This window comes from Streptomyces sp. NPDC047000, assembly GCF_040644295.1.
Taxonomy (GTDB): Bacteria; Actinomycetota; Actinomycetes; order Streptomycetales; family Streptomycetaceae; genus Streptomyces.
Genome location: NZ_JBEYWE010000027.1, coordinates 56,287 through 109,052 on the forward strand (window position 1 = coordinate 56,287; position 52,766 = coordinate 109,052).

Here is a 52,766-nt window from a genome sequence, read left to right on the forward strand (position 1 = left end):
CCATCGACCGCGCGACCGGCAAGCGCCGCGGTGACAGCGCGCCTCGCCCCGGGCTGGGCCGGCGCCTCAGGCACGGCTACCAGAAGCACTGGTACGCCTATGTGATGATCGCCCCGGTGGTGGTCGTCCTCGGCGTCCTCGTGATCTACCCCCTGATCTACGGCCTCTGGCTCACGCTCACCGACGCCAACAGCCTCAACACGGCCCGCACCATCGGCGTCAACCACATCGACGCGACGTACAAGTTCATCGGGCTCGACAACTACAAGGACATCCTCTTCGGGCCGACGTCCTACGACCGCTTCTGGTCGCACTTCCTGTGGACGATCGTCTGGACCGCCCTCTGCGTCACCCTGCACTACACCCTCGGCCTGGGCCTCGCGCTCATGCTCAACCAGCAGAACCTGCGCGGCCGCACCCTCTACCGGCTGATCCTGATCCTGCCGTGGGCCGTGCCCACCTTCGTCACGGTGTTCGGCTGGCGCTTCATGCTCGCCGACGGCGGCATCATCAACTCCGCCCTCGACTTCCTGCACCTGCCGGCACCCCTGTGGCTCGAGGACACCTTCTGGCAGCGGTTCGCCGCCATCATGGTCAACACCTGGTGCGGCGTGCCGTTCATGATGGTCTCCCTGCTGGGCGGCCTGCAGTCCATCGACTCCACCCTCTACGAGGCCGCCGAGATGGACGGAGCCAGTGCCTGGCAGCAGTTCCGCCACGTCACCCTGCCCGGTCTCAGGTCCGTCAGCTCCACCGTCGTCCTGCTCGGCATCATCTGGACCTTCAACCAGTTCGCCGTCATCTTCCTGCTCTTCGGCAACACCGCGCCCGACGCGCAGATCCTGGTCACCTGGGCGTACTACCTCGGCTTCGGACAGCAGCCGCGTGACTTCGCACAGTCCGCCGCCTACGGCATCCTGCTGCTGGCCATCCTGATCGTCTTCACCTCCTTCTACCGCCGCTGGCTGAACCGCAACGAGCAGCAGCTCGCGATCTGAGGCAGGACTCCCATGACCACCACCACCGTAGAGACCCCCGCACCCGCGGCCGGGCCGGCCCCCGCCGGCGCCCCCCGCAAGCAGCGCGGACGCGGCCGGCGCGGCCCCCTCGCCTCCCTCGCCTCCCACGGCGTGCTCACCGTGGCGGCGCTGACCGCGCTCTTCCCGATCGCCTGGCTGGTCTTCCTGTCCCTCGGACCGGACAAGGACGACTACCTCCACCCGGGCGGCATCTGGAAGAAGATGACGTTCGACAACTACAGCTTCGTCCTCGGGCACACGAACTTCTTCTACTGGATGAAGAGCTCGCTGATCGTCTCCCTGGGCACCACCCTCATCGGGGTGATGGTCGCCGCCACCACCGGCTACGCCGTCTCCCGGATGCGCTTCCCCGGCTACCGGAAGCTCATGTGGGTCCTGCTGGTCACCCAGATGTTCCCGATCGCCGTGCTCATCGTGCCGATGTACCAGATCCTGTCGGACCTGCGGCTCATCGACAGCTACCTCGGCCTGATCCTCGTCTACTGCTCCACCGCCGTGCCCTACAGCGCCTGGCTGCTCAAGGGCTACTTCGACACGATCCCCTTCGAGATCGACGAGGCGGGACGCGTCGACGGCCTCAGCCCCTTCGGCACCTTCGTGCGGCTCATCCTGCCGCTCGCCAAACCCGGTCTCGCCGTCGCCGCCTTCTACAACTTCATCACCGCCTTCGGCGAGGTCGCCTTCGCCTCCACCTTCATGCTGGACGACACGAAGTACACCTTCGCCGTCGGCCTGCAGAGCTTCGTCAGCGAGCACGACGCCCAGCGCAACCTCATGGCCGCCACCGCCGTCCTCGTCGCGATACCCGTCTCCGTGTTCTTCTACCTCGTGCAGAAGAACCTGGTGACCGGCCTGACGGCAGGCGGCACGAAGGGGTGAACCCCCTGCCTCCGAGGGCTCCCGCGCGCCTCCGCGCGCGGGTGGCGGCCGCGGTGTCCCCCCGGTTCTACTGACCGGGGGACCACAACACCCCGCCGGCACCGCGGCCGCCTCGCACACCCCGCGCGGCGACGCCACCCCGGACCGACCCCGGCCCGCACCCGCAGCCGTACACCCGCAGCCGTATGCAAGCCCCCATGACCCGAACCGAGTTACGCATCAAGGAAGCCATGAGCCAGCAGCAGTCCGCCGCCCCGGCACCGCAGTCCGCCGTCGCCACCGTCGCCCAACGCCGCGACTGGTGGCGGGACGCGGTGATCTACCAGGTCTATCCGCGCAGCTTCGCCGACAGCAACGGCGACGGCATGGGCGACCTGGAAGGTGTGCGCTCCAGACTCCCCTACCTGCGCGACCTCGGCGTGGACGCCGTGTGGCTGAGCCCGTTCTACGCCTCGCCGCAGGCCGACGCCGGCTACGACGTCGCGGACTACCGCGCCGTCGACCCCATGTTCGGCACCCTCCTCGACGCCGACGCGCTGATCCGCGACGCCCACACGCTGGGCCTGCGCATCATCGTCGACCTCGTCCCCAACCACTCCTCCGACCAGCACGAATGGTTCAAGCGGGCGCTCGCCGAAGGAACCGGCTCCGCGTCGCGCGACCGCTACCACTTCCGGCCCGGCAAGGGGAAGAACGGCGAACTGCCGCCCAACGACTGGGAGTCCATCTTCGGCGGCCCCGCCTGGACCCGGGTCACCGAACCCGACGGCACCCCGGGCGAGTGGTACCTGCACCTCTTCGCCCCGGAGCAGCCCGACTTCAACTGGGAACACCCCGCCGTCGGCGACGAGTTCCGCTCCATCCTGCGCTTCTGGCTCGACATGGGCGTCGACGGCTTCCGGATCGACGTCGCCCACGGCCTGGTCAAGGCGGCGGGACTGCCCGACCTCGGCAGCCGGGACCAGGTGAAGCTGCTGGGCAACGATGTCATGCCGTTCTTCGACCAGGACGGCGTCCATACGATCTACCGGCAGTGGCGGCACATCCTCGACGAGTACAGCGGAAAGGGGAAAGGGCCCGAAGGGCCTTCGTCAGAAGGGCGGGGGCGGGAGACGGGTGGGCGGATCTTCGTCGCCGAGGCGTGGACCCCGACCGTGGAGCGCACCGCGCACTACGTCCGCGCCGACGAGCTCCACCAGGCCTTCAACTTCCAGTACCTGAGCACCGCCTGGGACGCGGAGGAGCTGCGCGTCGTCATCGACCGCACCCTGGACGCCATGCGCCCGGTCGGCGCCCCGGCCACCTGGGTGCTCTCCAACCACGACGTCACCCGCCACGCCACCCGCTTCGCCAACCCGCCCGGCCTCGGCACCCAGATCCGCACCGCCGGTGACCGTGACCTCGGACTGCGCCGCGCCCGCGCCGCCACCCTCCTCATGCTGGCGCTGCCCGGCTCCGCCTACGTCTACCAGGGTGAGGAACTCGGACTGCCCGACGTCACCGACCTGCCCGACGAGGTCCGCCAGGACCCCGCCTACTTCCGCGGCGCGGGCCAGGACGGCTTCCGCGACGGCTGCCGGGTCCCCATCCCCTGGACGCGCGAGGGCAGTTCGTACGGCTTCGGCGCCGGCGGCAGCTGGCTCCCGCAGCCGGACAGCTGGGCCGGACTGAGCATCGAGGCCCAGACCGGCGTCCCCGGCTCCACCCTCGAGCTGTACCGCACCGCTCTCGCCGCCCGCCGCGCCCACCCGGACCTCGGCGCCGGCGACGGCGTGGAGTGGCTCAAGGCCCCCGAGGGCGTCCTCGCCTTCCGGCGCGGGGAGTTCGTGTGCGTGGCCAACACCGGCGGCGAGTCGGTGATCGTCCCCTCCTACGGCCGGGTGCTGCTCGCCAGCGACGAGACCGCCGAGACCACGGGCGGCGAGACGAAACTGCCCGCGGACACCACGGTCTGGTGGACGACCGCCTGACAAACCGGCCAACCGGGCAGTGAAGGCCCGGCGTCGCACGTTCTTTCAACAATCCCGCACCGGCCCGCTGTCTTTCCGGACAGCGGGCCTCTAACATCTGGCCACTGCAAAGGTTTCAGAAACATTGCAGAAAGAGTCTGCGGGTGTGCGGAAGGTGATCAACGGCCTTCGGCGCGCCCGGCCTTCGATAGAGAAGGAAACCCCCACATGTCCAGAAGAAGCAGAATCGCCGCGGGCGGCCTCGCGCTCGCCGCCGCGGCGGCGGTGGCGATCCCCTTCACCGCCCAGGGCTCCCCGCCCGGCACCAAGGACGTCACCGCCGTCCTCTTCGAGTGGAACTTCGCCTCGGTCGCCAAGGAGTGCACCAACACCCTCGGTCCCGCCGGTTACGGCTACGTCCAGGTCTCGCCGCCCGCCGAGCACATCCAGGGCTCGCAGTGGTGGACGTCGTACCAGCCGGTCAGCTACAAGATCGCCGGCCGGCTCGGCGACCGTGCCGCCTTCCAGAGCATGGTGAACACCTGCCACGCGGCGGGCGTGAAGGTCGTCGCCGACTCCGTGATCAACCACATGTCGGCCGGCAGCGGCACCGGCACCGGCGGCTCCTCGTACACCAAGTACGACTACCCCGGCCTGTACTCGTCGTACGACTTCGACGACTGCACCTCGAAGATCAGCAACTACGCCGACCGCTGGAACGTCCAGCACTGCGAACTGGAAGGGCTCGCCGACCTCGACACCGGCGAGGAGTACGTCCGCAAGACCATCGCCGGCTACCTCAACGACCTCCTGAGCCTCGGTGTCGACGGCTTCCGGATCGACGCCGCCAAGCACATCCCCGCCGAGGACCTCGCCGACATCAAGTCCCGGCTGACGAAACCTTCCGCCTACTGGAAGCAGGAGGTCATCTACGGCTCGGGCGAGGCCGTCCAGCCCACCGAGTACACCGGCACCGGCGACGTCCAGGAGTTCCGCTACGCCTACGACCTCAAGCGGGTCTTCAACAGCGAGAACCTCGCCTATCTGAAGAACTACGGCGAGGCCTGGGGGTATCTGGGCAGCTCGTCCGCCGCCGTCTTCGTCGACAACCACGACACCGAGCGCAACGGCTCCACCCTCGACTACAAGGACGGCGCCACCTACACCCTGGCCAACGTCTTCATGCTGGCCTGGCCCTACGGCGCCCCCGACATCAACTCCGGCTACGAGTGGTCGGACAAGGACGCCGGACCGCCCAACGGCGGCCAGGTGAACGCCTGCTGGCAGGACGGATGGAAGTGCCAGCACGCCTGGCCCGAGATCAGGTCGATGGTCGCCTTCCGCAACGCCACCCGCGGCGAGGCCGTCACGAACTGGTGGGACGACGGCAACGACGCGATCGCCTTCGGGCGGGGCGCCAAGGGCTACGTCGCCGTCAACCACGAGACGAGCAGCCTGACCCGCACCTACCAGACGTCGCTGCCGGCCGGCTCGTACTGCAACGTGCAGAACAGCACCACGGTGACGGTGAACTCCGGCGGTCAGTTCACCGCCACCCTGGGCGCGGACACGGCGCTCGCGATCTACACCGGCAAGTCGAGCTGCTGAGGCCCTACTTCCAGGTGTCGCTCGTCGTGTAGCCGCTCGCCGAACCGGTCGTGTACGACCGGTTCGTGCCGGACTCCCAGGTCACGTTCCCGGAGCCGTCCTTCTTGATGTACTTGTACGTGAAGGCCGTGCTCCTGGGGACGATGACCAGCTTGCTCCAGGTCGGGTACGAGGCCGAGGAGAGCGGGATCGCGTCGCCCGTGTTCCAGGACCCGAGCGACGCGATCGACCCGACGACGTAGACGTTGGTGCCCCAGTCGGTCGTCGCGTACTCGTTGAAGGTCACGTCGGTCGCGTCGGCGTCCGCCACGTTCCAGGAGTTGTTCAGCGAGATCGCCGAAGCGGTCGTCGTGGCCGACCGGTTGGCGTTGGACTCCCAGGTCACGTTCCCGGAGCTGTCCTTCTTGATGTACTTGTACGTGAACGAGGTGTTGATCGGCACGCTCGCCTCGCCCGACCAGACCGGGTAGCCGGCGGACGACAGCGCGACGGCCTTCGAGGTGTCCCAGGCGCCCAGCGCCGCGACGGAGCCGACGACGTAGACGTTGGTGCCGGAGGTGGTCGGGGCGTACTCGTCGAAGGTGGCGCTCACCGTCGAGGTGGAGCCGCCGCCCCCGCCGCCCGTACCGCCGCAGCCCACCGTGCAGGTGTAGGAGGCGTTGAAGAAGGCGACCGCGCTCTTCGCCGGCACGGTGATCGACGCGCTGCCGCCCGACACCGTCACGGTGGACGCGCCGCCGTCGATCACGTTCTTGTACGTGCCGTCGGCCATCCCCGTGGTGTAGGTGTAGGTGGCCGCCGAGGAGCCGTTGTTGAGGGCGATGAAGCCCGCTCCGCTGCGGCCGAAGCCGATGACGCTCGAGGACTTGGTCTGCCAGTCGGACACGGCGGCGGAGCCCGCGGCGTTGTGCCAGGCCACCATGCCGACCACCGCGGTGTCCCGGTCCAGGCAGTACCAGCTGCCGGAGCAGTCGGTGTTCGTGACGAACCCGGCGGAGTTCGGCGGTGCCTGGTCGCTCTGGGTCCACTCCCAGCTGGCGTACACCGTCGGCGTCGACCACTTGTAGGCGAGCTGGAAGAGGTTGGCCAGCCGGTAGGTGTCGCCGTCCTTGTAGGACATGTGCAGGCCGTTGCGCTCGGTGTCGTGGTTGGTCACGAAGGACACCGAGTTGGCGGCCGGCAGGATGCCGCTGCTCCCGATCGAGGAGAGGTCGGAGACGTTGCCCTGGAAGGCCGACTTGAGCTTGCTCGCGTAGGTGAAGTCGAGGACGTCACCGGAGGCGTAGTAGTCCGAGGGCTGCGGGGTGGAGCCCGGGTAGATCTCCTGGAAGACGAACGGCGCCGTGCCGGACGTGGTGTTCGTCAGCTTCGACTCGACGGCCGCGAGGTCCGCCTCCGGGATGTGCTTGGCGGCGTCCACCCGGAAGCCGTCCACGCCGAGGGCGAGTTGCGAGTTGAGGAAGTTCGCGATGCCCGTCCGGACGTTGTCCGAGCCGGTCTTCAGGTCGGGCAGGCCCAGCAGTTCGCAGTTCTGGACCTGGGTGAGGTTCGAGTAGTCCTGGATGGTGAGGTCGGAGGTCGGGCAGGACGACGAGTCGTGGTAGTCGGCCCGGTCCCACTCGGGGGTGTCGTACTTGCTGGTGAGGGTGGTGCCGTTGTAGCCGGTGCCGGTCTGCGCGGCGGTGTGGTTGATCACCGCGTCCGTGTAGACCTTCACACCCGCCGCGTGGCAGGTGCTGACCATGGACGCGAACTTCGCCGCCGAGCCGAAGCGGGAGTTCAGGTCGTACGAGTACGGCTGGTAGACGTCCCACCAGTAGTAGTTCGTCTGCTTGAGCGACTCGGCGGGCGGGGCGACCTGGACGGCGCCGTAACCGGCCGGGCCCAGGATGTTCGTGCACTCCGAGGCGACGGAGTCCCAGTTCCACTCCCACAGGTTGGCGATCACGTCGTTCTTCACCGTGGTGTCCGCCCGGGCGGGTGCCGCGGGCAGGGCCACCGCCCCGGCCAGGGCGAGGGCACCGGCGGCGAGGGCGGTCGCGGTGCGGCGGAGTGCTCCGGGCGGTTTCGGCAGCGGTCGTGCTCTGGTCATGTGCGGCTCCGGAAGGGCGGGTTGTCGAGGTGACGGCTGTCAACAACCCGTGAGGGTGCGCCCCTTGAGAAGGACACGTCAAGGCCGAAGGTGCAAATTCTTGCTGTGAGTTGCAGATCTCTTGCTGCAACCCTTGCGAGGGCGATACGGTCACGCCGGCGCCCGGCATCGAGGCCGTGCCGCGGTGTTCGGGTGGCGGTGCTGTCCGCTGCCCGGGAGAGCCGTAATCGCAAGGAGTTCACACCTGTGATACCGAGATGGCCGGCGCCGCCGAAGCGCCGTGGTCCGCACCGCGGAAGGGGCGCGGCCGTAGTCGCCGTCGCCCTCGCCGCGGCGCTCGTCCAGCCCCTCGCGGCCCATGCCGCCGCCCCGCCCGCCCCGCCGTCCGACGCGACGCTGGCCGCTCAGCCCGCCCGGCACGACGACACCCGCGAGCAGTTCTACTTCGTCATGCCGGACCGCTTCGCCAACGGCGACACCGCCAACGACAAGGGCGGCCTGACCGGTTCACGGCTCGCCACCGGCTACGACCCCACCGACAAGGGCTTCTACCAGGGCGGAGACCTCAAGGGCCTCACCCGGCGGCTCGACTACATCAAGGGCCTCGGCACCACCGCGATCTGGCTGGCGCCGATCTTCAAGAACCGGCCCGTGCAGGGCACCGGCTCCGACGCCTCGGCCGGCTACCACGGTTACTGGATCACCGACTTCACCCGGGTCGACCCGCACTTCGGCACCAACGACGACCTCAAGGCCCTCATCGCCACGGCACACGCCAAGGGCATGAAGGTCTTCTTCGACGTCATCACCAACCACACCGCCGACGTCGTCGACTACCGGGAGAAGTCCTACGGCTACCTCTCCAAGGGCGCCTTCCCCTATCTGACGAAGGACGGGCAGCCCTTCGACGACGCCGACTACGCGGCCGGCGGCAAGAAGTTCCCGGCCGTCGGCACCGGCTCCTTCCCGCGTACCCCGGTCGTCTCCGCCGCGGACCAGGACGTCAAGGTCCCGTCCTGGCTCAACGACCCGGCGATGTACCACAACCGGGGCGACTCGACCTATGCGGGCGAGTCGGCCACGTACGGCGACTTCTCCGGGCTCGACGACCTGTGGACCGAGCGTCCCGAGGTCGTCCGGGGCATGGAGAAGATCTACGAGCGCTGGGTGAAGGACTTCGGTGTCGACGGGTTCCGCATCGACACCGTCAAGCACGTCGACATGGAGTTCTGGACCCAGTGGGCGACCGCGCTCGACGCGTACGCCGCCGCACACGGGCGCAGGAACTTCTTCATGTTCGGCGAGGTCTACTCCGCCGACACCTCCGTCACCGCCCCGTACGTCACCCAGGGCCGTCTCGACGCCACCCTCGACTTCCCCTTCCAGGACGCGGCCCGCGCCTACGCCTCCCAGGGCGGCAGCGCCCGGAAGCTGGCGTCCGTCTTCGGCGACGACTACACGTACACGACCGGCAAGGCCAACGCCTACGAGCAGGTCACCTTCCTCGGCAACCACGACATGGGCCGCATCGGCTCCTTCCTGGAGCAGGACGACCCGAAGGCCACCGACGCCGAACTGCTCGCCAAGGACAGGCTCGCCAACGAGCTGATGTTCCTCAGCCGCGGCAACCCGGTCGTCTACTACGGCGACGAGCAGGGCTTCACCGGAGCCGGCGGCGACAAGGACGCCCGCCAGACCATGTTCGCGTCCAAGGTCGCCGACTACCTCGACGACGACGAGATCGGCACCGACCGCACCCACGCGAGCGACTCCTACGACACGAGTGCGCCGCTCTACCGGCAGATCGCGGCTCTCGCCAAGCTCCGCAAGGCCAACCCGGCCCTGACCGACGGCGTCCAGACCGAGCGCTACGCCGCCGACGGCGCCGGTGTCTACGCCTTCTCCCGCACGGGAAGCGACCGCACCGAGTACGTCGTCGCCTTCAACAACGCCGCCGAGGCGAAGACGGCGACCTTCGCCACGGGCTCCGCGAACACCCGCTTCCACGGCATCTACGGCACCGGCGCCACCACGGCCACCGACGCCGACAGGAAGATCACCGTGACCGTCCCGGCCGGCAGCGCCGTCGTCCTCAAGGCCGCCGCCCCGCTCGGCAGGCCGGCCACCGCGCCGGCCCTCACCCTCAAGGCCCCCGACGCCGGAGCCACCGGCACCGTCGAGCTCACCGCGAGCCCCGAGGGCGGGCAGCTGAACCGCGTCGTCTTCGCCGCCCAGGTCGGCGACGCCAAGTGGCAGGTCCTCGGCTCCGCCGACCACGCCCCGTACAAGGTCACCCAGACCCTCGGCAAGGACGTCCCCGCCGGCACCGCCCTGCGCTACAAGGCGGTCGTCGTCGACCCGGCCGGCCGCACCGCGAGCGCCACCGCGAGCAGCACCACCGGCACCCCGCCCGCCACCGAGGTCCCCACCGCCTCCTCCCGCGACCACGTCGTCGTCCACTACAAGCGCGCCGACGGCGACTACCCGGACTGGGGCCTGTACGCCTGGGGCGACATCGCCGACGGCGAGGCCACGAACTGGCCCGACAGCCACCCCTTCACCGGCCGGGACGCCTACGGCGCCTTCGCCTGGGTCAAGCTGAAGTCCGGCGCCTCGAACGTAGGGTTCCTCGTCATCGACAAGAACGGGAACAAGGACGTCTCCGCCGACCGCTCCGTCGACGTCACCAAGACCGGTGAGGTGTGGCTTGAACAGGGCAAGACGGACGTCGTCACCGAGCGGCCCACCGCCGACTACCCGGCGCAGGACACCACCAAGGCCGTCCTCCACTACCACCGCGCCGACGGGAACTACGACGGCTGGGGCCTGCACGTCTGGTCCGGCGCCGCGAACCCCACCGACTGGTCCAGCCCCCTGAAGCCGGTGCGCACCGACGCGTACGGCGCCGTCTTCGAGGTGCCGCTCACCGACGGCGCCACCAGCCTCAGCTACATCATCCACAAGGGCGACGACAAGGACCTGCCCACCGACCAGGCCCTCGACCTCAAAGCGAACGGCCACGAGGTGTGGCTGCTCGGCGGCCAGGAGCAGTACCTCCTCCCGCAGCCCGCGGGCAGCGCCGCCGCACTCGACCTCACCACCTCCAAGGCGATCTGGATCGACCGGGACACCGTCGCCTTCAACGGCGTCGACGGCGCCGCCTCCACCCAGCTGCGTTACTCCCACGACGGCTCGATCACCGTCAAGGACGGCGCGCTGACCAGCGACGACGAGCGCTGGCTGCGGCTGACGAAGACGACGCTCACCGACGCGCAGAAAGCGAAGTTCCCGCATCTGAAGGACTACACGGCCTGGTCGGTCGACCCGCGCGACCGGGGCCGGGTGCGCGAGGCCCTCGGCGGTCAGCTCGCCGTCTCCCAGCTCGCCCCGAACGGCGCCGTCCTGGCCGCCACCGGCGTGCAGACCGCCGGAGTCCTCGACGACGTCTACGACGCCACGAAGGCGGACCTCGGCCCGGTCCTCCACCACGGGAAGCCGACCCTGTCCGTCTGGGCGCCGACCGCGCGGTCCGTCGCCCTCGACCTGGACGGCACCACCGTGCCGATGCGGCGCGACACCGCCACCGGCGTCTGGTCCGTCACCGGCACCCCGTCCTGGAAGGACAAGCCCTACCGCTACGTCGTCACGGTGTGGGCGCCGAGCGTCCGCAAGGTGGTCGTCAACAAGGTCACCGACCCGTACTCCACCGCCCTCACCACCGACTCCGAGCGCAGCCTCGTCACCGACCTGAACGACAAGTCCCTCGCCCCCAGCGGCTGGACGGGTCTGAAGAAGCCCCGGGCCGTGCCGCTGAAGGACGCGCAGATCCAGGAGCTGCACATCCGGGACTTCTCCGCCGAGGACACCACCGTCCCGGCCAAGGACCGGGGCACCTACCTCGCGTTCACCGACACCGGCAGCGACGGCACGAAGCACCTGCGCGAACTGGCCGCGGCCGGCACGTCGTACGTGCACCTGCTGCCCGCGTTCGACATCGCCACCGTCCCCGAGAAGAAGTCCGACCAGGCCGTCCCGGACTGCGACCTGGCCTCCTACGCCGCCGACTCCGACGAGCAGCAGGCGTGCGTGGCGAAGAGCGCCGCGAAGGACGCCTACAACTGGGGCTACGACCCCTACCACTACACGGTCCCCGAGGGCTCGTACGCCACCGACCCGGACGGCACCGCCCGCACCGTGCAGTTCCGCCGGATGGTCAAGGCGCTGAACCAGGACGGCCTGCGCGTCGTCATGGACGTCGTCTACAACCACACCTCGGCCAGCGGCCAGGCCGACACCAGCGTCCTCGACAAGATCGTGCCCGGCTACTACCAGCGGCTGCTCGCCGACGGCTCGGTCGCCAACAGCAGCTGCTGCTCCAACACGGCCCCCGAGAACGCCATGATGGGCAAACTGGTCGTCGACTCGATCGTCACCTGGGCCAAGGAGTACAAGGTCGACGGCTTCCGCTTCGACCTCATGGGCCACCACCCGAAGGCCAACATCCTCGCCGTCCGCAAGGCGCTCGACGCGCTGACCGTCGCCAGGGACGGCGTCGACGGCAAGAAGATCATCCTCTACGGCGAGGGCTGGAACTTCGGCGAGGTCGCGAACGACGCCCGCTTCGTGCAGGCCACCCAGCAGAACATGGCCGGCACCGGCATCGCCACCTTCTCCGACCGGGCCCGGGACGCGGTGCGCGGCGGCGGCCCCTTCGACTCCGACCCCGGCGTCCAGGGCTTCGCCTCCGGCCTCTACACCGACCCCAACTCCTCCACCGCCAACGGCACCACGGCCGAGCAGAAGGCCCGGCTGCTGCACGACCAGGACCTCATCAAGGTCGGACTGACCGGCGACCTCGCCGCGTACCGCTTCACCGACACCGACGGCAAGGAGGTCACCGGCGCCGGGGTCGACTACAACGGCGCCCCCGCGGGCTACGCGGACGCACCCGGCGACGCCCTCGCCTACGTCGACGCCCACGACAACGAGGCCCTGTTCGACGCGCTCGCCTACAAGCTGCCGAAGGACACCACGGCGTCCGACCGGGCCCGGATGCAGGTCCTCGCCATGGCCACCGCCACCCTCTCGCAGGGCCCGTCGCTCTCCCAGGCGGGCAGCGACCTGCTGCGCTCCAAGTCCCTGGACCGCAACTCCTTCGACAGCGGCGACTGGTTCAACGCCATCCACTGGAACTGCGCCGACGGCAACGGCTTCGGCCGGGGCCTGCCCATGAAGGCGGACAACGAGTCCAAGTGGCCCTACGCCAAGCCCCTGCTGACGTCCGTGGGTGTGGGCTGCGCGCAGATCGACGGCGCCTCGGCCGCGTACCGGGACCTGCTGAGGATCCGCAGCACCGAGCAGGCGTTCTCCCTCGGCACGGCCGCCCAGGTCCAGTCGAGGCTGTCGTTCCCGCTGTCCGGCAAGGACGAGACACCCGGCGTGATCACCATGGAACTCGGTGACCTCGTCGTGGTGTTCAACGCGACGCCGGAGCAGCGGGAGCAGCACGTGGACGCGCTGGCCGGCACCGGCTACCGGCTGCACCCGGTGCAGGCGTCCGGTGCCGACCCGGTCGTGAGGTCCTCGTCCTACGAGCGCGCCTCGGGCACCTTCACCGTCCCGGCGCGGACGGTGGCCGTGTTCACCCGGGCGGGCTGACCGCCGCCGGCAGCACCTCGGTGGGGCGGTCCCGGGCACCCGGGACCGCCCCACCCGCCTGTCGGGGGCGGGTCCTACCGGTCGGCCCGGCGCTGACGCCCCGGCTCCCACGGCGTCCCGCGCGCTCTACACGTCCCGGGTGCTCCGCACGTCCTGTGCGGACAGGGCGACCAGCCGGGTCAGCAGGGCGGTGAACGGACCGTTCCGCGGCTCCTGTTCGAAGGCGCGCCGCAGTACGGCGGTCAGCTCCTCGTCGTAGGCGGCGCTGACGGCGGCCAGCGCGGCGAAGTCGTGCACCAGCTGGGACTCCAGCTCGGCGCGCGGGATGCGCCGCCCCTCCAGCCACAGCAGCGCCGTGGACTCGGCCAGCGAGATCCAGGACCGGACGACCAGTTCCAGCCGCGGGGACGGGTCGGTGATCTCCAGATGCGACAGGATCTGCTCGTAGGCGGCCTGCCGTACGGAGTCCACCAGCGCGTTGGTCGTCGAGGAGCCGACGGCGGGGCCGCCGCGCATCAGAGCCGCGAACCCGGGACCGTGCTCGTCCACGAAGTCGAAGAAGCGGCCCATCACCCGCAGCAGCCGCGCCCCCAGCGGGCCTTGCCGCGGCTCCGTGAAACGGCCCGCCAGATCGTCCGACGCGCGCTGCAACGCGGCCTCGTAGAGGCTGAGTTTGCCGGGGAAGTAGTGGTAGACCAGCGGGCGTGAGATGCCCGCCGCCGTCGCTATCTCGTCGATGGAGACCTCGTCGGGCGAGCGGCGGCTGAACAGTTCGAGGGCGACGCCGATCAACTGCTGCCGCCGTTCCTCGACTCCCATTCTGCGGCGAACCCCGGTTGTCATGCGAACACCTTACCGATCGGATCCGGACGGCAAGGGACCAGAGTCGGCCAGGAGCACTCACAACTTCCGTGCGATCCGGTCCCGTTGTCCGTCGTGGCCGGCACGGGGCCGCACGTGTGCGGGGCCTCGGGACGTCTGGCCGGGAGCCCCGGGGCGTCTGGTCCGGCCCCGTGCGGTCAGTGCAGCCCGTCGAAACGGCGTCCGTCGGACAGCGTCCCCCGCAGCGTCACCCGCGCGCCCTGCCCGGCCGGTACGGCCAGCCGGCTGCCCTGCGCCGAGGCGCGGACCCCGCCGGTGGTGGTGACGGACGTGGTGTCCCGGCTGCCCGCGGCCAGCAGGTACCAGGATTTCGCCGCCGACTTCCACAACACCCCCGCCAGCACCCGCGGTTCGCGGGGCCCGCAGCCGGGGCCGTCCTGCGACTGCGCGACCACCGCGCCGTAGGCCCCGCCGGAGGTGTGGAACTGGGCCAGCGCGCGGGTGCCCCCGCCGCGCCAGGTCTCCGCGCGCGTGCACACCCAGTCCGCCGAGCCGCTTCCGTCGGGCAGCTGCTGCGTGGCGTACGGCCACAGGTTCACCGTGCGGACGCCCTGGCTGCGGGCGGTGGCCAGGGAACAGGCGTACGGCGCCCAGGCCGTACGGGCGCGGGCCCCGGCCACGTCGCGGACCGCGCCGGGGCGGCCCTCGGTGAGCCGGGCCGGGACCAGCTCGCCGAGGTCGCTCAGGAGCTGGGTGCCGGTGGAGCCGGTCAGCTCCAGTACGTTCCAGGAGGTGCAGCCGCCGGTCTGCGCGCCGGGACCGGCCAGGGGAGTGGTGACGCCGTGCGCGGGATGCAGATCCATCGCGCCGGAGCCCGGCCGCAGAAGGTCCCGTTCGGCGGCCCCGGTCACCCAGGGAGCCGTCAGATAGCGGGTGTTGCCGTCGGAGCGGCCGAGCACCAGCGCGCCGGACTCGGCACCGTTCGCCCCGTCGGTCCGGGCGAGGTCGAGCGCGGCACCCCGGGTGCCGGAGGCCGGTTCGGCGTAGCGGGCGATCCGCAGACCGTCGTGGAGGATCACCACGCGGGCGTTGTCGACCGTGCCCGCGTACAGGAGCTGAGGCGGTCCGGCGGGCGCCCCGGAGGGGGTGCCCGGGGTCACCGAGACCCTGACCCTCTCGCCCGGCCGGGCCCATACCGCGAGGGCCCGCCTCAGCAGGGCCTTGTCGTCGCGGAGTTCGCCGCGTGCGGGCCAGACGGAGAAGTCGGTGCGGGCGGACAGCTCCCAGGCGGTGGGGGAGACCCGGACCAGACGCGCCGGATCGAGGGCGGCCTCGGCGGCCGGATTGAGGGCGTAGGCGGGCGCGGCGGCCCCGTCGGGGCCCCAGCCGTCACCCGGGACGGCGACGAGTGCCCCGCACACCGCCAGCGCGGCCGCCGCGGCGAGCGCGGCCTTGGTGTGCTGCCTGCGCCGCAGCAGATCGGTGGGCCGGGCCTGGAGCGAACAGGCGTCGAAGGAAGGAGAGTTCAGCAGCGCGTAGCGCTCGGGCACGCCGTCCGCCTCGCGCAGGGCGCCCGCCGCGTCGGTGACACCCGCAGCGGTGAGCACCTCGCGCACCTCGGTGTCGGCGAGGTCTTCCAGACCGCGCAGCACATAGGCGGCGCGGGCCGCGGCGGACAGCGCCGACAGCCGCTTCTCCAGGGCGAGTTCGTCCGCTCCGCCGGAGCGCGGGAAGAGCCTGAGACCGCGCACCAGCGGCAGCAGCGGCGGCAGCTGGGCCCGGCGGGGCCAGGCGCGACGGCGCAGCGGCAGGGCCGCCTCCAGGGCCGTACGCACCACCTGGAGGCGTACGAGCGCGTACCCGGTCTCGCCGTCCCGGGCGCCGGCCGCCCGTCCGGCTCTCCGGTGCTGGGCGGGGATGGCGGGAGCGGCGGTCCGGCCCCGGGGCAGGGCACGCTGCACGAGGGCGTGCGCGGTCAGGACACGCCGATCACGGGCGGGGCCGGCCGGCAGGACCAGATGGGCGATCCGGACCAGCCGCGGGTAGTGCTCGACGAGCGCGGCCTCGGCCTGCGCCGGGCCCGCGGACGGAGGGGCGGCCGGGTCGGTGGCCGGGACTGGGGGGCGTGGGGCGGCATCCTGTGACTGCACGTCCAGCGCAACGAGCGAACCGGGGCTTGGTCACCGGTCGCGGCCGCGGTACGAGTGCCGCGCGGGATTGAGTGCCGCGCGGGCCGGGGCCGTATCGAAGGGCGGGGCCCCGCGCCGGGGCTCTCCGCGCCATGCTGACGCCCACCCGGGACCGGAGGAACAGATGAGGTTGAGGAGCGCGACGCTCGCCGTGACGGCCGTCGCCGCCATGGCGGCGCTTGCGGGCTGCGGGTCCGGGACCGGTGAGGCAAAGTCCGTGCCCGTGACGGCGACCGGCAGCCTGGAGAGCCTGGCCGCCGAGGTGAAGTGCGACCCGGACATCCAGACGGACGCCGACGAGATCCGCCAGGCCGTCTGCAAGGCGAGTGCGGGCAAGTTCGTGCTGGCGACCTTCGCCACCGACCGCGGCCAGCGCGAGTGGCTGAACGACGCCAAGGACTACGGCGGTTACTACCTGGTGGGACGCAAATGGGTGGCTGTGGGGAGCAACGGGACGGTCAGGACGCTGCGCGGCACGCTCGGCGGTGACGTGGAGATCGGCGCCGACCACAGCGGGCACAGCGCCGGCTGAACACCGGCCGAACGCCCTCGTGGGGGCCGCCGGGACGGAACACGGCCGCGGACGCGAGCACGGGACGCGGCGACGGACACGGCGAAGGCCGATGACGGACACGGCGAAGGCCGGTGGCGGGAGGGACCCGCCACCGGCCTTCTTCACCTCACCGGCTGCTCACCGGTGGTTCAGCGGCCGCTCACTGGCACCGCTGACCGGTGTTGACGCAGTTGGCGATCTTCGCCGCCAGGTTGCCCGTCGTGACGCTGATGAAGTCGTCGTGGTCGGTGGCCGCCTTGTGCAGCTGGTCGGGGAAGCCGTCCACCGCGAAGGCGTTCTTGACCGCACCGTTCTGGATCACGGGCGGCGTGATCTTGTAGACCAGGCGCATCGTCAGCTGCGGGATCGCCTTGAAGCCGTTCGCGCAGTTGCCGTTGGCGTCGGCGAAGGCGACGTGCGTGCGGTGGTTGGCGCTGTCGACGTTCTGACCGTCCCAGCAGCTCTGGAAGGCGAACGTGCGCACCACGTTGCTGCCTTGCGGGCAGATCGGGTACTGCGTGGTCAGCTGCACCTTGTTCTCGAACCCGGTGCAGCTCCAGTGCGCGTTGGCGTTCGCCAGACCGTTCGTGGTGGTCTTGGCGTCACCGGTGATGATCCGCAGGAACTGCGGCATCGCGACGACCTTGCTCGTCGCACTGCCCACGTACTTGATCTGCGCGGAGACCGGCGTGAGGATCTTGCCGACGTTGCCCTCCTTGCCGCCTCCGTCCGCGTTCTGGTCGAAGTCCTGTGTGCCGTCCTGGACACGGACGACCGGCCAGTAGTACGACGACAGGTCGTTCTTGTTCTGGCAGCTGGTGCCGCCCTGCAGGAACGTGTCGTTGGTCGAGAACGCGTTGACCTTCTGGTTGCCGACGTAGTCGTGCAGGTGGTGCGCGCCGTTGGCCACACCGGGCGCCACGATCACGTTGTCGGTGTTGTGGTTCTTGTTGGCGTTCACCCCGCAGCGGGTGGTGAAGGTACCCGTGGAGGCGGCGGCCGTACGGCGCGTCTTCTTCACGTTCGCCTGGACCTTGGTGATGTCCACGAAGTCGGCCGCGACCGGGCCGTTGCCGGCCTGCCCGCCGATGTTGGACGGCTGACCGGCACTCGCGCTCGCGCTGGGGGCGGCGGTGTTGCCGTTGTTGTTCTGCCCGCCGTTGTTCTGCCCGTTGTTCTGCCCGCCGTTGTTCTGGCCCCCGTTGTTCTGGCCACCGCCTCCGGCCGTGGTCTGGTCGGCGGTCAGGGTGGTGCAGGCGGCCAGCTGGCTGAGGGAGCTGTCGAAGGTGCCGCCGACGCGCTGGATGTCGATTCTGATCCGGTCGATCGTCGCCCCCCGCTTCTCCTTCAGGGGGCCGATGATCGCGTTCTGCACGAACCCGGGGTCGTTCGACTGCGCCTGGCGGGTGGAGGCGAGACGGGCATAGGCCTCGGTGATCTGCTTGTCGAGGTTGGCCAGCTCCGTGGCGACGCCCTGCTGCGCCTTGGCGGGCACATTCGTCAGCTTCTGCCCCACGTCAGGGCACGAGATCGTCGCCGCGGTCGCGGTGGCGGCCTTCGTGTAGTTCTGCGCCGAGTTGTTTCGCTCGTGCGCCGAGGCGTAGAAGTTCGCCCAGATCAGCCCGCCCCCACCGAGCGCTAGGGCCGCCGATGCGGCAATGGCCTTGGTGGCCAGTGGCGTACGGCGTTTGCGTGTGTTGCGTCCCATGGAACTCCTCTGACTTCCTTGCGGGGCAGCTCGAGGCGCCCGACAGGAGTGAAGCGGCTCCCTCTGATACGGACGGGACACCGGGGGCGTTCAGCCGGCTCACAAATTAATGCGAGACCGGTGCCGAGGGAGGGTTTCAACTGCCTTTTTGCTGAAAGGAGTTGTCGCGAGCCGTGGGACGCCGCGGCCCCGCGCCCTCCGGTGAGGGGGCGGGGCCGCGGGGGAGTGCGACGTCAGCGGGGCGCGGGCGCGGTGTACTTGTACCCGACCCGCCGGACGGTCTGGATGGCGCCGCGGTGCTCCGCGCCCAGTTTGCGGCGCAGCCGGGCGATGTGGACGTCCACGGTGCGGCCGTCGCCGACATGGCCGTAGCCCCACACCGTGCCCACCAGCTGATCGCGGGTGTGCACCCGGCCGGGGTGCGCGACCAGATGGGCGAGCAGCTCGAACTCCAGGTAGGTGAGATCGAGTTCGCGGTCGCCGACCTGAGCGGTGCGCTGCGCGGTGTCGACCCGGATGACCGGTCGGGGGCCGTCGTCCCCGTCGCCGGGCCGGTCGCCGGACTCACCGGCGGCCACGGGCCCGGCGGTCGCGGGCCCGGCGGTGGCCCGGTCCGGTACGGCCACCGGGAGGAACGGCGGCTGCTGGTCGGCCGGTACGAGCACCAGATAGCCGATCATCGGCGGGCGGCCCGGCAGTTCGGGCAGGGTGTGCTGCGGGGCGGGCAGCCAGGTCGCGCCCGGCGGCAGGAGGTCCGTCACGTCCACCACCTCGTCGCGCCCCACGGCGCGCAGCCGGTGACGTGCCGGGGCGGTGGGACCCGTGGGGGCGGAGGAGACCGGGGAAGGGGCGGGGACGGGGACGGCGGAGGAGAGAGAACGAGTGGTGGTCGCCATGACAGGTCAGCTCTTTCGCGCGAGAGTTCGTCGGAAGGGCGACGGCGCGGGCTCGTGGCCGGGCTCGTCAAAGACGTACGACGTGTGCGCGGCGGCCGAAGGCCGGGTTACGGCTTCAGAGGGCCCGCGCGTTCATCGCGCGACAACACAGCCGGTCGTAGTCGTGGTGCTGACGGGACGGCCAGAAGGGCTCGAGGTCATGGCGACCCGGCGTGGTGTCCTTCTGGAAGCTGGCCATGGACCCATTGAAGCAGACACTCCGGCCGGCGGGGAGCCTTCTCTCACTGCTCGGACAACGGCGCGAGGGGCGCCCACCACGACGGTGGACGCCCCTCGGAGCGGTCGGGGTGCGGGAGATCAGACCTGTCCGGCCTTCTCCAGCGCGGAGCAGCAGGTGTCGACGATCAGCCGCGTCACGACGTACGGGTCGACGTTGGCGTTCGGACGGCGGTCCTCGATGTAGCCCTTGCCGTCCTTCTCGACCTGCCACGGGATGCGCACGGAGGCACCGCGGTCGGACACGCCGTAGGAGTACTCGTCCCACGGCGCCGTCTCGTGCAGACCGGTGAGGCGGGCGTCGATGCCGGCACCGTAGTTCTTGACGTGGTCGAGCGGCTTGGAGCCCTCGCCGAGCGACTCGCACGCGGTGATGATCGCGTCGTAGCCCTCGCGCATCGCCTTCGTGGAGAAGTTGGTGTGCGCGCCCGCGCCGTTCCAGTCGCCCTTGACCGGCTTGGGGTCGAGGGTGGCGGACACACCGAAGTCCTCGGCGGTGCGGTAGAGCAGCCAGCGGGCGATCCACAGCTGGTCGGCGACCTCGAGCGGGGCCAGCGGGCCGACCTGGAACTCCCACTGCCCGGGCATGACCTCGGCGTTGATGCCGGAGATGCCCAGCCCCGCCTTCAGACAGTTCTCCAGGTGCGCCTCGACGACGTCACGGCCGAAGATCTCGTCCGCGCCGACACCGCAGTAGTAGCCGCCCTGCGGAGCCGGGAAGCCGCCGACCGGGAAGCCCAGCGGACGGCCGTCCACGAAGAAGGTGTACTCCTGCTCGATGCCGAAGACCGGCTCCTGCGCGGCGAACTTCCCGGCGACCTCGGCCAGCGCGGCACGCGTGTTGGACGAGTGCGGGGTGAGGTCGATGTTGTGGACCTCGCACAGCACCAGGACGTCGTCGCCGCCGCGGATCGGGTCGGGGCAGGTGAAGACCGGCTTGAGCACGCGGTCCGAGGCGTGGCCCTCGGCCTGGTTGGTGGAGGACCCGTCGAAGCCCCAGATCGGCAGTTCGGCACCCTTGGCGTCGTCCGCGAGGATCTTGGTCTTGGACCGCAGCTTGGCCGTCGGTTCGGTGCCGTCGATCCAGATGTACTCAGCCTTGAAGCTCACGGTCCACATCCTTCGGGGTGGGTCTGGGCGCACTTGCGGGTGCTGCGGCGCCGCGGCACCGGGGCGTCGCGATCGGTGCTGCCCGGCAGCCTGTCAACAGGCGGTTTCCCGCCCGTTGCCCGAGTGTGAAGGCCGTGTTACCTGGTCGTCCTGTGGCGGGAGTCACGCGGTGAGGTCCGGCGGGCCGCCCGTGAGGGCACCGGACCGGCGCACCGGTGTGTCCGTCCCGCCCGGCCGTCCGGCCCCGCCCGTGCCCCTCGCGGTCGCGGACCACCGGCCGGGCGGTCCGCTCTCGTATGCGATGGGGTTGAACGGGGCCGTGCGCGCCCGGTCAGCCCGCCTTCTCGATCACCGCCCGCCGGATCAGGAACTTGCCCGGCTCCCGGACCTGTTCGAAGGCCGCGTCGTTCAGCAGCACGCAGCTGCCCGACACGGACGTCACGGTGACCGTCGTGGACCGGCCGTTGTCGAGGTTGGTGACCTTCAGCTTCGTCCCCGCCGGGAACTGGTTGCTGGAGGCGGCGGGGGCGCCCGCCTCTCCGGAGAGGGTGACGGTGGAGCCCTTGCACACCTGCGCGCCCGTCGTGACGGCCCCGCCCCCGGTACTGCCGCCGGTGCCGGCGGACGCGGTGGGCCGCGCCGTGCCGGTGGGCGCCGCGGTGGCGGTCTGCTGCCCGGCCTGCGCCGGCTGAGTGGTCCGGGAGCCCTGAGCCGATTCCCCGACGACGCAACCGGACGCCTTCTGCTGCACCTTGATCTGCTCGACGACCGCCTCACGGTTGGCGATCCGCGCCGCGGACTGGGAGTCCGGGGCGGCCCGCTGGGCGTCGATGAACCGCTCGTTGTTGCCGAGGGCGGTGGCCAGGCCCAGACAGACCGTCGAGTCCGAGGCCGACGACAGCGTGCGGGCCTGCTGCCCCTGCTGCCCCTGTGCCGGGGACTGGGCGGCGTTCGAGGTGGCTGCCAGGGCGAAGGCGCCGCCGCCCGCCACCGCCGCCGCACCGACGAGCAGCGCCAGCTTCTTCTTCGTACCGAGAGTTCTCCTGCGTGACATGCGCGGCTCCTGAGGGGTCGGGAAGCGTACGCCGCCAGATACGAGACACCGAACAGTGCCATTCAGCGGCCGACCGGGCCGCCGACGTGACCTGCGTCACGCGGTAGGCGGTCCGGCGGCCCGTCCGCCACGCGACAGCGCGTCCCGTACGGCCTCCTCGCTGCGCCCGACGACGGCCGTGCCGTCGTCCGCCGTGATGATCGGCCGCTGGATCAGCTCCGGGCGCCCGGCGAGTGCCGCGATCCACCGTTCCCGCGAACCGGCGTCCCGCGCCCACTCCTCGATCCCCAGCTCCGCGGCGGCCGGCTCCCCGGTGCGGGTGATGTCCCACGGTTCGAGGCCGAGGCGGTCGAGCACGTCCCTGACCTCGTCCCGGGTCGGCACGTCGTCGAGGTAGCGCCGGACGGTGTAGCCGGCGCCCTCGGCGTCGAGCAGGGTGAGTGCGCTGCGGCACTTCGAACAGGCCGGATTGATCCAGATCTCCATGCCGCACACGGTACGCGACAGCCTCTTGTTCGATTCCTGCCACCGTGCGAGCGTCTCCTGGGTCTCCTGTGGCGATCCGATAAATTGCCTGTTCAGGGTGGAGATTACGGCCGGATCCAGGACTGCGGGATGTCGGTGGCGGGCCGTAAACTGGTAGCAGTGTTCGAAGGAGTCGGCCGGACTGTCCGGACGGCGCCCCGACCGCGACAGGAGGATGCCCGTGCCCGCTGCCGCAGTGAAGCCGAAGCCCCTGCCCACCCAGTCGACCGCCCGCCGTCCCGTCCAGCTCGACCTGCCGTACGCGCCGGTGCTCAAGCAGCCCCTGCCGGCGGGACGGCCGCGCGAGTGGTACGTGACGCACAACCGCCGCCTCAAGGCCCTGCGCCTCACGATCGCCCTGCTGGACCTGGGCGTCCACCGGCCTGCCCAGGCGCGCGACGAGACGATACGCAGCACGGCACAGCTCATCGGTGTCCGTCCGCCGTCGGACACCACCTGCCGTATGGTCCGCGCCCTGCTGCGCTGACCTCCCGGCCCGCCGCCCACGGTGCGGTGCGGTGGCGCCGGGGATCCCCGCCGGCGGCGGGACATTCCGGCGCCGCCGTCACCCGATCGGCCCGCCCGGGGTGCGCCCCGCCCCGGTCCCGCCGTTCACTGCGACCAGGAGGTGCGAGCGGTACAAGGGAGGCGAGATGGAACGGCGGCACGGCATACGGCGCTCCCGCGCACGGCGTCACGGCACCCGTGACGGCACCTGCGGCGGTCACCCGGCCCGCCGTACCGCCGGGACCCGCCCGTGACCGCCCCCGTCGACCGCGCCCGGCGCGGCAAGGCGGCCCGCACCCGCGTCCCCCGCTCGGCGCACGCCGACTGGCTGCCCTCCGTGGAACGCGCCGACCCCGTCGCCGTACTGGAACGGCAGGGCCGCGACCGGCTGCCCGACCTGCTGCCCATCCGGTACGGCAGGATGACCGCCTCACCCTTCGCCTTCCTGCGCGGTGCCGCCGCCGTGATGGCCGGCGACCTCGCCGCGCAGCCGCACACCGGTCTCACCGTGCAGCTGTGCGGCGACGCCCATCTGCTCAACTTCGGCCTGTACGCCTCGCCGGAGCGCGCCCTGCTCTTCGACCTCAACGACTTCGACGAGACGTTCCCCGGCCCCTTCGAATGGGACGTGAAACGGCTCGCCGCCTCCGTGGCCGTGGCCGCCCGCGAGAACGGCCACGGCGAGTCCAAGGTGCGCCAGGCCGCGCTGGAGTCCGCCGCCGCGTACCGCACGGCTGTCCGACGGCTCGCCGGGTGCGGCGAACTCGAGGTCTGGTACACCCGTATCGACGCCGACAGCCTGCTGCCGCTCATCCGCTCGGCCCGCGACCGCCGCCGTGTCGAGTCCACCCTCAGCCGGGCCCGCCGCCGCACCAGCCTGCACGCCCTCGGCAAGCTCACCGAGACCGTCGACGGAAAGCGGCGCATCATCCACGACCCGCCGCTGCTCGAACCGGCCGGCCCCCCGGACATGGCCGCGATGCGCAAGATCTTCAGCGACTACCGCTCCACCCTCACCGAGGAACGCCGGCTGCTGCTCGACCGGTACCGCTTCGTGGACGCCGCCCACAAGGTCGTCGGCGTCGGCAGTGTCGGACTGCGCTGCTTCATCGTGCTGCTGACCGGCCGGGACGACGACGATCCGCTGTTCCTGCAGATCAAGGAGGCCCGCAGATCGGTCCTGGAGGAGCATCTGCCCAGCGGCCCCCTCACCCACCCCGGGCACCGGGTGGTGGCCGGGCAGCGACTGCTCCAGGCGGCCAGCGACATCTTCCTCGGCTGGATGACCGGACCGCAGGGACGTGCCTTCTACTGGCGCCAGCTGCGCGACATGAAGGGCTCCGCCGACATCGTCGGGCTCGGCCCGGCCCAGATGCTGGTCTACGCCCGCCTGTGCGGCTCCGCCCTGGCCCGCGCCCACGCCCGGTCCGGCGACCGTGTCGCCATCGCCGGGTACCTGGGCGGCTCGGACACCTTCGAGCGCGCCGTCGCCGAGTTCGCCCTGCGCTACGCCGACCAGACGGCCGCCGACCACACGGCACTCGTGGCGGCCGTGGACGCCGGGGTGGTGGAGGCCCGGTACGGCGTGTGAACGTCAGAGCCCGGGGGCGCCCCACACCGGGAACCAGCGGCCGAGGTCCTGCTCGATGCGCAGGTCGTCCGTGAGGGCCGCCTTCACCTGGAGCTCCAGCGCGTTGTCCCGCCGCTGCGCCGACCCGGGGAGAGGGGCGAAGGGATAGAACGTCCCGCGCTTGTAGAGGTAGACCAGGGCGAGCCGCCGGCCGGAGCCGTCGCGGAACCCGGCCAGGGAGCACAGCAGCTGCGGGCCGAAACCGTTGACCTCCATGGCGCTGTTCACGGCGTGCAGATCGTTCACCAGCTCCACCAGCTGGTCCGGTGTACGGCTCGAGACCAGCCACGAGTAGCCGAAGTCGTCGCGCGTCAGGGCCACCGGCGGCCCGGTGCGGTCGGTGTCCGCGTCGAGCAGCGCCTGCACCTCGCGGTGCGTCTGCTCGAAGGCCGCGCCCTCCACCGTGGCGAAGCACACCGCGCCCTGCCCGGTGGGGGTGAGACCGGCCGCGGCCTCCAGCGTCACCGCCGCCGACGGCAGCGCGAACAGCTGGTCCAGATCGGGCGCGACCGGTTTCGTACGGCCGAGGAGGATGTCCAGGAATCCCATCCTCAGCCCGTCTTCCCCGGCGTCGCCGCCTCACCCAGCTCGGCGGAGATCCGCCCCAGCTGTTCGAGCCGCTGCTCCAGGCTCGGGTGCGTGGACAGCAGCCGTGAGAGGTCGGACCCGGAGCCCAGGGCCGGGGTGAAGTAGAAGGCGTTGAAGGCCTGCGCGGTACGCAGGTCCCGCATCGGGATACGGGCGATGTCCCCGGTGACCTTGGTGAGCGCGGAGGCCAGCGCCGAGGGCCGCCCGGTCAGCAGGGCCGCCGCCCGGTCCGCGGCCAGCTCCCGGTACCGGGACAGCGCCCGGATCAGCAGGAAGCTCAGGGCGTAGACGGCCGCCGAGACGCCCATCACGGCGGCGAACACGGCCACGGTGTTCTGGTCCTTGCGGCCCCGGAACAGCGAGGAGTAGAAGGCGAACCGCACCATCAGGCCCGCCAGCACCCCGAGGAACGAGGCGATGGTGATCACCGCGACGTCCTTGTGCGCCACATGGGACAGTTCGTGCGCCAGCACGCCCTCCAGCTCGGCGGGCTCCAGACGGCGCAGCAGACCGGTGGTCACACAGACCACGGCATGGTCCGGATTGCGCCCGGTCGCGAACGCGTTCGGCATGTCCATGTCCGATACGGCGACCACCGGCTTGGGCATGTCGGCGACCGCGCACAGCCGGTCGATCACGCCGTGCAGCCCGGGATACTCCTCGCGCTCCACGATCCGCCCGCGCATCGCGTACAGCGCGACCCGGTCGGAGAACCAGTACTGCGCGACGAGCATGCCGGCCACGATCACCACGACCAGCACCCAGGACTTCAGCAGCACGATCAGCGCGCCGACGAACGCCACGTACAGCAACCCGAGCAAGAACATCGTCAGGCCCATCCGGGCCGTCAGCCGCCGGTCGCTCCGGAAGCGGCTCTGCATCATGCACCACCCCGCACTCAGGCACTCGTCCCGCTGTCCAGTGTGCACCTGAGGAGCCCCATGAGGTGGTTCCGATCGGCCCTAGCCGGAGCAAAACTCCCTGTGAGTCAGGGCAGCCGCCCGGCCGCTCACCGGCCGCCGCCGCGGACCTGGACGTAGCCGAGCACGACGATCACCGAGACCACGCAGCCGAGCACCAGGACCGTCGACAGCCACGACGTGCGGCGCGGTCCGGCCGGATCCGGATCGCCGCGGAACGGCACCGGGCCGGGCGGGTTCTCCCGCCAGCGCGCGGCCAGCATCCGGGCCCGCGCCGAGGGTTCCTTGTGCTCGGCGGCCTCCGCCCACGCGAGGTCGAACTCCCGCTCCCAGCCGTCCTGTCCGGACGTCCCCGCAGCCATGCGTCCCTCTTTCACCCGGGTGAACACTCTCCCCGTCAAGAGAAGCGTCCGGCAGCCGAAAGGTTGCACACCCCGGACACCACCGCACACGAACACAAGGAACACGCGACACACACGGAACGCACGGGACACGCCGGAGCCCCGGCCCTCCTGGGAGGACCGGGGCTCCGGGACGAACGCCACGAGCGCCACGGGTGCCGTGCACGCCGCGCGCCGGTCGGCTCACACGTCGAAGTACAGCTCGAACTCGTGCGGGTGCGGGCGCAGCTGCAGCGGGGCGATCTCGTTGGCCCGCTTGAAGTCGACCCACGTCTCGATCAGGTCGGCGGTGAAGACGTCACCGGCGAGCAGGAAGTCGTGGTCGCTCTCCAGGGCCTCCAGGACCGCGCCGAGGGAGGTCGGGACCTGCGCGACGTTCGCGTGCTCCTCGGGAGCCAGCTCGTAGAGGTCCTTGTCGATCGGCTCGGCGGGCTCGATCTTGTTCTTGATGCCGTCCAGGCCCGCGAGCAGCAGGGCGGAGAAGGCCAGGTACGGGTTGCCGGAGGAGTCGGGCGCGCGGAACTCGACGCGCTTGGCCTTCGGGTTGGAGCCCGTGATCGGGATGCGCATCGCGGCGGAGCGGTTGCGCTGCGAGTACACCATGTTGATCGGCGCCTCGAAACCCGGGACCAGGCGGTGGTACGAGTTCACCGTCGGGTTGGTGAACGCCAGCAGCGCCGGGGCGTGCTTGAGGATGCCGCCGATGTAGTAGCGGGCGGTGTCCGACAGGCCCGCGTAGCCGGCCTCGTCGTAGAACAGCGGGTCGCCGTTGCTCCACAGCGACTGGTGGACGTGCATGCCCGAGCCGTTGTCGCCGAAGATCGGCTTCGGCATGAAGGTCGCGGTCTTGCCGTTGCGCCAGGCGACGTTCTTCACGATGTACTTGAAGAGCTGGAGGTCGTCGGCCGCGGCCAGCAGGGTGTTGAACCTGTAGTTGATCTCGGCCTGGCCGGCGGTGCCCACCTCGTGGTGCTGGCGCTCGACCTTCAGGCCGGACTTCTCCAGCTCGAGGGAGATCTCGGCGCGCAGGTCGGCGAAGTGGTCGACCGGCGGGACCGGGAAGTAACCGCCCTTGTAGCGGACCTTGTAACCACGGTTGTCCTGGAGGGCGCCGGTGTTCCAGGCGCCGGCCTCGGAGTCGATGTGGTAGAAGGACTCGTTCGCGCTGGTCGCGAAGCGGACGGAGTCGAAGACGTAGAACTCCGCCTCGGGGCCGAAGTAGGCGGTGTCGGCGATGCCGGTGGACGCGAGGTAGGCCTCGGCCTTCTTCGCCACGTTGCGCGGGTCGCGGGAGTACTGCTCGCCCGTGATCGGGTCGTGGATGAAGAAGTTGATGTTGAGGGTCTTGTCCCGGCGGAACGGGTCGACCCGCGAGGTGGACAGGTCGGCGCGCAGCGCCATGTCGGACTCGTGGATGGCCTGGAAGCCGCGGATCGACGAGCCGTCGAACGCGAGCTCCTCGTCCGGGTCGAACGCCTCGACGGGCACCGTGAAGTGCTGCATGACGCCCGGCAGGTCGCAGAAGCGGACGTCGACGAACTTGACGTCCTCGTCCGCGATGAACTTCTTGGCCTCGTCGGCGTTCTGGAACATCCAGCTCCTCCTACTCCCGACCGTCCTGCCGGGGTGGTAGTTCGTTCGTGCTGCCAGTGCGGTGGCACACGCTGTCCTCGACCCTAGGGAGAGGTGATTTCTCGGGCGTGACCCATTTGTTTCGCAGAAGTTAACCGGCCTCCCGTCCACGTTAGCCCGGACACACCCCGCCGTCAGCCCGGCGGAGGGGGCGGCAGTACCGTGGAGCGGTGGACAACAGGCAGGCAATGGGATCGTGGCTCTCCGGGCCCCGCGCGGCCATGGAGGACGCCGGTGCCGATTTCGGTTACCGGGGCCGGCAGCTCGGGCTGCCCGAACAAGGGTCCGGTTCTCTGGCCCGGCCCGGCCGGCGGCTGGGCGCGATCGCGGTGGACTGGGGGCTGTGCGTGCTGATCGCATACGGCCTCATCACGGACGGCTACGGCCCCGCCACCAGCAACTGGGCCCTGCTCGTCTTCTTCGTGCTGAGCGTCCTGACGGTCGGCACGATCGGCTTCACCCCGGGCAAGCGGCTCTTCGGCATCCGGGTCGTCGATCTCGCCACCGGCCGTGTCAAGCCCGCCAGGGCCCTCCTGCGCTCGGTGCTGCTGTGTCTCGCGATCCCGGCCCTGATCTGGGACCGCGACGGCCGCGGCCTCCACGACAAGCTGGCCCGCACGGTCGAGGTGCGCATCTAGCCGAGTCGAGGTGCGCATGTGGCCGAGGCGCGCATCGCGGGGTGGGGCCGCGCAAAAGGGGCGCCCGGATCCCTCACGGACGCCCCTTCTCGCTGTACGAGGGGAACTCTTCTGGCCGGCGGCGAGGCAGTCACCGGCCGGACCCGGCGGAGCGCTAGCGCGCCTTGCCGCCACCGCCCCTGGGCATGCGCATCCCCTTGGGCATGGGGCCCTTCGGGATCGGCATGTTCGACATCAGGTCGCCCATCGCCTTCAGCCGGTCGTTGGTCGCCGTGACCTGCGCACCGGTGAGCACGCGGGGGTACTTCAGCATGGTCGTGCGGAGCTTCTTCAGCTCGGTCATGCCCTCGCCCTTGCCGATGATCACATCGTGCACCGGGACGTCCGCGACGATGCGGTTCATCTTCTTCTTCTCGGCGGCCAGCAGGACCTTGACCCGGTTCGGGTTGCCCTCGGCGACCAGGACGATGCCGGCCTTGCCGACGGCCCGGTGCACCACGTCCTGGCTGCGGTTCATGGCCACCGCGGGGGTGGTCGTCCAGCCCTTGCCGACGTTGTCGAGGACGGCCGCGGCGGCACCCGGCTGGCCCTCCATCTGCCCGAACGCGGCACGCTCGGCGCGGCGTCCGAAGACGATCGCGGCACCGAGGAAGCCGAGCACCAGGCCGAGGATGCCCAGATAGACGGGATGACCGATCAAGAAGCCGATCGCGAGGAAGACACCGAGCGTGCCGATGCCGACGCCCGCGAGCACCAGACCGATCGTCTTGTCGGCCTTGCGGGTCATTTGGTAGGTCAGGACGATCTGCTTCAGTCGCCCCGCGCTCGCAGCGTCCGCTGCCGGTTCCTTCCTCGCCATGGGACGCAGTCTACGTGTCCCCCGGGACTGCCGACGACGGCTGAGTCCGCTACGGAGGGTGGGGTGGGACACGTGCCGGTGCGGTCAGGATCCGGTGGCGGTGGTCCGCTCCAGGACGCGCTGGGTCTCGACCCGGTCCTTGGCGCGGCGGCGGTCCTCCAGGACGGCGGTCCAGGCGTTGCGGCGGGCGGTGCGCTGCCCGCCGCTCATGAGCAGCGACTCGACGGCGCGGAGGGCGTCGGTGAACGACGGGATGGGTGTGGCGCGGACGGCTGTGACGCGGACAGGTGGCGCGGCCTGCATGTCGGGGGTCCCCCTCGTGGCGGCTTGGTACGGGAGTACGTGGCGTGATTCCAGGGTCACTGTTTGGTGTTACCAGGGCGTGACCGACCGGTCAAACGGCAATGAAGGCTTGTTCGCGGGCCTCTTGCGCGCCCGTGGACGCCGACGCGGTCCCGTCGTCCTCCCTCAACTGCGGGGACGGCCGGGACCGCGTCGAATCGGACACTACTGGCCGGTAGTAACTTGTGCGTGAATTCACACAATCGGCCCGCACTCACATGTCAGACGGCCTGCTCGGCGACGTACGCGCCGCGCTTCTCGACCGCCATCTGGTACAGCCGCCCCGCGCGGTACGAGGAGCGCACCAGCGGACCGGACATGACACCGGCGAAGCCGATCTCCTCGGCCTCCTCCTTCAGCTCCACGAACTCCTGGGGCTTCACCCAGCGGTCGACGGGGTGGTGGCGCACCGTGGGCCGCAGGTACTGCGTGATGGTCACCAGCTCGCAGCCGGCGTCGTGCAGCGCCTGGAGCGCCTCGCTGATCTCCTCGCGGGTCTCGCCCATGCCGAGGATCAGGTTCGACTTGGTGACGAGGCCGTGGTCCCGGGCCGCGGTGAGGACGGCCAGCGAGCGGTCGTAGCGGAAGCCGGGGCGGATGCGCTTGAAGATCCGCGGCACGGTCTCGACGTTGTGCGCGAAGACCTCGGGGCGGGTGTCGAAGACGGTCCGCAGCAGCTCGGGCACCCCGTTGAAGTCGGGGGCGAGCAGCTCGACCTTGGTCCGGCCGTCCGCGCGGTCGGCGGTCTGCCGGTGGATCTGGCGGACCGTCTCGGCGTACAGCCAGGCACCGCCGTCCTCCAGGTCGTCGCGGGCCACGCCGGTGACGGTGGCGTAGTTCAGGTCCATGGTGACCACGGACTCGCCGACCCGGCGCGGCTCGTCGCGGTCCAGCGCCTGCGGCCTGCCGGTGTCGATCTGGCAGAAGTCGCAGCGCCGGGTGCACTGGTCGCCGCCGATGAGGAAGGTCGCCTCGCGGTCCTCCCAGCATTCGTAGATGTTGGGACAGCCGGCTTCCTGGCAGACGGTGTGCAGACCCTCGCTCTTCACGAGCGACTGCATCTGCTGGTACGCGGGGCCCATTTTCGCCCGGGTCCTGATCCACTCGGGCTTGCGCTCGATGGGGGTCTGGCTGTTGCGGACCTCCAGGCGCAGCATCTTGCGTCCGTCGGGGTCGACTGCGGACACGACCGGCTCCCTAGCGTTTGATTCTTCGGTGCAATTCAGGGTACGCCCGGGGATTTCATGGTCCGGGGCGGGATCCCGTGCGGGGCTTCGCGGGCATCACCGTCCCGGGCGGGCGGTACGGCGTCCCGGGCGGGCCTTCGGACCAAGCGCGCCGGGGGCCGGTTCATTCCCGCCCCGGCGCACGGGCACGGGCCTCGCGGCGCGACGGGGTCACCCGGGGTGCCTGGACGCGGACCCACCGGGGCGGCGCGTGGCGTCGGCGGCAGGCCGGCCGTGCAGGTGCGGGAGCAGGGCCCCCGCGGCGCGGCGGGCAGCCCCTTGTCGGAACCCGGAACCCGGAACGCGCCGGGCACGGCCGTTCACGCCACGAGGTGCTCACGGGGCGGCCCGCGCCCGCCGGAGCCGCGGCCGGGCCCGGGACCCGTGGCCGGGGAGTGACGGGGCGGGGGCCGGGCGTCAGGCGGCGGGGGTGCGTTCGATCTCGCGCGGGCGGGGGTCCGCGTGCTCCAGTACGTCCTTCAGGTGCCGCTCGACGACCGGCAGGACCTCGGCGACGGTGACGTCCCGGCCCAGCTCGTTCGCCAGCGAGGCCACCCCCGCGTCGCGGATGCCGCACGGGATGATGCGGTCGAACCAGCGGTTGTCGGGGTTCACGTTCAGTGCGAAGCCGTGCATCGTGACGCCCTTGGCGACGCGGATGCCGATGGCGGCGATCTTGCGGTCCTCGCGGCGCTGGCCGGCGTTGGAGGGGGCGTACTCCGGGCCGTTCAGCCGGGGGTCGAACTCGTCGTCGGCGAGCCGCGGGTCGAAGTCCAGCGAGAGGCCGCCGAGCGCCGGACGCTGCTCGACCGGGTCGCCCAGCACCCACACCCCGCTGCGGCCCTCGACCCGGCTGGTCTCCAGACCGAACTCCGCACAGACCCGGATGAGGGCCTCCTCCAGACGCCGTACGTGCGCCACGACGTCCACCGGACGCGGCAGCTTCAGGATGGGGTAGCCGACCAGCTGGCCGGGGCCGTGCCAGGTGATCTTTCCGCCGCGGTCCACGTCGACGACCGGGGTGCCGTCGAGGGGGCGCTCGGTGTCCGCGGTGCGGCGGCCCGCCGTGTAGACCGGGGGGTGCTCGAGCAGCAGCACGGTGTCGGGCACCTCGTCCGCGAAGCGGGCCGCGTGCACCCGGCGCTGCTCGTCCCACGCCTCCTGGTAGTCCACGGCATCCGCGCCGAACCCCCTGCGGACGAACCGCACCTCACTCACGGCAAGCGCCTCCCTCGGCCTCCGGCGCGTCCGCGGGTCCCCGGCGCGGGTTGTGCCGGGCAGGAGACGCGCCCCCGCAACTCTACGTCCGCCCGATCCGGGGCCGTCGGCGTCAGCCGGACGGCAAATCCTCACACGATCGGATGAATGCGGGGCGAAGCCCGCAACCGCGTGCTCACGCTCCGCTACATTCGCGCCGTTCACGAGGCCATAACGGCTGCTCACAGGCAATCCGGGTCACCGCGGTCCGTACCGCGACGGCCCGAAAGGCAGGAGACCGCACCGCAGATGACGGAACGACCCGCGCAGCGCACTCCCAATCGTCAGCTCGCCGCGCTCATCGCAGAAGCGGGATTCTCCAACGCCGGTCTGGCCCGTCGGGTGGATCAGCTCGGTCTCGAACACGGACTGGACCTCAGATACGACAAGACCTCGGTCACCCGCTGGCTGCGCGGACAGCAGCCCCGCGGCACCACCCCCGCCCTGATCGCCGAGGTCTTCACCCGCCGCCTCGGCCGCCGGCTCACCGCCCAGGACCTGGGCCTGGACGCCTGCGCCCCGGTGTACGCGGGCCTCGAGTTCGCCGCGTCCCCCGAGGAGGCCGTGGACATCGTCGGCGGCCTGTGGCGCAAGGACTCCGGCAGCCACGCCGAGCTGCGGAAGATCGCGTTCACCCCGGCCGGCCTCGTGGTGCCCAGCCGGGACTGGCTGATCGGCCGGCCCGACGACCGGGTCGCCCGCGCCCCCGACCGCGCCGACGACCGGACCGCCCACCCCGACGCGCCGCCCGCCCGCGACGGCCACCTGGTCAGGGTCCCCGCGCAGCCCGGCGCGACCGGCAGGCGGGGCGCCCCCGCGGCACCGGCGGCGCCCGCCCCCCTGCCCCGCCAGCGCGGGGCCGAACGCACCCTCGGCCAGAAGGTCACCGGCGGCGACATCGCGGCGCTGCGCTCGGTCGGCGAGCTCTTCCGCACCCTCGACAACGCCTACGGCGGCGGCCACGCCCGGCAGGCCCTGGTGCGCTACATGGAGCACGAGTGCGAGCCGATGCTGCGCGGCACCTACGGCGAGTCCACCGGCCGCCGGCTGTTCGCCGCGGCCGCCGACCTCACCCGCCTCGCGGGCTGGACGTCGTACGACATCGGCGCGCACGGACTCGCCCAGCGCTACTTCGTCCAGGCGCTGCGGCTGTCCCAGGCCGCCGGGGACCGGGCCTACGGCGCCTATGTGCTGGTCACCATGAGCCGCCAGGCCGTCTACCTCGGGCACGGCCGGGAGGCGGTGCAGCTGGCGCGGGTCGCGCAGCAGGGCATCGGCAGCTCGGCGCCGCCCCTCGTCCAGGCGCTGCTGCACGCGGCCGAGGCGCGGGGGCACGGGGTGCTCGGCGAGGTGCGGGCGTGCACGGCCTCGCTGGTGCGGGCCGAGCGGTCCCTGGAGGCGGCCGGGACCGGTGAGGAGGCGCCGTACTGGGTGCGGTTCTTCGACGAGGCGCAGCTCGCCGACGAGTTCGGGCACTGCCACCGCGACCTCCAGCAGTTCCGGGCCGCCGCCCAGCACGCGGAACGCTCCCTGCAACTGCGCGCCCACTCCTACGCCCGCAGTCGGCTGTTCTGCCGGGTCGTCCTCGCCACCGCCCGCCTCGGCCTCGGCGAACTCGACCAGGCCTGCCACCTCGCGGCGGAGGCCGCGGTCCAGGCCACCGAGATGCGCTCGGTGCGGGCCCTGGAGTACGTCCGTGACTTCGAGCGCCGCCTGGAGCCCTACCGGGACGCCACCCCGGCCCGCCTGTACCGCGACAAGACCGCGGCCCTGGGCTGACGGCTGACGGCGACCCCGCCGGGCCCCGGGCGGTGAGGCGGCCGCAGGGGCGCCGGGTCCTGCGAGTCGACGGGGCCCGGGGCCGAACACGGGGCCGGTGGGGCCGGGCCGGGGACGACGAGGTCCGGCCCGGCCCCTGCCGCGGGGTGCCCCGGCCGCCGGGAGCACCCCGTGGTTCACGCGGCCCGGGCCGTCGGCGCCGGGTCGGCGAGGTGTGCCGGGCCCGCCGTGCCCAGTTCCGCCAGGAGGGCCGTCGCGGCCCGGCGGCCCGAGTGCAGGGCGCCCTGGACGGTGCTGGTGTCGCGGTGGTCGCCGCACACGTACAGACCGGCCAGCAGCCGGACCGGACGGCGGTGGTCGTGCGGCGGGCGCATCGCGGGCACCGCCTCCGCCGTGTGGTGCACGGCCAGCGTCTCCCAGCGGCGCGTCGAGGTGCCGTAGAGGCGGGACAGATGCATCCGTACGGCGGTGTCGACGTCCGCCGGGGGCCGGCCCAGCACCGTCGACGAGATCAGGGCCCGGCCCGCGGGGGCCCGGCTCGGGTCGACCTCGCTGATCACCGCGGTGTGCGCCACCGGGCCGCTGCGGTCCGCGTCCAGCAGCAGGGCGGCGCCCGTGTCCAGCGGCAGGTCCGTGGTGTGGTGCACGACGGTCACCGGGTGGAAGTCCGGCACCCTGAGCCCCGGCAGCAGCTCCGCGGCGTCGCGCGCCCCGGTCGCCAGCAGCACCGCGCGGCAGCGGACCTCGCCGTGCTCGGCCGTGGTCACCGAGGTCGTGGAGACCGAGGTGACCCGGACCCCGGTACGGACGGTGCCGGGCGGCAGCGTCCGCGCCAGCAGCTCCGGCAGCGCCTCCGCCCCGCCCTCCGGCAGGGCCAGCCGCCCCGCCGCGAACGCCCGCAGCGCGAGGTCGGCACACCTGCTGGACGTGGTCAGGTCCGGGTCGCACAGCAGCGCCGCGAGCAGCGGGCGCAGAAAGCCGTCGACCGTGCGGGCCGGGACACCGCGCGCGGTGAGCGCCTGCCCGGCGGGCAGTTCGGGGCGCGCCAGCAGGCGCTCCACGGGCGTGGCGGCGATCCGCGCCAGGGCCGAGCCGAGCCGCGCCTGGTCCATCGCGCCGCCGACCGGCGCCCCGGACCGGGGCGGGGGCACCGCCGCGCTCCGCGGGGCGCTCGCGAGGGCGCGCACCACGTGCAGTGCGCCCCTCGCGCCACGGCCGACGGCCGGGGCGCCCGCGCGGTGCCTGCGCCCGTCCGAGTGCAGCAGCACACCCGGGGCGAAGGGGCGCAGCACCAGGTTGTGCAGGCCCGGCGCGAGCCGCAGTTCGGGATACGCCGTGGACAGCAGCTGTCCGATCCGGTCGAGCCGGAATCCGTCGACCTTCTCCGTCGACATGCGACCGCCGACGCAGGGCGCGGCCTCCAGAACCGTTGTCCGTACTCCTGCGCCGGTCAGCCGTTGCGCCGCCGAGAGTCCGGCGATCCCGGCTCCGACGACGACGACGTCCGCCTGGTACACGGGCTCTAGCACGTGGCCCCTCCTCGCTGGTTGCGCGGCCGGTGGTGACGTGATGCCCCCAACAGGCTCCACGGATACCCGAGTTCGCGTCGAGGTTAGGGCGTCGGACGACCGCCGGGGGGTCGCGCACCGGCAGGGCACGGTCGCACACGGTCGCACGGCCGTGACCCCGGTGCGGGGAAACGGTCGTACGGCGTCATACGGCCGGGTCCCGCCGCGGTGCGCCCGCTCACAGCGCCGCTCCGATCGCCCCCTCGATGTCCGGGAACGCGAAGGTGAAACCCGACTCCAGCAGCCGCTTCGGCAGCACCCGCTGACTGCCCAGCACATCCCCGGACATCTCCCCGAGCGCCAGCCGCAGCGCCGCCGCCGGCACCGGGAACGGGGTCGGCCGGTGCAGCACGCGCCCCATGGCCGCCGTGATCACGGCGTTGGTCACCGGGTTCGGGGCGGTGAGATTGAACGGCCCCGTCAGGCCGTCCGTGTCGATGAGATGGCGGAGCGCGGCGACCTCGTCGTGCAGCGCGACGAACGACCAGTACTGCCGCCCGTCACCGAGCCGCCCGCCCAGCCCTGCCTTGAACAGCGGGAACAGCCGTGCCCACGCGCCGCCCTGACGGGACACCACGAGCCCGGTGCGCGCGAACACCGTCCGTACGCCCGCCTCCTGCGCGGCTGCCGCCGCCTCCTCCCACTCCACGCACAGCGCTGACAGAAAACCGTCGCCCGGCGGCGCCGACTCGTCCACGGCACGGTCGCCGGTGTCGCCGTAGAAGCCGATGGCGCTGCCGTTCACCAGCACCCGCGGCGGCTCCTCCAGCGCGGCCACGGCCTCCGCGAGCGCCGCCGTGCCCAGCACCCGGCTGTCGCGCAGCGTCTTCTTGTACGTGTCGCTCCAGCGCCGGTCGCCGATGCCCGCCCCGGCCAGATTGACCACGGCGTGGCAGCCGGCGAGCCCGGCCGTGTCCACGTACTGCTTCTCGGGGTCCCAGCGGACCTCGCCCTCGTCCCGGGCCGCCCGGCGCACCAGGCGCACCACCTCGTGCCCGTCCGCCGCCAGGGACCGCGCCAGGGCGCCGCCGATCAGACCGGACGCCCCGGCCACCGCGATTCGCAACCGTTCCATGCCCCCAGCATGACCGCAGCGGCCGTGCGAACCCCGCAAGGGGGCCGGGGAGTCACGGCGCGACGAGGGCGCCCGTGTCCACCGGCGCCGTCGCGTCCGCCGCGCGCCGGGCGTCCGCGGACACCTCGGAGGAGGTCAGCACGTACCCCGTCTCGCGGTCCGAGGTCGAGCGGGCGAACACCACGCCGTAGACCCGGCCGTCCGTGGTCAGCAGCGGTCCGCCGGAGTTGCCCGGACGGACCGTGGACCGTATGGAGTAGATCTCCCGGGTCACGGTGCCGTCGTTGTAGATGTTCTGGCCCGTCGCCCGGATCCGGCCCGCCACCGTCGCCGCCTGGAGGTCGAGGCCGCCGTCCTGCGGATAGCCCGCCACCACCGCCGAGCCGCCCCGGACGGCGGAGCCGTCGAAGCGCAGCACGGGCGCGTCCAGCCCCGGCACGTACAGCACCGCCACGTCCCGCCGCGGGTCGAACAGCACCACACGGGCCTGGTACGACCGCCCGACCCCGCCGATCCGCACGCTCGGGTCGCCGATGCCCGCCACCACATGCGCGTTGGTCATCACCCGGTGCGCCGCGTACACGAACCCGCTGCCCTCGCGGCCCTGGTTGCCCGTGGCGCCCTCGATCTTCACCGTGCTGTACCGGGCCGCCGCCGTGGCCCGCGCGGTGACGCTGTCCCCCGACGGCTCGGCGACCTGTGCCGTCGACTCGTTCTCGAACGGGTTGAAGACCTGCGGGAAGCCCGCCTCGGAGAGGGCGGAGGTGGCCCGGGAGAACCAGGCCAGCGTGGTGTCCGGCATCGTCCGCTGCACGGCGCCGAGCAGCGCCGAGTCCCGTATCGCCGTCGTCACCAGCGGGGAGGAGGACGCGCCGAGCACGCTCGCGGCCACCCACGCCACCAGCAGCACCGCGAGCGAGTTGGCCGCCGCCCCGCCTATGCCGTCGGCGACTCTCAGCGGCCCCTGGTCCAGCTCACGGCGGAGTCTGAGCGCCAGCCGCCCGGCCAGCTCATGGCCCGCCACCCCGGGCACCAGCACCGTGAGCACCGCGGTCACCGTCGCCGCGGGGGTGCCCCGGGTGACCAGGTCCATCACCCACGGCAGGATCCACACACCGACCACCGCGCCGCCCACGAACCCGGCGAGCGACACACAGCCGGCCACCAGACCACGCCGGTAACCGGACGCGGCATAGCCGAGGATCACCAGCACCAGCAGCAGATCGAGCAGGTCCACCCGGGCCGCCTTTCTCTCCGGTCCTCCCATACGCGTCCGACGCGTCCGGTGATCAGCCCCTCGCCTGTGAGTTCGAGAAACAGCCGCGTCCACTACGGGAAACGCCCGGATCCGGACGATGGTTCCACCAGGTGGCACAGTGCGCATCGCGGACGGAACGGAACCGGCCCACAGTGGGAACCATGCGTGTCTTGCGAAGATCCCGGAAGGCCCCGCACCGACGGCCGACCTCCCGGACCTCATGGTCAGCCCGAACGAACCGAATAATCCCGACTCCCGACCCGCCCCCGGCGCCCGGATCGGCCCCGGCACCCGCAGCGGCCGCGCCGGCCGTGATATCGGCACCGGCCGTATCGGCCGCACCGGCTCCGGCCGGCGGGCCGGACGCGGCACCGCCGCAGGCGAGCCCCGCGTCCGGTTCCGCCCCACCCGCCCCACCCGCCCCGCCGCCCCGGAACCCGCGCGCCCTGCTGCTGCCGCTCGGCTGCTCCCTGCTCGGCATAGCCGTCCTCGCCGGGCCCGTCGTGTTCGCCCGCGACCCGGGCAGCCCGGCCGCCGCCCCCCGGCCGCGCCCCGTGCACCCGGCCCCGGCGCACCCCGCCGCCGGTCACACCGCGCACCGGCCGTACATAGTGCCGCGCTCGGCCTGGCTGGACGACACCGCACGGCACGCCCAGCCACCGCCGCGCTACGACGACAAGGTCGTCGCCGTCTTCATCCACCACACCGACTCGCCCAACGGCTACAAGTGCGCCGACTCCCCCCGCATCATCCGCGCCCTCTACGCGGGCCAGACCGGTGCCCGCAGCTGGGACGACATCGGCTACAACTTCCTCGTCGACCGCTGCGGCACCATCTACGAGGGCCGCGCGGGCGGCGTCGACCGCCCCGTGACCGGCGCCCACACCCAGGGCTTCAACCACCGCACCGCGGGCATCGCCGCACTCGGCACCTTCACCGCGGGGATGGCCGTGCCGCAGGCCATGACCGACGCGATAGCCGCCCTGGCCGCCTGGAAGCTCGGCCTCGCCGATGTCGATCCCCGCTCCCAGGCGCACCTCGTGTCCAGCAACAGCCTCAGCCGCTACAAGGCGGGGCAGGCCGCGACACTCCCCGCGCTGGCCGGGCACGACGACGGCTACATGACCAGTTGCCCGGGCGCCGCCCTGTCCGCACGTCTCCCGGTCATCCGCGATCTGGCCGCCCGGCTCCAGGGCAGGGCGCCGCTCACAGCCACGCCCTAGACGGCACGCAGGGTGCTCAGATCCCCGCGCCCTACGGTCGGACCCGACGGCACAAGCGCCGACCGGAGGTGGGGATCATGAGCAGCGTCCGTACGCACACCACGACCATGGGCACGGGCACGACCACGGGCACGACCGCGGAGCACACCGCGGGCTGGACCAGGACCGCGCGCGGGCCCTGGGTCGTGCTCTGCGCGGTCGCCACGGTGGTGCTGGGACCCGCCGCGGTCACCGCGTCCGCCCTGGACCAGGCCAACGCGGCGCCGCCCCTGCATGCGATGAGGGCGGACCAGGCACAGGCGTACATCCCGTCGGACACCGGTCGCCGCCGTACGGCGTGAACCCGTAGGCACCGGCGTGCGGGCGCCGGGCTCACGGCGTGAACCGCTCCCACAGCTTCGGGCACCGCTGGGAGAGCGCCGCCTCGTCCGCCAGGTCCAGCGGGACGCCCGCCGGCTCGGCCGGGGCGGGCGGGATGCCGAGGTCCGGGGGCGGGGTCCCGGTGAGCTGCTCGTACGCCTCGTCGGCGGCGTACCCCAGCTCCTCGCCGTCGCCGTCGATCTCGTCGTCGAAGCCCGCCAGCAGGCCGGCGAGCGCGTCCGGGTCGTGCACGGCGCTCTCGAAGACCTCCCGGCCCTGGCCGATCAGCCAGTACCGGAAGAAGTCGAACGCGTCCTCGCCGGCGGCGCCGAGCAGGATACGGGCGGCGGCCCACAGGTCCCAGGTGAAGGCGCGGTTGTCCCGGGACTCGAAGTGCCGGGCGAAGTCGAGCACGGACTCCGGGTCGAGCCGCAGCAGCCGTTCCACGAGCAGATCCGCCTGTTCGTCGGGATCGCCCCCGGCGGCCTCGCGGCTCCTGTCGATCAGCTCCCAGAACTCCGTCTCGTCCATCACGGCTCAAGCATCGTGCCTGCCGCCCGGCCACGCACCCGGAGCCACCCGCGTACGGCAGCGGCCGGACACCGGAGGGAGGGGTACGGCGTGCATGCCGTCACCCCTCCCTCGTGGACCCCCGGCCCTACAGGCCGTAGCGCTCCCGCGCCTCCTTCACCGCCGTGGCCCGCACCTCGCCGCGCCGGGCGAGCTGGGCCAGGGCCGCGACGACGATCGACTCCGCGTCGACACCGAAGTGCCGGCGGGCGGCGGCACGGGTGTCGGAGAGACCGAAGCCGTCGGCGCCGAGCGAGCTGTAGTCCTGCTCGACCCACTGCGCGATCTGGTCCGGGACCTGCCGCATGTAGTCGGAGACCGCCAGCACCGGCCCCTCCGCGCCCTGCAGCGCCTGCCGCACGTACGGCACCCGCTCCTCGCCGCGCAGCAGGGCCGCGTCCGCCTCCATGGCGTCCCGGCGCAGCTCCGTCCAGGAGGTCGCGGACCACACGTCGGCGGCCACGCCCCACTCCTCGGCGAGCATCCGCTGCGCCTTCAGCGCCCAGTGGATCGCGGTGCCGGAGCCCAGCAACTGGAGGCGCGGGGCGTTCGCGGCCACGGCCAGACCCGCCGACTCCGCGGTGCCGAAGCGGTACAGGCCCCTGACGATGCCCTCGTCGACGCCGGGTGCGGCCGGTTTGGCGGGCTGCGGCAGCGGCTCGTTGTAGACCGTCAGGTAGTAGAAGACGTTCTGGTCCTCGCCGGGTGCCGCCGCGCCGTACATCCGGCGCAGCCCCTCCTTGACGATGACCGCGATCTCGTAGGCGAAGGCCGGGTCGTACGTCAGCGCCGCCGGGTTGGTCGCGGCGATGACGGGGGAGTGGCCGTCGGCGTGCTGGAGGCCCTCACCGGTCAGCGTCGTACGGCCCGCCGTGGCGCCGACCAGGAAACCGCGGCCGAGCTGGTCGCCGAGCTGCCACATCTGGTCGGCGGTGCGCTGCCAGCCGAACATCGAGTAGTAGATGTAGAACGGGATCATCGGCTCGCCGTGCGTCGCGTACGACGTCGACGCGGCGATGAAGTCGGCCATGGCGCCCGCCTCGGTGATCCCCTCGTTGAGGATCTGGCCGTTCTGGGCCTCCTTGTAGTACATCAGCTGGTCGCGGTCGACCGGCTCGTACGTCTGGCCCTTCGGCGAGTAGATGCCGAGCGACGGGAACAGCGACTCCATGCCGAAGGTGCGCGCCTCGTCGGGCGTGATCGGCACCCAGCGCCTGCCGGTCTCCTTGTCGCGGACCAGGTCCTTGATCAGGCGGACGAACGCCATGGTGGTGGCGAGGTTCTGGGAGCCGGAGCCCTTGTCGAACGAGGCGAACGCCTTGTCCGCCGGGGCGGGCAGCGGGGCGAGCGGCTGGGTGCGGCGGGCCGGGGCGGGGCCGCCGAGGGCCGCGCGGCGCTCCTGGAGGTAGCGCACCTCCGGGGAACCGGCGCCCGGGTGGCCGTAGGGCATCACGCCGTCGGCGAAGGCGCTCTCCGGGATGGGCAGGCCGAGCCGGTCGCGCAGGGCCCTGGCCTCGTCCAGCGACAGCTTCTTCATCTGGTGGTTGGCGTTCTTCGACGCGAAGCCCTCACCGAGGGTGAAGCCCTTGACGGTCTGGGCGAGGATCACGGTCGGCGCGCCCCGGTGCTCCAGGGCCGCCTTGTACGCGGCGTACACCTTGCGCGGCTCGTGACCGCCGCGCGAGAGGTGGAAGCACTCGAGGATCTTGTCGTCGGTGAGCAGCCGCGCCATCTCGGCGAGCGCCGGCTCGGTGCCGAAGAAGTGCTCGCGGATGTAGGCGGCGTCACGCGTCTGGTACGTCTGCACCTGGGCGTCCGGGACCTCGCGCAGGCGGCGCACCAGGGCGCCGGTGGTGTCGAGGGCGAACAGCTCGTCCCAGGCGGAGCCCCACAGCGACTTCACGACGTGCCAGCCCGCGCCGCGGAACTGGGCCTCCAGCTCCTGCACGATCTTGAAGTTGGCGCGCACCGGGCCGTCCAGGCGCTGGAGGTTGCAGTTGATGACGAAGGTCAGGTTGTCCAGACCCTCGCGGGCGGCGAGCCCCAGCGCGGCCGTGGACTCCGGCTCGTCCATCTCGCCGTCGCCGAGGAAGGCCCATACGTGCGAGGCGGAGAGGTCCTTGATGCCGCGGTGGGTGAGGTAGCGGTTGAAACGCGCCTGGTAGATCGCGGAGAGCGGGCCGAGGCCCATCGACACCGTCGGGAACTCCCACAGCCAGGGCAGCCGGCGCGGGTGCGGGTACGACGGCAGACCGGCGCCGCCCGCCTCCTGGCGGAAGTTGTCCAGGTGCCGCTCGGTGAGCCGGCCGTCGAGGAAGGCGCGGGCGTAGATGCCGGGGGAGGCGTGGCCCTGGAGGTAGAGCTGGTCGCCGGAGCCGTCGCCCTCCTTGCCGTGGAAGAAGTGGTTGAAGCCGGTCTCGTAGAGCCAGGCCGCGGAGGCGAAGGTGGCGATGTGGCCGCCGACGCCGTGCTTGGCGCCACGGGTCACCATCGCGGCCGCGTTCCAGCGGTTCCACGCGGTGATCCGGCGCTCCATGTCCTCGTCACCGGGTACGGCCGGTTCGGCGGAGGTGGGGATGGAGTTGACGTAGTCGGTCTCGAGGAGCTTGGGCAGGTCGATGCCGGCGCCCTCCGCACGCTCCAGGGTGCGGCGCATCAGATACGCGGCACGGTGCGGCCCGGCCGCCTTGGCGACGGCGTCCAGGGAGGCCTGCCACTCGGCGGTCTCCTCCGGGTCGTGGTCCGGGAGCTGGTCCAGCGCGCTCGGCTTGCTGGCCTGGGGGTCGGTCATGTCGCCGCCTTCCTCAGTCGAAGGAGGGTCCCTCATCGGTGGGGTCCATCGGTGAGGGGTACGGGTGCCCTTTGTCTTGGCAGGACAGGGCGGATGGGCTCTGGTGAGAGCGCCAACGGTGACTGTAACCCCCTGATCGATGATCGATCAAAGAGGTGAGGGGAAAAATCTCTCGATGTCGAGAAAGTCGGCACGGGGTGCCTCCGGCGGTTCGCCGAACAGGCACCGGGTGCCGCGGATTTTTCGGGGATCACCGCAGGTGAGCGGGGGGTTGCTCGGCTGTCTCGCCGGCTGCGGCCGGCTGCCGATCGGCTGCGCCGGGGCTCGTCGGCTGCGCCGGGGCGGTGGGTTTTCGTCGGCTGCGGGCCGGTGGGGGCTGGTCGCGCAGTTCCCCGCGCCCCTGAGGTGGGCGCGGTGCCCGAACCCGAAGCGGCGACCCCGTGCCATTCGACTTCCGAGCCGTGACCAACCCCCGAGGGGCGCGGGGAACTGCGCGAACGACCCCATCGGCCCGCGGTTGACGTACGACCGGTGCGGGGTGCCGGAGTCTCCGGGGCGTGGCCGACGCCTAAGGGGCGCGGGGAACTGCGCGGACACGTCCCACCGGCCCGCGGCCGACGTGGAACCGGTGCGGGGTGCCGGAGCCTCCGGGGCGTGGCCGGCCTCCGAGGGGCGCGGGGAACTGCGCGGGCGGTCCCCACCGGCCCGTGGCCGACGTGGAACGGGGGTGTCGGGCCGTCCCGGAGGGGTCAGACGGGGCTGATGTGGGGGCTGGCCGGGGCGCAGCCCAGGACGTGGGTCTTGACGATCTCCGCGATGCGCGGGTCGCGGCGGCGGAAGGCCTGCACCAGCTCCTCGTGCTCCTCCGCGTAGGACTGCTGCACCGTCCCCAGCCAGCGGATGGACAGCGCGGTGAACACCTCGATGCCGAGGCCCTCCCAGGTGTGCAGCAGCACCGAGTTCCCTGCCGCGCGGACCAGCTCGCGGTGGAAGGCGACGGTGTGCCGGACCTGGCCCGTGCCGTCGGCGTTGCGATCGGCCTCGTAGAGCGCGGCGACGTGCGGCTCCAGCGCCGAGCAGTCCTCCGCGAGCCGGCCGGCGGCCAGTTCGGCGGCGATCGCCTCCAGGCCCGCCCTGACCGGGTAGCTCTCCTCCAGGTCGGCGGCCGTCAGACTCCGCACCCGTACACCCTTGTTGGGCGCCGACTCGATCAGCCGCAGCGACTCCAGCTCGCGCAGCGCCTCGCGCACCGGGGTCTGGCTGACCTCCAGCTCGGTCGCGATACGCCGTTCCACGATCCGCTCGCCCGGCTTCCAGCGACCGCTGACGATCCCCTCCACGATGTGCTCGCGGATCTGTTCGCGCAGCGAGTGGATGACGGGCGCGGTCATGGAGGGCTCCTTCAAACGACGGGCCCTGCGGCCCCCGGGGGCGTTCGACCCCTAGACAATAAGGCCGGACCGTCTCCCGGGAGGCGTGCCCGAGGATGCTTTCTCGCAGGTGAGACAAGACTTACACGAGTGGCGGAGACGTACACCAACCCGGGGACCTGCAAGGATCCGTCCCGGTACCGTCACCACCGCAACATCGGACGCTCCTGGCGCACCCGGCCGCCCGGGACGTTTTCCCAGGCGGGACAGGGTGATCGGTCATGTCACCCAGTGCCGTGAAAGGGGGCTCCGGAGGGACTGAGTGCCGGTGTCGGATGTTGTGAACGTCACTGAGTGCCGGGATGTGGTGACGGTCAGGGAGACGGCCAGAAAGACGGACGGGACGACGGACAAGGCGACGGACAAGACGACGGACAAGACGACGGACAAGACGACGGACAAGACGACGGTGCCCCGCCCGGGAAGCCGGGCGGGGCACCGTCGGGGTGATCCGGGGATCAGAGGCCGAGTTCGACCTCGAACTCGCCGGCCTCCAGGATCTCCTTGACCGTGGTCAGGTAGCGGGCCGCGTCGGCGCCGTCCACCAGACGGTGGTCGTAGGACAGGGTCAGGTACGTCATGTCGCGGACGCCGATGACCGTGCCCTCCTCCGTCTCGATGACGGCCGGACGCTTGACCGTGGCACCGATGCCGAGGATCGCGACCTGGTTCGGCGGCACGATGATCGTGTCGAACAGCGCGCCGCGCGAGCCGGTGTTGCTGATGGTGAAGGTCGCACCGGACAGCTCGTCCGGGGTGATCTTGTTGGCGCGGACCTTGCCCGCCAGTTCCGCCGTCGCCTTGGCGATGCCCGCGATGTTGAGGTCGCCGGCGTGCTTGATGACCGGGGTCATCAGGCCCTTCTCGGAGTCCACCGCGATACCGACGTTCTCGGTGTCGAAGTAGGTGATCGTGCCCTCGGACTCGTTGATGCGGGCGTTGACGACCGGGTGGGCCTTCAGCGCCTGGGCGGCGGCCTTGACGAAGAACGGCATCGGGGAGAGCTTGACGCCCTCGCGGGCCGCGAAGGAGTCCTTCGCCCGGCCGCGCAGCTTCATCAGCCGGGTGACGTCGACCTCGACCACCGAGGACAGCTGGGCCTGCTCGTGCAGGGCCTTGACCATGTTGTCGCCGATGACCTTGCGGATGCGGGGCATCTTGACGGTCTGGCCGCGCAGCGGGGAGACCTCCAGCGCCGGGGCCTTCCTGGCGGCCGGGGCGGCGGGGGCGGCGGCGACCGGGGCCGGAGCGGCGGCGGCGGCCTTGGCCGCCTCGGCGGCGGCCACGACGTCCTGCTTGCGGATCCGGCCGCCGACGCCGGTGCCCTTGACGGAGGCCAGGTCGACACCGTGCTCGGCGGCGAGCTTGCGCACCAGCGGGGTGACGTAGGCGCCCTCGTCCGCCGCCGCCGCCGTGGCGGGAACGGGAGCGGGGGCCGCCGGGGCCGCGACCGGAGCGGGCGCCGCGACGGGGGCGGGCGCCGGGGCCGGGGCGGCAGCGACCGGCGCGGGGGCCGGAGCGGCGGGAGCCGGAACCGGGGCGGGCGGAGCCACCGGGGCGGCCGGAGCCGCGGGAGGCGCCGGAGCGGGGGCCGGGGCGGCAACGGCGGGCGCGGGGGCCGGGGCGGCCGGAGCCGGGGCCGCGGCGGGCGCGGAGCCCGGGGCGCCGATGACGGCCAGCTTGGCGCCGACCTCCGCCGTCTCGTCCTCGGCGACCACGATCTCCAGCAGCACACCCGAGGTGGGCGCGGGGATCTCGGTGTCGACCTTGTCCGTGGAGACCTCGAGCAGCGGCTCGTCGGCCTCGACGGACTCGCCGACCTCCTTGAGCCAGCGGGTGACGGTGCCCTCGGTGACGGACTCGCCGAGCGCGGGCAGCACCACGTCGGTGCCCTGGGCGCCACCGGCGGGGGCGGCGGCGGGCGCGGCCGGAGCCGCCGGGGCGGGGGCCGGGGCGGCGGGAGCCTCGGCCACCGGGGCCGGAGCCGGAGCGGCGGCGGGTGCGGGGGCGGCAGCGGCGGCGGGGGCCGGGGCGGCGGCGGGCGCGCCCGTGCCGTCGTCGATCACGGCCAGCTCGGCGCCGACCTCGACGGTCTCGTCCTCGGCGACCTTGATGGAGGCCAGCACACCGGCGGCCGGGGAGGGGATCTCGGTGTCGACCTTGTCGGTCGAGACCTCGAGCAGCGGCTCGTCGGCCTCGACATGCTCACCCTCGGCCTTGAGCCAGCGGGTGACGGTGCCCTCGGTGACGCTCTCGCCGAGCGCCGGCAGGGTTACGGAAACCGCCATGGTTTCGGTTGCTCCTTACGAGTTGCGGAAGTCTGAGTCGTCGCTTCGTCGACCGAGGGGTCAGTCGTGCGAGTGCAGGGGCTTGCCGGCCAGGGCCAGGTGGGCCTCGCCGAGCGCCTCGCTCTGGGTGGGGTGGGCGTGGATGAGCTGGGCGACCTCGGCGGGCAGCGCCTCCCAGTTGTAGATCAGCTGGGCCTCGCCGACCTGCTCGCCCATGCGGTCGCCGACCATGTGGACGCCGACCACGGCACCGTCCTTGACCTGGACGAGCTTGACCTCGCCCGAGGTGTTCAGGATCTTGCTCTTGCCGTTGCCCGCCAGGTTGTACTTGAGAGCGACGACCTTGTCCGCGCCGTAGATCTCCTTGGCCTTGGCCTCGGTGATGCCGACGGAGGCGACCTCCGGGTGGCAGTACGTCACCCGCGGGACACCGTCGTAGTCGATCGGGACGGTCTTCACACCGGCCAGGCGCTCCGCCACCAGGATGCCCTCGGCGAAGCCGACGTGCGCGAGCTGGAGCGTCGGGACCAGGTCACCCACGGCGGAGATGGTCGGGACGTTCGTCCGCATGTACTCGTCGACGAGGACGTAGCCGCGGTCCATGGCGACGCCCTGCTCCTCGTAGCCGAGACCGGCGGAGACGGGGCCGCGGCCGACGGCGACGAGGAGGATCTCCGCCTCGAACTCCTTGCCGTCGGCGAGGGTCACCTTGACGCCGTTCGCCGTGTACTCGGCCTTGGAGAAGAAGGTGCCGAGGTTGAACTTGATCCCGCGCTTGCGGAACGCGCGCTCCAGCAGCTTGGAGGAGTTCTCGTCCTCGACCGGCACCAGGTGCTTGAGGCCCTCGATGACGGTGACGTCGGCCCCGAAGGACTTCCACACCGAGGCGAACTCGACACCGATGACGCCGCCGCCCAGGATGATCGCGGACTGCGGGACGCGGTCCAGGACGAGCGCGTGGTCGGAGGAGATGATCCGGTTGCCGTCGATCTCCAGGCCCGGCAGCGACTTCGGCACGGAACCGGTCGCCAGGAGGACGTGGCGGCCCTGGATCCGCTGGCCGTTGACGTCGACGGACGTCGGGGAGGACAGCCGGCCCTCGCCCTGGACGTACGTCACCTTGCGGGACGCGACCAGGCCCTGCAGGCCCTTGTACAGGCCGGCGATGACACCGTCCTTGTACTTGTGGACCGCCGGCACGTCGATGCCCTCGAAGGTGGCCTTCACGCCGAACTGGGCGCTCTCCCGCGCCTGGTCGGCCAGCTCGCCCGCGTGGAGCAGGGCCTTGGTGGGGATGCATCCCCGGTGCAGGCAGGTTCCGCCGACCTTGTCCTTCTCGATCAGTGCGACGTCCAGGCCCAGCTGCGCCCCGCGGAGGGCCGCGGCGTAACCACCGCTACCACCGCCGAGGATCACTAGGTCGAAAACGGTGCTGGCGTCGTTCGCCACGTCACGTCCTCCATGCATGTGCGCCACGCCGGTCCTCGGTGACCGGTCGGCGGCTGGTGTCCGGCCGCATCTTGTTTCGGCCCTGTGGTGGGGGCCCTGTCCTGCCGTCGTCCATCTTCGCACCTGCCGCGCGGGGGTGGGACGCGGGGGGACTACGCGTCCGGCGTCGGCGGGGGGTGTGGCTGGGGTTCCCCGCGGACCCTGTCTTTTCGGGGTGACCGGCGTCACGTCTGCCTCTGCGGGTGGGCGGGGGGCTTCGCGCAGTTCCCCGCGCCCCTTCAGGCCGAGTGGCCGGTATTCGTCTGCGGGTGCCGGTGGGTGGGGGGTTTTGCGCAGTTCCCCGCGCCCCTTGAGGTCGGGTGGCCGGTATTCGTCTGCGGGTGCGGGTGGGTGGGGGTTCTCGCGCAGTTCCCCGCGCCCCTTGGGGGTGGGGTGGCTGGTGTGTGTTTGCGGGTGCGGGTGGGTGGGGGTTTGCGCAGTGCCCCGCGCCCCTTGGGGGCGGGGGCGGCGGATCGGGGGTGGGGGGCCGATCCGCCGGACCGGGAGGTCGGTCAGCCCAGGTCGCCCGCTGCCGTCAGTTCCGCCAGACGGACCAGGGTGCGTACCGCGGAGCCGGTGCCGCCCTTGGGGGTGTAGCCGAAGGGGCCGGCCTCGTTGAAGGCCGGGCCCGCGATGTCGAGGTGGGCCCACGTGATGCCCTCACCGACGAACTCGCGCAGGAACAGGCCCGCGACCAGGCCGCCGCCCATCCGCTCGCCCATGTTGGAGATGTCGGCGGTGGGGGAGTCCATGCCCTTGCGCAGGTGCTCGGGCAGCGGCATCGGCCAGGACTCCTCGCCGACCTCCTCGGCGGCGTCCGTGATCGCGGCACGGAACGCGTCGTCGTTCGCCATCACGCCGAAGGTGCGGTTGCCCAGCGCCAGCACCATCGCGCCGGTCAGCGTCGCCACGTCCACGATCGCGTCGGGCTTCTCCTCGGAGGCCGCCCACAGCGCGTCCGCGAGGACGAGCCGGCCCTCGGCGTCGGTGTTGAGGACCTCGACGGTCTTGCCGCTGTACATGCGCAGCACGTCACCCGGACGCGTGGCGGAGCCGGACGGCATGTTCTCGGCCAGTGCCAGCCAGCCGGTGATCTGGACGGCCAGGCCCAGCCGGGCGGCGGCGACGACCGCGGCGAACACGGCGGCGGCACCGCTCATGTCGCACTTCATCGTCTCGTTGTGCCCGGCCGGCTTCAGCGAGATGCCGCCGGAGTCGTAGGTGATGCCCTTGCCGACGAAGGCGAGGTGCTTGGCCGCCTCGGGGTGGCGGTACGACAGCTTCACCAGGCGCGGGCCCGCCGCGGAACCGGCGCCGACGCCGAGGATGCCGCCGTAGCCGCCCTTCCGCAGCGCCGCCGGGTCGAGCACCTGGACGGTGATGCCGTGCTGCTTCGCCGCCTCCTCGGCGATCGCGGCGAAGGCCGCCGGGTCGAGGTCGTTGGGCGGGGTGTTGATCAGGTCGCGGGCCCGGTTGAGCTCCTCGGCCACCGACGTGGCGCGCTCCAGCGCCGCCTTGTGCGCCGCGTCCCGGGGCCTGCCGCCGAGGAGCACGGCCTCGCCGAGCGGCGCCCGGCCGTTCTTCTTCGCGGCGGCACCCTGGGGAGCCTGCTTGTACGTGTCGAAGGAGTACGCGCCGAGCAGCACGCCCTCCGCGATCGCGCCCACGGCGCCGGCCCCGTCGACCGGCAGGGCGAAAGCGGCCTTCTTGGCGCCGGCGAGGGTACGGGCGGCCACACCGGCGGCCCTGCGCAGCGTCTCGGCGCCGTGCGCGCCGTCGTCCTCCGGCTCCGCGCCCAGGCCCACCGCGACCACGACCGGCGCCTTGAAACCGGCCGGCGCGGGCAGTTTCGTCACCTCGCCCTCCGCTCCCGAGGCCCCGAGGGTCTCGAGGACGGCGGCGAGCCTGCCGTCGTACGCCTGGTCCACGGTCTCGGCGCCCGGTGCGACGACCGGGCCCTTGCCGCCCTTGGCAACGCCGATCACGATCGCGTCGGCCCGCAGGCCGGGCGCCGCGGCGGTGCTGAGAGTCAGAGCTGTCACGGTGGTGATATCTCGCTTCCGATGTGAAGTTGCTGCGGCCGGGAACAGGGAGGGGTCGGCCAGGCCCGAACCGACCCTATTTCCTTCGCGGCGGAACACGCCGGACAAGGCCCGATGCGGCCTTCCGGGACACCTCCGCCGCAGGACGGCGGGGGCTCGCCACGAGCCTACGCGCGCCTGCGATATTCGCTCATTTCTGCGGATGTTCACCCGTCCGTGGCGTCATGGTCATTTCCCGCCCCTCACAGCCCGTGACATGAGAAACACTCATCGCATCCGAGGCGAGTGTTCCGGCTCGCCGTTTCGCAGGATTTCCATGGATCCTCCGCCGCCTCGGCGCACGAGGGTCCGCTGGGGGGAAGGACGATCATGGCGCGAAATTCGCGCAACACGCGCAACACGCGCAACGCAAGGGTTTGGAAGGCCGCGGCGGCGGCATCCGCGGCCGCGGGACTGCTGGCGCTGGGCCTGGGGGCGCCCGGCGCGTCGGCCGCGGGTGAACCGCGGATCGACCTCAAGGTGCTGCTGGTGGACAACGGGGACAGCACCGTCCGCGCGATCGCCGCGCAGCTGAAGAGCGAGGGCGTCCCGTACACGACCGTCGACCTCGCCGACTCCGCCCGCCCCGTCATCGACGGCGCCTTCCTGAGCGACACCGTCGGCGGGGTGGCGCGGGCCAGGTACCAGGGTGTCGTACTGCCCAACGAGGCACCGTTCGGCGCGGGTTCGGCCGAACAGACGGCCCTGGAGACGTACGAGCGGACCTACGGCATCCCGCAGGTCGACGCGTACACCTGGGCGCACCCGGAGGTCGGCCTGGACTACGCCGCCTACTCCGGCACCCTCGACGGGCAGCGGGCGTCCGTCACCACGGCCGGGCGGTCGGGCTGGTTCGGCTACCTCGACGGCGCCTTCACCTTCGAGGACAACTCGCCGTCCGTGGCGGAGAGCTACGGCTACGTGGCGGCGCCCCGCGCCGGCTACACCAGCTACGTCGACGTCCCCGTGCCCGGTGGCACCGGAACCGGCAGCCTGGTCGGCGAGTACGCCCACGACGGACGCCGCGAGCTGGTGGTGACGTTCGCCTACAACCAGTACCAGCAGCAGTTCCGGCTGCTGGCCCGCGGCATCGTCGAGTGGCTCACCCAGGGCGTCCACCTCGGCCAGGCCCGTAACTACTTCGCGGTGCACGTCGACGACGTCTTCGCCCCCGACGACCGCTGGAACACCCAGCTCAACTGCACGCCCGGCGACCTCGACTGCGCGAGCGGCGGCGGCGAGGACCCCAACCCCATCCGGATGACCGCCGACGACGCCGCCTACGCCGCCCAGTGGCAGCGCGACCACGGCTTCACCATGGACATGGTGTTCAACGGCGGTGCCGGCGAGGAGTGGAAGAGCGAGCACGGCGGCAGCGACCCCATGGCCGACCGGCTCGTCGCCGACAAGGCGCAGTACCGCTGGATCAACCACACCTACACGCACAAGTTCCTCGGCTGCGTCCAGGACACCTCGACCGTGCCGTGGAGCTGCGCCAAGAACCCGGACGGCTCGATCCAGTGGATGAGCCGCGCCGACATCTCCGCGGAGATCAAGAACAACTACGACTGGGCCGTCGGCAAGGGCCTGCCCCTCGACCGCTCCGAACTCGTCACCGGCGAGCACTCGGGCCTCAAGACCCTGCCCCAGCAGCCCGTCGACAACCCGAACCTCGGCCCCGCCCTGGACACCAACGGCATCAGGTGGACCGGCTCCGACAACTCCCGCGAGCCCGACCAGCGTTCCGTCGGCGGCGCCCTCACCGTGCCGCGCTACCCGATGAACGTGTACTACAACGCCGGCACCAAGGCCGAGATGGCCGACGAGTACAACTGGGTGTACACCTCCAAGGCCGACGGCGGCAGCGGCGTCTGCGAGAACAACGCCGCCTCCACCTGCCTGCCCGCCCCGCTGCCCACGGCCACCGGCTACGACGACGTCATCGTCCCGCAGGAGGCCCGCACCGACCTCGGGCACGCCATCAGCAACGACCCCCGCCCGCACTACGCGCACCAGTCCAACCTCGCCGAGGACCGCATCCTCTACCCGGTGATGGACAAGGTCCTCGCCGACTACGGCGCCCTGTTCGCCGACAACACCCCGCTGGAGAACCTGCGCGAGAGCGCCATCGGCACGGAGTTGCAGCGCCGCGCCGCCTGGCAGTCCGCCGTCGCGAACAACAAGGTCACCGCCTACCGCATCGGCAGCACCGTCACGATCACCGCCCCCAACGGCACCATGATCCCGGTGACCGTGCCGGACGGCACCAAGAAGCAGCAGCTGCTCGGCGGCCCCGCGTTCGGCACCCCGTACGCCGGTGAGCGCTCCGGCTGGGACAAGCCGGGCCCGCTGCAGACCGCCCTCACCCTGAAGCTGCCGTCGTAGCCCTCCGTGTCCCGCACCACCACGCACCACCACGCGGCGCACCCCGGCCCGACCCCTCGGCCAGGGTCGCCAGTTCGATGCCGCGGCCGAGCCGCTTGTGCTCGTGGACGA

General features: G+C 71.8%; 39 protein-coding genes (1 of these 39 running past the window's edge). 13 read left to right on the plus strand and 26 right to left on the minus strand.

Annotation, left to right across the window (positions count from 1 at the left end):
• The 4 genes from ABZ862_RS31030 to ABZ862_RS31045 form a co-directional block, all read left to right on the plus strand.
• On the plus strand, nucleotides 1-998 hold the 3' portion of the coding sequence (locus tag ABZ862_RS31030; protein WP_360965278.1) for a sugar ABC transporter permease. It extends 10 nt beyond the left edge of the window; only the last 998 of its 1,008 coding nucleotides appear in the window; its start codon lies off the left edge, out of view; it ends in the stop codon at nucleotides 996-998.
• A gap of 12 nt (nucleotides 999-1,010) precedes the next feature.
• Nucleotides 1,011-1,919, plus strand: coding sequence for an ABC transporter permease subunit (locus ABZ862_RS31035; protein ID WP_360965281.1), 909 nt, complete (start codon nucleotides 1,011-1,013; stop codon nucleotides 1,917-1,919).
• A 230-nt stretch (nucleotides 1,920-2,149) separates the two neighbouring features.
• Entirely contained in the window at nucleotides 2,150-3,889 is a 1,740-nt protein-coding gene (locus ABZ862_RS31040; RefSeq protein ID WP_360965384.1) for a glycoside hydrolase family 13 protein, read from the plus strand.
• Nucleotides 3,890-4,096: 207 nt separating this feature from the next.
• On the plus strand, nucleotides 4,097-5,476 hold the full coding sequence (locus ABZ862_RS31045) for an alpha-amylase family protein (protein ID WP_360965284.1): 1,380 nt from the start codon (nucleotides 4,097-4,099) through the stop codon (nucleotides 5,474-5,476).
• Nucleotides 5,477-5,480: 4 nt separating this feature from the next.
• Here the strand turns inward: ABZ862_RS31045 and ABZ862_RS31050 are convergent, their stop codons facing one another.
• Nucleotides 5,481-7,568, minus strand: a complete 2,088-nt coding sequence (locus tag ABZ862_RS31050) for a carbohydrate-binding module family 20 domain-containing protein (protein ID WP_360965287.1) — start codon at nucleotides 7,566-7,568, stop codon at nucleotides 5,481-5,483.
• Nucleotides 7,569-7,814: 246 nt separating this feature from the next.
• On the opposite strand from ABZ862_RS31050, the gene pulA reads away from it, so the two are divergent.
• Entirely contained in the window at nucleotides 7,815-13,226 is a 5,412-nt protein-coding gene (gene pulA, locus ABZ862_RS31055) for a pullulanase-type alpha-1,6-glucosidase (RefSeq protein ID WP_360965290.1), read from the plus strand.
• 126 nt (nucleotides 13,227-13,352) lie between these two features.
• On the opposite strand, the gene ABZ862_RS31060 is transcribed toward pulA, so the two are convergent.
• The gene (locus ABZ862_RS31060; protein WP_360965293.1) at nucleotides 13,353-14,069 is read right to left on the minus strand and encodes a TetR/AcrR family transcriptional regulator; all 717 of its coding nucleotides are present in this window, start codon (nucleotides 14,067-14,069) and stop codon (nucleotides 13,353-13,355) included.
• 176 nt (nucleotides 14,070-14,245) lie between these two features.
• On the minus strand, nucleotides 14,246-16,198 hold the full coding sequence (locus ABZ862_RS31065) for a hypothetical protein (protein ID WP_360965296.1): 1,953 nt from the start codon (nucleotides 16,196-16,198) through the stop codon (nucleotides 14,246-14,248).
• A 163-nt stretch (nucleotides 16,199-16,361) separates the two neighbouring features.
• Here ABZ862_RS31065 and ABZ862_RS31070 point away from each other — a divergent pair, with 163 nt between their 5' ends.
• Nucleotides 16,362-16,769, plus strand: coding sequence for a hypothetical protein (locus ABZ862_RS31070; protein WP_360965299.1), 408 nt, complete (start codon nucleotides 16,362-16,364; stop codon nucleotides 16,767-16,769).
• Between the two features lie 181 nt (nucleotides 16,770-16,950).
• Here the strand turns inward: ABZ862_RS31070 and ABZ862_RS31075 are convergent, their stop codons facing one another.
• From ABZ862_RS31075 to ABZ862_RS31100, 6 genes are all read right to left on the minus strand, one after another.
• On the minus strand, nucleotides 16,951-18,498 hold the full coding sequence (locus tag ABZ862_RS31075; protein ID WP_360965302.1) for a DUF1996 domain-containing protein: 1,548 nt from the start codon (nucleotides 18,496-18,498) through the stop codon (nucleotides 16,951-16,953).
• A 233-nt stretch (nucleotides 18,499-18,731) separates the two neighbouring features.
• Nucleotides 18,732-19,394 carry a winged helix-turn-helix domain-containing protein gene (locus tag ABZ862_RS31080; RefSeq protein WP_360965305.1) on the minus strand — a complete coding sequence of 221 codons (663 nt, stop codon included), beginning with the start codon at nucleotides 19,392-19,394 and terminating at the stop codon, nucleotides 18,732-18,734.
• A gap of 115 nt (nucleotides 19,395-19,509) precedes the next feature.
• Nucleotides 19,510-19,752, minus strand: coding sequence for a hypothetical protein (locus tag ABZ862_RS31085; protein WP_360965387.1), 243 nt, complete (start codon nucleotides 19,750-19,752; stop codon nucleotides 19,510-19,512).
• A complete protein-coding gene (gene glnII / locus ABZ862_RS31090) occupies nucleotides 19,752-20,780 on the minus strand; it encodes a glutamine synthetase (protein ID WP_360965308.1) in 1,029 nt (342 codons plus the stop codon). Before glnII ends, ABZ862_RS31085 begins: the two co-directional genes overlap by 1 nt.
• A gap of 331 nt (nucleotides 20,781-21,111) precedes the next feature.
• Nucleotides 21,112-21,834: a hypothetical protein gene (locus tag ABZ862_RS31095; protein WP_360965311.1), complete on the minus strand. Its 723-nt coding sequence runs from the start codon at nucleotides 21,832-21,834 to the stop codon at nucleotides 21,112-21,114.
• Nucleotides 21,835-21,930: 96 nt separating this feature from the next.
• Nucleotides 21,931-22,320, minus strand: coding sequence for an ArsC/Spx/MgsR family protein (locus tag ABZ862_RS31100; protein WP_360965314.1), 390 nt, complete (start codon nucleotides 22,318-22,320; stop codon nucleotides 21,931-21,933).
• A 220-nt stretch (nucleotides 22,321-22,540) separates the two neighbouring features.
• On the opposite strand from ABZ862_RS31100, the gene ABZ862_RS31105 reads away from it, so the two are divergent.
• Together ABZ862_RS31105 and ABZ862_RS31110 are read left to right on the plus strand one after the other, a co-directional pair.
• A complete protein-coding gene (locus tag ABZ862_RS31105; RefSeq protein ID WP_360965317.1) occupies nucleotides 22,541-22,846 on the plus strand; it encodes a hypothetical protein in 306 nt (101 codons plus the stop codon).
• 270 nt (nucleotides 22,847-23,116) lie between these two features.
• A complete protein-coding gene (locus ABZ862_RS31110; protein WP_360965319.1) occupies nucleotides 23,117-24,457 on the plus strand; it encodes a DUF2252 domain-containing protein in 1,341 nt (446 codons plus the stop codon).
• A gap of 3 nt (nucleotides 24,458-24,460) precedes the next feature.
• Here the strand turns inward: ABZ862_RS31110 and ABZ862_RS31115 are convergent, their stop codons facing one another.
• The 4 genes from ABZ862_RS31115 to glnA all read right to left on the minus strand — a co-directional run bounded on the left by ABZ862_RS31115 (nucleotide 24,461) and on the right by glnA (nucleotide 27,998).
• Complete coding sequence (locus ABZ862_RS31115; protein WP_360965322.1) at nucleotides 24,461-25,045, minus strand: hypothetical protein; 585 nt, start codon at nucleotides 25,043-25,045, stop codon at nucleotides 24,461-24,463.
• A gap of 2 nt (nucleotides 25,046-25,047) precedes the next feature.
• Entirely contained in the window at nucleotides 25,048-25,965 is a 918-nt protein-coding gene (gene htpX, locus ABZ862_RS31120; protein ID WP_360965390.1) for a zinc metalloprotease HtpX, read from the minus strand.
• A 128-nt stretch (nucleotides 25,966-26,093) separates the two neighbouring features.
• Nucleotides 26,094-26,366, minus strand: a complete 273-nt coding sequence (locus ABZ862_RS31125; protein WP_360965325.1) for a hypothetical protein — start codon at nucleotides 26,364-26,366, stop codon at nucleotides 26,094-26,096.
• A 222-nt stretch (nucleotides 26,367-26,588) separates the two neighbouring features.
• Nucleotides 26,589-27,998 (minus strand): type I glutamate--ammonia ligase, encoded by a 1,410-nt coding sequence (gene glnA, locus ABZ862_RS31130; RefSeq protein WP_360965327.1) that lies wholly within the window; start codon nucleotides 27,996-27,998, stop codon nucleotides 26,589-26,591.
• A gap of 209 nt (nucleotides 27,999-28,207) precedes the next feature.
• On the opposite strand from glnA, the gene ABZ862_RS31135 reads away from it, so the two are divergent.
• Nucleotides 28,208-28,675, plus strand: a complete 468-nt coding sequence (locus tag ABZ862_RS31135) for an RDD family protein (RefSeq protein WP_360965329.1) — start codon at nucleotides 28,208-28,210, stop codon at nucleotides 28,673-28,675.
• 154 nt (nucleotides 28,676-28,829) lie between these two features.
• On the opposite strand, the gene ABZ862_RS31140 is transcribed toward ABZ862_RS31135, so the two are convergent.
• From ABZ862_RS31140 to lipB, 4 genes are all read right to left on the minus strand, one after another.
• A complete protein-coding gene (locus ABZ862_RS31140; RefSeq protein WP_360965332.1) occupies nucleotides 28,830-29,534 on the minus strand; it encodes a DUF4191 domain-containing protein in 705 nt (234 codons plus the stop codon).
• Nucleotides 29,535-29,618: 84 nt separating this feature from the next.
• Nucleotides 29,619-29,837 carry a hypothetical protein gene (locus tag ABZ862_RS31145; protein ID WP_360965335.1) on the minus strand — a complete coding sequence of 73 codons (219 nt, stop codon included), beginning with the start codon at nucleotides 29,835-29,837 and terminating at the stop codon, nucleotides 29,619-29,621.
• Between the two features lie 260 nt (nucleotides 29,838-30,097).
• Nucleotides 30,098-31,063 (minus strand): lipoyl synthase, encoded by a 966-nt coding sequence (gene lipA / locus ABZ862_RS31150; RefSeq protein WP_360965338.1) that lies wholly within the window; start codon nucleotides 31,061-31,063, stop codon nucleotides 30,098-30,100.
• A gap of 456 nt (nucleotides 31,064-31,519) precedes the next feature.
• The gene (gene lipB, locus ABZ862_RS31155; RefSeq protein WP_360965340.1) at nucleotides 31,520-32,320 is read right to left on the minus strand and encodes a lipoyl(octanoyl) transferase LipB; all 801 of its coding nucleotides are present in this window, start codon (nucleotides 32,318-32,320) and stop codon (nucleotides 31,520-31,522) included.
• Nucleotides 32,321-32,608: 288 nt separating this feature from the next.
• Between lipB and ABZ862_RS31160 the strand changes: the two genes are divergently transcribed.
• Nucleotides 32,609-34,138, plus strand: a complete 1,530-nt coding sequence (locus ABZ862_RS31160; protein WP_360965343.1) for a regulator — start codon at nucleotides 32,609-32,611, stop codon at nucleotides 34,136-34,138.
• A 176-nt stretch (nucleotides 34,139-34,314) separates the two neighbouring features.
• Here the strand turns inward: ABZ862_RS31160 and ABZ862_RS31165 are convergent, their stop codons facing one another.
• From ABZ862_RS31165 to ABZ862_RS31175, 3 genes are all read right to left on the minus strand, one after another.
• Nucleotides 34,315-35,667 (minus strand): NAD(P)/FAD-dependent oxidoreductase, encoded by a 1,353-nt coding sequence (locus ABZ862_RS31165; RefSeq protein WP_360965346.1) that lies wholly within the window; start codon nucleotides 35,665-35,667, stop codon nucleotides 34,315-34,317.
• A 217-nt stretch (nucleotides 35,668-35,884) separates the two neighbouring features.
• Nucleotides 35,885-36,781 carry a TIGR01777 family oxidoreductase gene (locus tag ABZ862_RS31170; RefSeq protein WP_360965349.1) on the minus strand — a complete coding sequence of 299 codons (897 nt, stop codon included), beginning with the start codon at nucleotides 36,779-36,781 and terminating at the stop codon, nucleotides 35,885-35,887.
• Between the two features lie 52 nt (nucleotides 36,782-36,833).
• Nucleotides 36,834-38,018: a MarP family serine protease gene (locus ABZ862_RS31175; protein ID WP_360965351.1), complete on the minus strand. Its 1,185-nt coding sequence runs from the start codon at nucleotides 38,016-38,018 to the stop codon at nucleotides 36,834-36,836.
• 575 nt (nucleotides 38,019-38,593) lie between these two features.
• On the opposite strand from ABZ862_RS31175, the gene ABZ862_RS31180 reads away from it, so the two are divergent.
• The gene (locus ABZ862_RS31180; protein ID WP_360965393.1) at nucleotides 38,594-39,262 is read left to right on the plus strand and encodes a peptidoglycan recognition protein; all 669 of its coding nucleotides are present in this window, start codon (nucleotides 38,594-38,596) and stop codon (nucleotides 39,260-39,262) included.
• 107 nt (nucleotides 39,263-39,369) lie between these two features.
• Nucleotides 39,370-39,603 carry a hypothetical protein gene (locus ABZ862_RS31185; RefSeq protein ID WP_360965396.1) on the plus strand — a complete coding sequence of 78 codons (234 nt, stop codon included), beginning with the start codon at nucleotides 39,370-39,372 and terminating at the stop codon, nucleotides 39,601-39,603.
• 31 nt (nucleotides 39,604-39,634) lie between these two features.
• On the opposite strand, the gene ABZ862_RS31190 is transcribed toward ABZ862_RS31185, so the two are convergent.
• The 6 genes from ABZ862_RS31190 to ABZ862_RS31215 form a co-directional block, all read right to left on the minus strand.
• Nucleotides 39,635-40,153 carry a DUF4240 domain-containing protein gene (locus ABZ862_RS31190; RefSeq protein WP_360965399.1) on the minus strand — a complete coding sequence of 173 codons (519 nt, stop codon included), beginning with the start codon at nucleotides 40,151-40,153 and terminating at the stop codon, nucleotides 39,635-39,637.
• 127 nt (nucleotides 40,154-40,280) lie between these two features.
• Nucleotides 40,281-42,983: a pyruvate dehydrogenase (acetyl-transferring), homodimeric type gene (gene aceE / locus ABZ862_RS31195; RefSeq protein WP_360965354.1), complete on the minus strand. Its 2,703-nt coding sequence runs from the start codon at nucleotides 42,981-42,983 to the stop codon at nucleotides 40,281-40,283.
• Nucleotides 42,984-43,732: 749 nt separating this feature from the next.
• Nucleotides 43,733-44,374 carry a GntR family transcriptional regulator gene (locus ABZ862_RS31200; RefSeq protein WP_360965356.1) on the minus strand — a complete coding sequence of 214 codons (642 nt, stop codon included), beginning with the start codon at nucleotides 44,372-44,374 and terminating at the stop codon, nucleotides 43,733-43,735.
• Between the two features lie 497 nt (nucleotides 44,375-44,871).
• Nucleotides 44,872-46,701 carry a 2-oxoglutarate dehydrogenase, E2 component, dihydrolipoamide succinyltransferase gene (gene sucB, locus ABZ862_RS31205; protein WP_360965360.1) on the minus strand — a complete coding sequence of 610 codons (1,830 nt, stop codon included), beginning with the start codon at nucleotides 46,699-46,701 and terminating at the stop codon, nucleotides 44,872-44,874.
• Between the two features lie 60 nt (nucleotides 46,702-46,761).
• The gene (gene lpdA / locus ABZ862_RS31210) at nucleotides 46,762-48,150 is read right to left on the minus strand and encodes a dihydrolipoyl dehydrogenase (RefSeq protein ID WP_360965363.1); all 1,389 of its coding nucleotides are present in this window, start codon (nucleotides 48,148-48,150) and stop codon (nucleotides 46,762-46,764) included.
• A 551-nt stretch (nucleotides 48,151-48,701) separates the two neighbouring features.
• Complete coding sequence (locus ABZ862_RS31215; protein WP_360965366.1) at nucleotides 48,702-50,231, minus strand: leucyl aminopeptidase; 1,530 nt, start codon at nucleotides 50,229-50,231, stop codon at nucleotides 48,702-48,704.
• A 369-nt stretch (nucleotides 50,232-50,600) separates the two neighbouring features.
• Here ABZ862_RS31215 and ABZ862_RS31220 point away from each other — a divergent pair, with 369 nt between their 5' ends.
• Complete coding sequence (locus ABZ862_RS31220; protein ID WP_360965369.1) at nucleotides 50,601-52,655, plus strand: hypothetical protein; 2,055 nt, start codon at nucleotides 50,601-50,603, stop codon at nucleotides 52,653-52,655.
• Nucleotides 52,656-52,766 lie beyond the last annotated feature (111 nt).

What these genes read in the sequence shown, in the direction of transcription:
- ABZ862_RS31115 (WP_360965322.1), bottom strand. Translation starts at nt 25,045, where the DNA reads ATGGGATTCCTGGACATCCTCCTCGGCCGTACGAAACCGGTCGCGCCC.
- ABZ862_RS31200 (WP_360965356.1), bottom strand. Translation starts at nt 44,374, where the DNA reads ATGACCGCGCCCGTCATCCACTCGCTGCGCGAACAGATCCGCGAGCAC.
- ABZ862_RS31050 (WP_360965287.1), bottom strand. Translation starts at nt 7,568, where the DNA reads ATGACCAGAGCACGACCGCTGCCGAAACCGCCCGGAGCACTCCGCCGC.
- ABZ862_RS31125 (WP_360965325.1), bottom strand. Translation starts at nt 26,366, where the DNA reads ATGGCTGCGGGGACGTCCGGACAGGACGGCTGGGAGCGGGAGTTCGAC.
- ABZ862_RS31220 (WP_360965369.1), top strand. Translation starts at nt 50,601, where the DNA reads ATGGCGCGAAATTCGCGCAACACGCGCAACACGCGCAACGCAAGGGTT.
- ABZ862_RS31060 (WP_360965293.1), bottom strand. Translation starts at nt 14,069, where the DNA reads ATGACAACCGGGGTTCGCCGCAGAATGGGAGTCGAGGAACGGCGGCAG.
- sucB (WP_360965360.1), bottom strand. Translation starts at nt 46,701, where the DNA reads ATGGCGGTTTCCGTAACCCTGCCGGCGCTCGGCGAGAGCGTCACCGAG.
- ABZ862_RS31185 (WP_360965396.1), top strand. Translation starts at nt 39,370, where the DNA reads ATGGGCACGGGCACGACCACGGGCACGACCGCGGAGCACACCGCGGGC.
- ABZ862_RS31035 (WP_360965281.1), top strand. Translation starts at nt 1,011, where the DNA reads ATGACCACCACCACCGTAGAGACCCCCGCACCCGCGGCCGGGCCGGCC.
- ABZ862_RS31140 (WP_360965332.1), bottom strand. Translation starts at nt 29,534, where the DNA reads ATGGCGAGGAAGGAACCGGCAGCGGACGCTGCGAGCGCGGGGCGACTG.
- ABZ862_RS31190 (WP_360965399.1), bottom strand. Translation starts at nt 40,153, where the DNA reads ATGGACGAGACGGAGTTCTGGGAGCTGATCGACAGGAGCCGCGAGGCC.
- ABZ862_RS31145 (WP_360965335.1), bottom strand. Translation starts at nt 29,837, where the DNA reads ATGCAGGCCGCGCCACCTGTCCGCGTCACAGCCGTCCGCGCCACACCC.
- htpX (WP_360965390.1), bottom strand. Translation starts at nt 25,965, where the DNA reads ATGCAGAGCCGCTTCCGGAGCGACCGGCGGCTGACGGCCCGGATGGGC.
- ABZ862_RS31040 (WP_360965384.1), top strand. Translation starts at nt 2,150, where the DNA reads ATGAGCCAGCAGCAGTCCGCCGCCCCGGCACCGCAGTCCGCCGTCGCC.
- ABZ862_RS31075 (WP_360965302.1), bottom strand. Translation starts at nt 18,498, where the DNA reads ATGGGACGCAACACACGCAAACGCCGTACGCCACTGGCCACCAAGGCC.
- ABZ862_RS31100 (WP_360965314.1), bottom strand. Translation starts at nt 22,320, where the DNA reads ATGGAGATCTGGATCAATCCGGCCTGTTCGAAGTGCCGCAGCGCACTC.
- ABZ862_RS31080 (WP_360965305.1), bottom strand. Translation starts at nt 19,394, where the DNA reads ATGGCGACCACCACTCGTTCTCTCTCCTCCGCCGTCCCCGTCCCCGCC.
- ABZ862_RS31095 (WP_360965311.1), bottom strand. Translation starts at nt 21,834, where the DNA reads ATGTCACGCAGGAGAACTCTCGGTACGAAGAAGAAGCTGGCGCTGCTC.
- aceE (WP_360965354.1), bottom strand. Translation starts at nt 42,983, where the DNA reads ATGACCGACCCCCAGGCCAGCAAGCCGAGCGCGCTGGACCAGCTCCCG.
- glnA (WP_360965327.1), bottom strand. Translation starts at nt 27,998, where the DNA reads ATGTTCCAGAACGCCGACGAGGCCAAGAAGTTCATCGCGGACGAGGAC.
- ABZ862_RS31045 (WP_360965284.1), top strand. Translation starts at nt 4,097, where the DNA reads ATGTCCAGAAGAAGCAGAATCGCCGCGGGCGGCCTCGCGCTCGCCGCC.
- ABZ862_RS31070 (WP_360965299.1), top strand. Translation starts at nt 16,362, where the DNA reads ATGAGGTTGAGGAGCGCGACGCTCGCCGTGACGGCCGTCGCCGCCATG.
- ABZ862_RS31160 (WP_360965343.1), top strand. Translation starts at nt 32,609, where the DNA reads ATGACGGAACGACCCGCGCAGCGCACTCCCAATCGTCAGCTCGCCGCG.
- ABZ862_RS31170 (WP_360965349.1), bottom strand. Translation starts at nt 36,781, where the DNA reads ATGGAACGGTTGCGAATCGCGGTGGCCGGGGCGTCCGGTCTGATCGGC.